Below are 57,671 nucleotides of genomic sequence, written 5' to 3' on the forward strand. Positions count from 1 at the left end.
CCGTCATGATCATCGGCAGGAGTTCAGGCGTCAGCCCGACCGCGAGCGCCATGGCGAACAGGAAGGATTGGAGCGGCGGGCGGCCGAGGGCCAGATGCGCCAGCAGCACGAACAGCACCAGGAACAGGGTCAGCCGCGCGATCAGCAGCCCGAGCTTGTGAATGCCGTGCTCGAACGCGGTAGGAGCCGGCGCGGCCGACAGCGATTGGGCAATCGCGCCGAACCGGGTTCGCTTGCCGGTTTCCACGACCAGCATTGTCGCGGTGCCGGCGATCACCGATGTGCCATGGAAGAGCGCGCTGCGAGCTTCCGACGGTGTCGCGGCTTCGGGATCGAGGCCAACGCGCTTTTCGACCGGATAGGGTTCGCCAGTCAGCAGCGCCTCGTTGACCTGCGCGCCATTGGCGGCGAGCACGATGCCGTCGGCGGGCACCAGGTCGCCCGCGCACAGCTGCAGAACGTCCCCCGCCACGATGGCGCTGACGGGTAGTTCGACCGGCCGCCCGTCACGCAGCACGGTCGCATGAAGCGCGATGGAGCGCTTGAGCGCGGCGGCCGTCGCTTCCGCGCGATGTTCCTGCACCATGTCGAGCAGGGTGGAGAGGATCACCAAGGCCAGGATGATGACGAAGCTCGCCAGATCGCCCGTCGCTCCCGCCACCGCCGCCGCGGCGAGCAAGATGGCGATCAGCGGATTGGCGATGCGCCGGAGCAGGTCCAGGAGGATGTGCCGCCGCGCTGCCCCCTCGATCTCGTTGGGGCCGTCTCGCTCGAGCCGCGCGGCCGCTTCGGTCTGGACCAACCCCTCACGCGTCGCGTCGAGACGCGCGAACAGCTCATCCGGCCCCGATTGCCAGAAAGCGGCGGCGATGTCTGTTGAGGAGGCTGATGCGGCCAGCACGCTCCCGGCCAACTCAGTGACCGAGGATGAGCGGCAGTTTGCTGTGGGCGAGCATGCGCTTCGTGACCCCGCCGAACGTCTCCATCAGCCGTCCACGGCCATAGGCGCCCATCAGGATGTAGTCGGCATGCCAGTTGGCGGCCTCGTCGGCGATCAGTTCGTCGGCAGCGGTCAGTCCATCATCAACGATCCGGATCGAGGCATGAATGCCGTGCCGCGAAAGATATTCGGCGGCTTCTCTCGGTTCGGTCTGTTCAGCCCCGTCGCGGGCCATGAAAATCTGAACCTCCTCGGCGCGTGTCAGCAAGGGCACGCATGCCTGCATCGTCGCCACAGCCGAAGCCTGTCCGTCCCAGGCGATGAGGGCGCGGCTCAGTTTAAACCCTCGGACATTGTCGGGCACGGCGACGACCGGTTTGCGCGCTTTCATTACGATGCGGCTCGCGATGTCCTGCATCTCGGGATAGGGGAAGTGATCGAGCTTTCGATTGAGGACGATGAGATCGGCCAGCGCCGCGGCATCCAGCATGGCCTCGGCAGCGAAGCCGGTCACGTCGCTCCAGCTCCATACGACATCTTCGGACGCCAGCCGGGCCTGGAGCGCCGTCTTGTTGACCGCTTCGCGGTCCCGCTCGTCCGCGATCAGCATGGCCGAACCGATGCCGTCATAGTCGCCCGCAATATTGGCGATCATCGCCACGTCGAGGCAGGCCAGATGTCCGTCGAGCGCCCTCGTCAGATCGAGCGCCGCCTGCAGGCGCGCCTCCTGACCCTCATCGTCATGCACCAGTAAAAGAATATTCTTCATTGCCGCCTCCATGCCAGATGGCGAGAGGCTATGGTCCGTTCATGGCGGTCCATATGCGGGATATTACGGAGGCGGATCGTCGATCTGCGAGGGCGATTTATGGCTGAATAACAGGCGTTCCCGCTATTCTTTCGGCCGGTAGTGGACGATCAGCAAATCGCCATCGAGCATTTCTACGAGGTTCTTCGCCGCGCTGCCGATCAGGGCGTCGAACAGCGCGCCGCGCCCATGACTTCCGATCACGGTCAGATCGACATGCTGATCCTCGACATAGTCGCTGAGAAGCGCTCCGCGCTGCCATGCTCGATGATGACGTCGGTTCTGTCCCGCAGGCGGTCGTCGACGCGATCGTCGGCCAGAAACTTCGTCCCCAGGTTCTTCTCCATGGCGCCAAGGTCGCGCTTGAAATCCTGCTCATCGAGATAGCCTGAGAAGGGGACATCATAGCCGTGGAACAGCGTGAGGGCGGCCGTCGGGAACCAGGACGATGTCGTGAGTAGCGCCTGGAGGGATGCCTCGGAGAAATCGGTGCCGATGACAATGTCGCGATAGTGACGAACGGCGCGATCGTGGACGACGAGGACCGGCGCCGGCGATCCGCGCACCAGCCGATTGACCGTGTTGCCCAGAAAGAAACGGCCAAGCGTCTCGTCGCGGGCGATGCCGGTCACGATCAGGTCGCAGCCTTCCCGCGCGGCGATGGCGAGCAGCACTTCCGCCGGTTCGCCTTCCTCCACGAGAATGCGGATGGACTCCGCGGCGGGACCGAGATCACGCTTCAACCGCCACTTCATCCGGTCGACCGGACTGGGAAGCCGCCGCCACGACGCCGGCGTGCGGTCGAAGCGGAACTGATGGGTCTGCGCCGGATCGATGACATAAGCCGCGATCAGTTCGGCTTCCCATTCCTGCGCCAGTTGCACCGCACGATCGAGCGCCCGATCGCAGCGGCAGCTCATGTCCGTGGCGAGAAGGATTTTGCGCGGTCGGTTCGGCGTCATCATACGGCATCCTTTCAGGATCGGCCTTTGGGGGAAGGGCGGGCGGGTCAGCTGAGCTCCTCGAACCAGCCGAGGCGGCGCATCAGGAGCTTCTCCGCCTCGAGGCAGAAGAACAGCATGGCGCCCAGCGCAATGATGAGCGCCCCGTCCATCAGAGTCAGCGAGCGGCTCTCGAACACCGCCTGCATGAAAGGCGCATAGGTGTAGAGGAGCTGGGCCAGCACCACTATCGCGATCGCGCCGAGGACGGCCGGCGTTCCGATCGCGCCTCGCCAGGTGAGCGAGCGCATGTGAAGATAGCGCACATTGAAGAGATAGAAGATTTCCGCGACGATCAGGACGTTGACCACCATCGTCCGCGCGGTCTCGAGATCACGTCCCTGGCTCAGCGTATGAAAGAAGACGCCTAGGCCGAGGGCCGCCAGAAGTACCGAGACGAGCACGACTCGCCAAAGCAGGAAAGGGGAGAGCAGGGGCGCGCTTGCCGAACGCGGTTGCCGTGCCATCGTGCCGGGTTCGCTCGGCTCGAACGCCAGCACGAGCCCCAGCGTCACCGCCAGCACCAGGTTGATCCAGAGGATCTGGGTCGCGGTCATCGGCAGGGTGAAGCCGATGAGGATCGCGAGCACCACCGCAACAGTCTCGCCGCCGTTGGTCGGCAACGTCCAGGCGATCACCTTCCGAATATTGTCGTAGACGGTGCGGCCTTCGCGGACGGCGGCGACGATCGACGCGAAATTATCGTCGAGCAGCACCATCTCGGCCGCTTCCTTGGCGGCTTCCGTTCCCTTGTGCCCCATCGCCGTCCCGACATCCGCCTGCTTGAGCGAGGGCGCATCGTTGACCCCGTCGCCAGTCATAGCGACGATCAGACCATGGGACTGCAGTGCCCGGACGATGCGCAGCTTATGTTCGGGGCTTGTGCGGGCGAAGACGTCGATGCCAAGGACGCGCGCAGCAAGCGCGTCATCGCAGAGCGTCTCCAGTTCCTTACCTGTGAGGCCGCGAGGTTCCTCGCTGATGTGTAGCTGGCGTGCAATTGCGAGCGCCGTGCCGAGATGATCGCCGGTGATCATCTTGACGGCGATGCCGGCGGATCGGCATTCGGCGATGGCTGCTTTGGCTTCCTCGCGCGGCGGATCGATGAAGCCCATAAGGCCCAGAAACTCCACGCCGCCTTCCAGATCGTCGAAAGCTATGCGCGCCTTGGGTGCCTGCAGTCGCTTTATTGCGAGCCCCAGCAGGCGTTCGCCGTGGTCGGCTGCCCGGGCGATCCGTGGCGCCCAGACCTGTGGGTGGATCCCGGCGATCGCCATCACTTCCTCGGGCGCGCCCTTGACGAAGATCACATGCTCACCAGCTGGGCCTGCATGAAGCGTCGCCATGAAACGGTAGGCCGCATCGAACGGGATCTCGTCCAGGCGCTTCCATTCGGCGCGAAGATGGTCGGGATTGAGGCCCGCCTTCATGGCAAGCGAGACCAACGCCCCCTCCATGGGATCGCCATCGACCTTCCAGTGATCGCCGTCGCGCTTTAGCATGGCGTCGTTGCAGAGCAGGCCGCAGCGGATGATCGGGCTCGCCGCGGCGATGGCATCGGCGTCGTCATCGGCGCTCTCGGTTGTGAGACCGCCCTCGGGGGTGTAGCCAGACCCGCCGACGAGGATTTCATCCCTGTCGATGAGCACGCGCCGCACCATCATCTCGTTGCGCGTGAGCGTGCCGGTCTTGTCCGAGCAGATGACCGAGGTTGCGCCCAGCGTCTCGACGGCGGGAAGGCGGCGGATGACGGCATTGCGGGCGGCCATGCGCTGGACGCCGATCGCGAGCGTGATGGTGATGACGGCCGGAAGGCCCTCCGGAATGATGCCGACGGCAAGCGCGACCACGGCTATGAGGGCATCGATCCAATGGAACTCGCGAGCAAGCACCGCGAAGGCGAAGAGGGCCAATGAGCCGGCCATCACCAGCCAGGTGAAACGGCGTGCGAAGCGGTTGATCTGGCGGAGGAGCGGCGTCGTCACCGTCTCGACGGCCTGGAGCAGGCTGCTGATCCGGCCGATCTGCGTGTGCGTGCCGGTGGCCGCGACCACACCGCTCGCCTGGCCGGAAGCAACCAGCGTGCCGGAGAAGGCCATGCTGCGCTGGTCGGCGATGCCGGCTGCGTCCTCGACCGGCTCCTCCTGTTTCTCGACCGGCACGGATTCGCCGGTAAGGGGAGCTTCGTCGATCAGCAGGCCGCGTGCCCGCAGCAGCCGCAGATCTGCGGGCACGCGGTCGCCGGCCTCCAGCATCACGATATCGCCGGGCACGAGATCGGGTACCGAGACGGTCCGTCGCGCCCCGTCGCGCAGCACGGTGGCATGCGGTGCGATCATGTCGCGAATGGCGCCCAACGCCCGCTCGGCCTTGCCCTCCTGGACGAAGCCGACGATCGCATTGATCAACACGACGACCGCGATGACCAGAGCATCGACGAGATGGCCAAGCAGGGCGGCGGCAAAGGCAGCGGCGAGCAGGAAATAGATGAGCGCGCTGTTGAACTGGGCGAGGAAGCGCAGCAGCGGGTGCGTCGCCGTCGTCCTCGGAAGCGCGTTGGGTCCGTGCCGTGCCAGTCGCTCTTCCGCCTCGCACTGGCTAAGCCCGGCGATATCGGCGTCCAGCTGGTCGAGAACCGTGTCGGCTGCCAGCGCGTGCCACGCTTCGATCTTGTCGAGCTTCACTGCTATCCCCGCTGGCTTGTTGCACTGCGGAGAAGATCAGGAACAGGGCTGCCTGATCATATACGGGATAATACTAGGCAGCCAGATTGGGGAAATCTGACGCCTTTCGGTGGTGGCGGAGATGATGTCCGAGAAGCTCAAGAGACTTGATCCTCGCGGGGGTGTTCAATTGCAGACGTCCTGTCGCTATGATCAGTCTTTATCGTAACACGGGGGAACTATGACCGGACATGCTTGGGATCGGGTGCCGATAGATGCTCAAAGTGTCGAGGCGCCGCTCTCGCAGGCCGCGATTTTTCTTGTCGTCCGCGTGAACGAAGGGACCGACGCCATCGCGAAGGTTCGCGACACGCTCGGCGGGATAGACGATCTTGTGAAGACAGTCGGGTTTCGCGACCTCTCCGCCAGACTGTCCTGTATTGCCGCAATCGGCAGCGATTTGTGGGATCGTCTGGGTGAGCCGACGAAACCCCGCGACCTCAGGCCGTTCGCCGCCATCGAAGGGACGCCGTACAAGGCGCCATCGACGCCCGGCGACCTGCTCTTCCATATTCGCGCCGAGCGGCCGGACATCTGCTTCGAGTTCGAGCGGATCCTGCTTGCGTCTCTTGGCACGGCGGTGACGACGATCGACGAGGTTACTGGCTTTCGCTACTTCGATGCGCGCGACCTGCTGGGGTTCGTGGACGGTACCGCCAACCCTGAGGGGCACGAAATCGGCGAGGCGGCGCTGGTCGGAAGGGAGGATCCCGACTTTGTGGGCGGTAGCTATGTCGTCGTGCAGAAATATCTGCACGATCTCGCGGCCTGGGGGCGGATCTCCACGGCGCTGCAGGAGGAGATTGTCGGCCGCACCAAGATCGACAATATCGAGCTCGATGACAACGCTGCGCCGCGTAAGTCCCACAAGACACTCGCGACCATCGTCGATGAGCAGGGCAACGAACATGACATCCTGCGTGACAATATGCCATTCGGCCGAGCGGGACATGGCGAGTTCGGCACCTACTTCATCGGATATACCCGGCATTTGTGGGTGATCGAGAAGATGCTGGAGCGGATGTTCGTTGGGGAGCCGGCGGGCGCCTACGATCGGCTCCTGGATTTCTCCACGGCGCAGACCGGAACGACCTTTTTCGCGCCCTCCCGGTCGACATTGGCAAAGCTCTCAGGCAACGGGTCTTAATTCAAACCACGAGCGAAAAAATGCTCGGAACCCGGCCTCGCCACTGAGTTCTCGCAGCTCTTCCCGCTGTGGACCAGTATCATCCGCGTCGGTTACGGGAATTTGCGTAGTGCGGGCGGGTTCCTCCTTCTGCAGGCTTGCCCTGGAAAGGCGAGGGCCGTGCAGGACAATGACCATAGCTATTTTCTGAAGCGCTTGGTGTTCCATCGGCGCCGGCTCGTATTGACGGGCTGTCCTGAGGCGCGCCTTTGCCACGCCCAATTTGTCGAGGCCTATCAACGCCGTCTCGCGGAGATCCGTGGCAAGAGAGAAACAAGCCCGGAGCAGAGGTCGATGGATGCAGGAGCACGCGCGACACTGTCGCGCCTTGCGTCGGGCCACGCGAAACTCCCTGCCGACGAGACCTGCTGATAGCCTGCAGTCCTTCGTCCGGGCTGCACAATCGACACCGACAGGTTTTCAATCAGTCACATCATCAGGTGCAGCAATGTCCTGGCCTTGTCCGAAAGACTGTCCAGCGATCCTTCGCTGACGAGCTTGACCCAATTCTCAGGGCTGCTGGTCAGGCTCTTCGACTGTGCCCGCACGACGTCCGGGTTGGCATCGGACGCATCGCAGTGGCGCCCCTCGACGCGCGCGACCCGCTCTCCTTCAGGCAGTTCGAGCCAGAGGCCTGCAAAGTGGCAGTCCACACGGGCCGCCACTTCCTCTATCGCATCGCGCTCCTCGGGCATCCCGAACACCGCATCAGCAATCACACCATGACCCGTTGCCAATGCTGCCCAGGCGAGCCCGTCGAGCGCCATGTAGACCGCCCGGCTGGCCTCCGCCGTGTAACCCGACGCCGGCAACCTCATCTCGGCGGGGACGCCCGCAAGACGTTTGCGCAGGACATCGCTGCGCAGGATGCGCGCGCCCGGCGCTCGGCCGACGTCCGCCCCAAGCGTTCGCGCCAGCGTTGATTTGCCCGTGCCGGACAAGCCCCCGATCGCGATCAGCCGTGGTCGCTGCTCGGCGATCAATCGCCCTGCCAGATCGAGATAATGCCGAGCCTCCTTGGGCGCGCTGCCGTTACTGGGCGCGCGTTCTGCCCGCGCGGCGGTGACATGGGCGCGGATCGAGGCGCGTATGCTCATGAACAGCGGCAGAAGCCCGACTGCACCCTCGTCATCGGGCGAATGGTCGAGATAGCGGTTGAAGACCATATTCGCCGCGGGGCGAAGGCCTCGCTGCCACAGGTCCATCAGCAGAAAGGCCAGGTCGTAGAGGACATCGGTCGTCGCCAGCTCGGCATCGAATTCCAGACAGTCGAACGGCGTGGGCACGCCATCGATTGTGGCAATATTGGCGAGATGCAGGTCGCCATGGACGTGACGAATGCGTCCTGCCTTGCCACGGGCGTCGAGGAGGGCCCTGTTGCTCCCGATGAGACGATCGAGCCGCTCGGTCAGCTCGGCCGCGGCTTTCGGGTCGAGGATATCCGGATAGCGGGCCATCGCCTCGGCATTACCGGCAACAATCCGGCCAATACGCTCCGCACCGTCGCCGGGCCGGGCGATTGGCGCGTGGGAATGGAAGCCGACAAGCGCATCGGCCAGCTTGCCGAGCGCGGCTTCGTCGAGCGCATGGCTATCGGCGAGCTCGCTCCAGAGTGCGCCGTCGGGAAAGCGCCGCATCTGGAGTATCCAGTCGACGGATTCGCCCTCACCATCGATGGCGAACCGGCCGGCGGGATCGCGTGTGATCGGACGCACAGCTTTGTACAGGTCGGGCGCGGTCCGGCGATTGAGCTTGAGCTCGGCCTCCAGCGCCGTTCGCCTCTTGTCGGGCGTCGAGAAATCGAGATAGCCAAGATCGACCGGGCGCTTGATCTTCCAGGCGCTCTCCCCGGCGAGGAAGATGCTCGCGGCATGGGTGTCGAGGCGTCGCACGGGTTCGGACGCGCCGAAGGCATCGCCGGATGCCAGCCACTCGGACAAATCTGATCCGCTCTTGTCGGTATCAGCCATGGTCGTCGGCCGCAGAGTCGGACCTCGGCGGGATGAGAACCGCAGCACCCGTCAGGGCTCCGCTCCGCAAACGGTCGAGGGCAACATTGGCCTGTTCCAGAGGGAAGGTCTCGGTCACCGTGCGCAGGCCGGAGCGGGCTGCGATCTCGAAGAAGGAGGCCCCATCCTCCCGCGTCAGATTGGCGACGGAGAGGATCTGGCGCTCTTCCCACAGATCCGCATAGGGGAAGGCGGGAATATCGCTCATATGGATGCCGGCGCAGACGACCCGTCCGCCCTTGCGCACCAGGGTCAAGGCGGCAGGAACCAGTGCACCGATGGGCGCGAAGATGAGCGCTGCGTCGAGTTCCTGCGACGGCCGCTGCGTCGAAGCGCCGGCCCAGCAGCAGCCGAGCGATCGCGCGAACGCCTGCGCCTGGGTGTCGCCCTCCCGGGTGAAGGCATAGACGTCGCGCCCCTGCCAGACTGCGACCTGCGCGATGATATGGGCGGCTGCCCCGAAGCCGATAAGACCGATGCGCCGGCCTTCGCCCGCGAGCCGGAGCGCGCGCCACCCGATAAGCCCCGCGCACAGCAAGGGCGCGGCCGCGACATCCGAAAAGCTGTCCGGGAGCGCGAAGCAGAAATGCGCGTCCGCAATGACGTGGGTCGCATAGCCGCCATCGCGCGTCGCGCCAGTGAATTCGGGCGTGTCGCAGAGATTTTCCTGACCCGAAAGGCAATAGGGGCAGTGACCGCAGGTGTGGCCGAGCCAGGGCACGCCGACGCGCTGGCCGACGCGGAAGCCCTCGACACCTGCGCCGATCTCCAGCACATGGCCGACGATCTCATGGCCGGGAATGACCGGATAGTGTGCCGAAACCTCGCCGTCGGCCACATGAAGATCGGTGCGGCAGACGCCGCAGGCGATCACCGCCAGGAGAAGCTGACCGGCGCCCGTACGAGGAATGGGGCGCTCGACGCGTCGCAAGGGCTCATGCGGCGCATCGAACTGCATGGCGATCATCACGGCCATGCATCGACAGCCTTCGCACTTTTTCTTCGCTGAGCCTGCATATGGTCACGTCCCCGGGCTGGCGTCTCCTGCAAGGTCGGCTTCCACGAGGATGAGCGTGGGATCGCCGGGATAGGCCCGTGCGCTGAAACCCAGTTCGCGCTCGATCTCGATCGCGGCATGATTGTCGCGGCTTTCGATCGACTGCAAGCGCAAGATGCCCCTGGTGCGCGCAACCTGCGCGACGTACCTGAGCAGGCTCCAGCCAATCCCCTGCGCTTTGCGGTCGCGGCGCACCGAAACCGCGACTTCTGCGGTTTGTCCTGCCGTGTCGGCGGCGAGGGTCGCGACTCCGACCAACGCTCCGCTCTCGTCGAGGGCAAGAACGGTCTGCGTTCTTTGATCGTCCGCGCTCAGCATCGCGACCAGCTGGTCGTGGCCGACATGCTGAACGGCCGAAAGAAAGCGGAAGCGCAGATCCTCAGGGCTCACATCGTCGAAAAATGCTGCAAGTTCGGCTTCGTCGGTCGCCTTGGCGTTACGCAGGCGCAGGACCAATCCCGTGCGGGTCTGGAGACTCGTTTCGTCATCGGAGACGTCTTGATCGAGGGAAGGCGGCATGGAGAAACCTTCTGCTGAATGCTATGATGCTGGACGGGCTGTCCAGACGACAACTGTGATCACCGTCCGAGCAGGACGGGGAGTGCGGCGCCATCGACGAGATCATGGGTGACCCCGCCCAGGAACAGCTCACGTAGCCGCGAATGCGCCGACGCGCCGATCACCAGCAGGTCCGCGCGCTGTCGCCGGGCGAAATCGACCAGGATTGCGGACTGGTTCTCGCCTTCGGAAGAGAGCGCGTGGACCGTGACGTCGAAGCCATGACGGCTGAGATTGCGCGCGATGTCCGCGCCAGGTTCAGATCCATGGCCCTTGGTGCTCGGTTTGGCGTCGACGACGATCACGTCGATCTTCGCGCCGGGCTGCGCAAGTTGAAGGGCATCACCGAGTGCGCGAGTCGCTTCGCGCGACGCGTTCCATCCGATCGAGAGATGGGCGAATGCACGCGGCTTCCATTGCGCCGGCAGGACGATCACGGGGCGCCCGGATGACAGCGCGATATTCTCGAAGAGCCGGCGGCGCAGATGCTTGTTGGAATAGGCGTCCACCGGCCCGAACAGAACGAGGTCGGCGTAGCGGGCCTGGGCCGGGGCCTTGTCAAGCAGAACACCGGGCTCGTCGCTCAATATGCGGACCTCGAAGCCGTCGCGCTCACCGATCTTGGCAACCTTCGCCCGTTTCTCCTCCGCAGCTTCGACATAGTCCGAAAGAAGAAAATAAGGCTGGGTGTAAGCCAGAGCATAGTCCGGTGTCGGAACCGCAGAAAGGATCGCGACGCTCAGGTGCGCCTCGTGGAAACGGGCAAATTCACGCGCGTCCTTCAGGAACTGCTCGTCTTCATCGCCCGTGTCGACGATTGCCAATATGTCCTTCACAGTCATGTCGTCCTCGCCGATGAAAACTGCTGCGAAGGTCGATCATTCGGCACGACGGTGCATTCGTGGAATCTACGTAGACCAGTACGGGAAAGCCTCGAGCAGATGGGTCAGGTCGGATACGGGCCGTTCAACAGCATCTTTCATGCCCGGCCAGTCGCACGATCGACCCACGCACATAGTCGGCGATCGAGCAGGGGCTTCTCCAGAATTTCATCGAACAGCCCATCTGCCATATCCTCGATATGATTGCTCCGGTCTCCGGTGATCAGGATCGCAGGTCTTTGCCATCCGACCGCCCGAAGACCGCGCAGCAGTTCGAGGCCGCTCATGCCCGCCATTCGATAATCTGTGACAAGGCACGCCGCATCAAGGGCAGACGGATCGGCAAGGGCCAGCGCGCCGCTGGAAAAGGCGCGCACATCATAGCCGCGGGCATGAAGGATCAACTGGATCGACCGGCGTACCGCGCTGTCATCCTCCACCAGAAGGACTCGCGGTCGCTCCGGTTCGGCGGAACTGGGTACCTGCGACATTATGTGTCCCTTGCCGGCAAAATGCGAACTGTTGCCACTATGTGTCGTGCGCCAGAACTTCGTCCCTACGTAATCATCCATAGGTCGGACGAGATATTGAAGGCGTTTTCCCGCCTGACGCATTCTAGCAGAATGAGAACGCTCGATATCAATTCAAGAGCCGGAATTCATTGCGAACTTGCAACGGTTTCGGCTCGGCGCGCCATGGGTTCGACCCAACGATTTCCCTGTGCGGCCATGCATGCCTCCAGCTAGAGCGCGACCGCCCTGACAAGGGCAAACCACTCCCGGCGGCACGCCACGCGGCCGCCGGGAGCCCATATTGTCCGATCACCCAGATCTTCCGGCTAGCTCCACATAAGTGATCGCATCCTGTACTGTTGCGATGCGTTCGACATCCTCGTCTGGAATGGTGATCCCGAATTCTTCTTCCAGCGCCATGACGAGCTCCACGACGTCGAGGCTGTCACCGCCCAGGTCGTCGAGGAAGCGGGCCTCCGGCGTGACCTTGTCCTCGTAGACACCCATATGCTGGACCACGATCTTCATGGCCCGTTCGGCAATTTCGCTCATAGAGCCCAATTTCCCCCTGCTTGTTGTTGTAGGCGGATATCGAAGCGGTTTCGATGTCCTGTCGGAAGCGCAGCAAAGCTGCCCACTTCGCCATGCTCAAAGTATATGCATTATCGCGTCAAGTAGCGACGAGGGATCGCACTTTAAAAGCAGTCAGTCAGAGGCTGGCGAGATCTATGCCCGATCCGTGCCGAGCCCCGCCGCGAACGCTATCCGCAAGGCGTCGGAGAAGGAGTGAACCCCGAGCTTGGTCATCAGATTGGCGCGATGCACCTCGACCGTTCGCGCGGATATCTGGAGATCAAAGGCGATCGTCTTGTTAGGCAGGCCACGGGCCAGACCCTCGAGCACGTCGCGCTCGCGCGGCGTGAGGCTTGCGACCACGAGCGCCGCTTCCTGCGCCGAGGCGGCGTAGCGTTTCTTGTCGTCGAGGCGCGCGAACGCCGCTTCGATGGCGCGAAGTAATGTGGCCATATCGAAGGGCTTTTCGATGAAATCGACGGCCCCCGCTTTCATCGCCCGCACCGCAATGCCCACATCGGCATGACCCGTGAGCAGCACGATCGGCATCGTCACGCCCTGTTCGATGAGCGCCTTCTGGACTTCCAGGCCATCCATCACCGGCATGCGAACGTCGAGCAGGACGCAGCCCTCGGTCGCATGGCGTACATCCTTCAGGAAATCGACACCCGACGCCCAGGCCTCGACCCGATAGCCCGATTTCTTGAGGACGAAGCCTGCCGAACGGCGGATGGCGGCCTCGTCATCGACAATGTGTACAGTGCGCCTATCCGGCATCGCGGTCCTCCGGAGCAATATGCATCAACGTGAAATGAAAGCGCGTCCCGCCGTCGGCAGGCGTATCTACCCAGATCTTGCCGCCATGCGCTTCGACGATGGTGCGGCAGATCGACAGCCCAAGCCCCATGCCTTCGGTCTTGGTGCTGAGGAAGGCCTGGAACAACTGGGCAGCGACCTCCTGGTCAAGGCCCGGCCCGGTATCCGCGATCGTGACACGCACCATGGAAGGGCCTTCGAGTGCGGTCGCGATGGTGAGTTCGCGGACAGGGCTTTCCGCCATCGCTTCGGCCGCGTTGCGGATGAGATTGACGAGAACCTGTTCGATCTGGACGCGGTCGCACAGCACGGGAGACGCCGCCGGATCGATGGCGTTCCGGGTTTGGATGCCATGCTCTTTGAGGCCGACCAAACCCAGCGAACAGGCCTCCTCGATCAGCTTTGGCAGATCCTCGACGCGCTTCTGCACCTCGCCGCGCGCCACGAAATCGCGCAGGCGGCGGACGATCTGTCCGGCCCGAAGGGATTCCGATGCCGCATCGGCCAGTGCCTCGCGCACTTCCGCCACGGTTTCCGCGTCGGGATCCTCGAGCAGGACATGGGCCATCTGCACATAGTTGACGACCGCGGTGATCGGCTGGTTGAGTTCATGGGCCAGGGTCGAGGCCATCGCGCCCATCGCACTGACCCGCGAGACATGGATCAGTTCGGCTTGCAGCTCCTTGAGGTGCGCAGCGGTGGCCTCCTTCTCCGTGAGGTCGCGCATGAAGCCCGTGAACACTCGCTCGCCAGCGCCGGTGGCTTCGCCAATTGCCAGTTCGTGCGGGACGAGCGTGCCGTCCTTGCGACAGCCCATGACGCGGCGCGTGCTGCCGATGATCCGGGCCTCTCCCGTCTGCAGGTATCGCGCGATGTAGCCGTCATGCGCCTCCCGGTCGGGAGAGGGCATCAGCATCGAGACATTCCTGCCAAGGACTTCACTTTCCGTATAACCGAACATCTTCTGCGCCGCGTGGCTGAAGGACAGCATCGTGCCTTCGGCGTCGATCACCACCATGGCGTCCGGAACGGTCGCCAGGATCGAGTTGAGTTGCGCCTCGCGCGTCTCGATCGCGCGGTCGGCGGCTTTTTCATCCGTGATGTCGCGCACGACCTTTCCGAACCCACGCAGGCGACCATCCTCGTCATAGAGTGGGGTGATCGTGACATCGGCCAGGAACTCCGAGCCGTTTTTGCGCAAACGCCAGCTCTCTTCCCGAAATCGCCCCTCTGTGCGTGCCCGATCGAGATCCGCGTCCGGCTTTCCCTTGGCCACATCGTCATGAGGGTAGAAGACGGAAGCGCTTTGCCCCAGCACGTCTTCCTCTTTCCAGCCCTTGATCCGCTCGGCGCCCTTGTTCCAGATCGCCACCCGGCCGGCTTCATCGAGCATGTAGATGGCCAGCGCTGTGGCGCCGTCGATCAGCAGCGCCAGTTCTTCCGCCGTCTCATGCGCCTTACGGGAATGCTCGCCGGCATCGATTTCGTGAACATGCGCGGCCCGGCGCCAGTGGGAGAGACGGTTCGTGAGCAGAACGATACCGATCGAGATGGTGGCGAAGCCTGCAGCATGGACGAGATGATCCATGTCGCGGAACGGTGTCTCGACCAGCAGGAAGCCGACGATCGCAGAGGCGGCGGTCGCGAAAATGGCGGCGAGGACGCCGCTCGCCCAGGCCGAGGCGAGAACCGCCACTGTGAGCACCAGCCATGTCGGACGATCGGCCATCAATGGTTCGAGGGCGAGCGCGGCTACAGTCGAGATTCCGACAAACAGCACGGCCGAGACAAGCGATCGCGCCGGCCCGGCACGAGGGGCCATTGCTGAAAGCGCCTGGGTCATTGTTCGCGATCCGCCGGGCAAAGAGGGAAGATGTCTCAGCATGTTGTTGCCCACAGCTTACTGCAACTGCTCGAGACTATTGGCGACACTTTCCCACCATCGGCAGGAAAAATCACGAACCAGAAGCGATCGGACAAAAATCCTGTGCAACTGCGTTGCCCGCGCCCGATGGCACGCGACGGTTCCGTGCGGAAAACGCGCCTACGTATAATCCACGATGGCTGGCACGACCCACGGCGGTCAGTTTCGCGGCGTTCCGTCTGAAAGGACACGCCATATCAGGAGAAGACCATGGCACAGCCCCTCGAAAATGTCGTCGCCCTGGCTCAGGCCAACATCCGTCTCGGCCTCAAGCTCGCCGAGACCTGGCGTGAGAGCGGCCAGAAGCTGATCGAGCTGGGCACCAAAGGCGCCTCCGAAATCAGTGAGGAGACCCGCCTCGCGCTTGCCAACGGCCTGTCAGCCGAAAAGACGGGATCGGTAAACAGCGTCAACGGGCACTGGCAGGACATGCTGGCCGAGGTCGAGGCCGTCCGCACCACGACCGCGCAGGAGATCGAAGCAGCGGTCGGCGACTGGCGCAAGAGCTGGTCCGAGGCGCTGACTGTCGAACCCACGCTCCCGGTCGAGACGCTGTTCAAGCCGTGGCTGGCTCTGGCGCGTTCGGTCACCCCGGCTCCGGCAGACGACAAAGGCGCAGCACCTACGAAGAGCTGAACAGGCTCCCGTTGGCGCGCGCGGGTCACGCCATCAAATGCTGTCCGCTGTCCACCGGGATGATGGTGCCGGTGATACGGCGGGCAGCATCGCTCACGAGGAAGGCGGCCAGCGCGCCTACATCCTCGATGTCGACCAGCTGTCCGGCCGGTGCCGTTGCGGCGGCGCGCTCGAGCAGTTCGTCGAACCGGTCGATGCCACTGGCCGCGCGGGTTGCGATCGGTCCCGGTGAGATCGCATGGGCGCGGATGCCTTTGGAGCCCAGTTCGGCTGCCACATAGCGCGTGGCGCTCTCCAACGCGGCTTTGACGGGTCCCATGAGGTTATAATTCTCGACCACGCGTTCTGAGCCGTAGAAAGTGACGCAGAGCAGGCAACCGCCATCGACCATCAAGGGTTCTGCGAGCTTCGCCATGCGCAGGAAGCTGTGGCACGAGACGTCCATCGCCAGCGCGAAGCCTTCCGCCGATGAATCGACCACGCGGCCGTGCAAATCCTCGCGCGGCGCAAAGGCGATCGAGTGCAGCAGGAAATCGAGGCCGCCCCATTCCTGCTTCACTCGCTCGAACAGAGCCTCAAGCTCTCCTGGCTGCCGGACGTCGCAAGGGGCCAGCCATTCCACGCCGAGCGCGCTCGCGACCGGTTCGACATAGGTCCTGGATTTTTCGTTGAGATAGGTTGCCGCCAGCCGTGCACCGCAACGGGAAAAGGCTTCGGCGCAGCCGGCTGCGATACTGCTCTCATTGGCGATGCCGACGACCAGTCCACGTTTCCCTGAAAGATCCACCAGCGGTTTCATGAAAAAGCGCTCCCCTCGGCTTTGATCAGATCGACGACATGATGCGCGATCACGGCTTCCTCATCCGTGGGAATGACCCGGACGACCACGCGGCTCTGTTCCGCACTGATGACGCCGGCATTGCGCGCATTGGCCTCAGCATCCAGCCCACATCCCAACCATGACAGGTTCTCGCATATCCGCGCCCGGATCACCGGATCATTCTCGCCGATGCCGGCTGTGAACACGATCCCGTCGAGACCGCCCAGCGCCGGGATCAGCGCCGCCGCCTGACGGGTCGCCTGCCGCACGAACAGGTCGATCGCTTCGGCTGCCTCGGGTGCCTCGCTTGCATGGAGCGTGCGCATGTCGCTGGATAGTCCGGATACCCCAAGCAGGCCGGACTTCTTGTAGAGCAGCGCCTCCACCTCCTGCGCCGACATCCCCACTTGTGTCTGCAGATGGAGAACGACGCCGGGATCGAGCGCGCCCGAGCGCGTGCCCATCATCAGCCCGTCGAGCGCGGTGAATCCCATGGTCGTGTCGACGCTTTTGCCCTCGCGCATTGCGCACATGCTGGCGCCATTGCCGAGATGCGCCGCGATGACGCGGCCGCCGGCGCGCCCGGGATCGGCCTCTCTCAGGCGCCCGGCGATATGCTCATAGGACAGGCCATGAAAGCCGTAGCGCCGCACGCCCTGATCGTGAAAGGCGCGGGGCAAAGGGAGGCGAGTGGCAAGAGGGGAAAGATCGTGATGGAAGGCGGTGTCGAAGCAGGCGATCTGCGGCAGATCCGGCGCGAGTGCGCGCAGTGCGCGGACCGCGGCGAGGTTGTGGGGCTGGTGGAGCGGCGCGAGGGGGATCAGCGCGTCGAGCGCTTCGAGCAGGGCGTCGTCGATGAGGCGCGGCGCGGCGAAATTCTGCCCGCCATGAACGATGCGGTGGCCGATCGCCACGATCTCGCGGTCGCCGAGCTGCGTGGCGGCCCAGGCGAACAGATCCTCGAGCAGATGCTCGTGTGAAATGCCGCCATCGTGCAGCCAGTCGCGCTCAAGAATGATATCGCCCTCGGCATTGCGGGCCCGAAGGCGCGGTGCCGTGCCGATCTCCTCGATCTTTCCGCCGGCATCGAAGCGGAGATTGTCCCCCAAAAGCTCATACAAAGCGAACTTGATACTGGACGAGCCCGCGTTGAGCGTGACGATCGCCTTCATGTCGGCCGCACCAGCGGACCGGGCGCTGCCTTGGGCGCGGCGCGCGCGAGAAGCACGGCGACCGCGCAGGACGCAAGGCTGGTCCGAAGCGAATCCGCCCGGCTGGTAAGGATGATCGGCACGCGCGCGCCAAGCACCACGCCGGCGGCATCGGCGCCGCCGAGGAACGTCAGTTGCTTGGCGAGCATATTGCCGGCCTCGAGATTGGGCACCACGAGGATCTCGGCTCGGCCGGCAACGGGCGATACGATGCCCTTCTCCTTTGCCGCCGCTTCGCTGATCGCGTTGTCGAAGGCGAGGGGACCGTCGAGCACACCGCCGACGATCTGCCCCCGATCGGCCATCTTGCAGAGCGCGGCGGCGTCCAGGGTCGAGCGGATGGCCGGGTTCACGGTCTCAATGGCGGACAGAATCGCGACCTTGGGCGCCTCGATGCCGATCACATGGGCAAGGTCGATGGCGTTGCGGATGATGTCCGCCTTGTCCTCCAGGTTCGGCTCGATGTTGATCGCTGCGTCGGTGATGATGAGCGGCGCCGGGTGGCCGGGCACGTCCATCACATAGGCATGGCTGATCCGGCGTTCGGTGCGCAGGCCGGTCGCGGATGGCACGACGGCGCCCATCAGCTCGTCGGTATGCAGCGAGCCCTTCATGAGCATCCGCGCTTCCCCGGATTGTACCAGCTCGACTGCGCGGGCGGCCGCGGCATGGCTGTGGGGCGTGTCGATGACCTGGAAAGCGGAAATATCCTTGCCGGCTTCGGCGGCCGCGGCGCGGATGCGCGCCTGTGGTCCCACGAGCAGCGGAACGATGAGACCGGCCTCGGCCGCATTGACGGCGGCCGTGATGGCGGCCGGGCTGCAGGGATGGACGATGGCGGTCGGCACCGGCTCGCCGTCGGCCGTCCGCTCGATGAGCTTGCGATAGCCGTCATGGTCGGCAATCTGGACGTCGGGGAGGGCGGCGCGCGGCCGGCGCACCTTCTCGGTCGGCGCGCGGACCTCGGCCTCGCCGGTGATGACATCCTCACCCTTCTGATTGACGCAGCGGCAGTCGAACAGGATGACCTGATGCTCGCGGCGCTTCTCCTTTGCCGTGACGGTCGCGGTGATCGTGTCGCCAAGGGCGACCGGACGGCGGAAGCGCAGGCTCTGGCCGAGATAGATCGTCCCCGGGCCCGGTAGCTCGGTGCCGAGCACCGCCGATATGAGACCGCCGCCCCACAGGCCGTGCGCGATCACGCGGCCGAACAGGTCGCCGGCGGCGAATTCGGCGTCGAGATGCGCCGGATTGACGTCGCCCGAGACCAGCGCGAAGAGCTGGATGTCGCGCTCACCAAGCACGCGCGTGACGCTGGCACTGTCGCCCACCGCGATCTCGTCGAAGGTCCGGTTCTCGATCATCTCGGGGCCGCTCATCTCAGCGCTCCATCACATAATGGCCGGGCGCGTCGCAGAGCGGCCGGTACGCGCCGTCCGCTTGTCCCATGCTCGGTGGCGCGATGCGCTCGCTCGAATGTTCGGCGAGCCAGCGGCCCCATTCGAGCCACCAGGAGCTATCCTTCGTCTCTGCCTGTTCGAGCCAGTCGTCCGGATCGAGCGCGGGGCCGTCGAGGGGGCGCGTCGCGACATGAAACTGCCGATGCGCATGGCCGGGCTCGGAGACGATACCGGCATTATGGCCGCCGCTGGTCAGCACGAAGCGGATTGCCGCGCTGGTGAGCCAATGGATCTTGTGGACCGAACGCCAGGGGGCGACATGGTCGCGTTCGGTGCCCACGACGAACATCGGCTGGCGCAGCGCCGACAATGTGATCGCGCGGCCTTCGACCTTGAACCGTCCTTCCGCCAGGTCGTCTCCGAGGAAAAGCTGGCGCAGATACTGGCTGTGCATCGCATAAGGCATGCGCGTTCCGTCCGCATTCCATGCCATCAGGTCCGACATCTCTTCGCGCTCACCCATGAGATAGGTGGCGAGGATTCGTGACCAGATAAGGTCATTGGACCGCAATATCTGGAAGGCGCCGCCCATCTGGCCGCTATCGAGAGTGCCGCGGCTCCACATCATATTCTCGAGCAGGTTGAGCTGGGCTTCGTCGATGAAGAGGCCGAGCTCACCCGGTTCGCTGAACTCGGTCTGCGCGGCGAGCAGCGTGAGCGTCGCCAGGCGCTCATCCTTGTCGCGCGCCATCGCCGCCGCCGTGATGGCGAGCAATGTGCCGCCGAGGCAATATCCGAGTCCATGGACCTTGTCCGAACCGGTGATCGCCTGAATGGCGTCCAGCGCGGCCAAGGGGCCCAGGCGCCGATAGTCATCCATGTCGAGATCGCGATCCGCGCTGCCCGGATTGTGCCAGGAAATCATGAACACCGTGTGGCCCTCGCCAACGAGCCAGCGCACCAGGGAATTGTCCGGCGAGAGGTCGAGAATGTAATATTTCATGATCCAGGCCGGCACGATCAGGATCGGTTCGGGATGGACGGTCTCCGTCGTCGGTGAATATTGGATAAGTTCGATCAGATCATTGCGGTAAACCACCTTGCCGGGCGTTGCTGCCACCGTCTCGCCAACAACAAACTGCTCGGAGCCGACAGGCGGCTCGCCCCGGCCCAGACGCTGGGCGTCCTCCCACCAGTGGCGCGCGCCCTCGACAAGGCATTGTCCGCCGGTCTCGACGATCTTGCGCTGAAGCACCGGGTTGGTGGCGAGAAAATTGGTCGGGGCAAAGACGTCGAGCAACTGCCGCGCCGCGAAACTGACCATGTCCTCATGATGCTGCGAGACGCCGCCGATCCCGGTCGTGGCGGCATGCCACCATTGCTGGTTCAGCAGGAAGGCCTGCGCAATCAGGTCGAAAGGCTGCCTGGTCCAGGCGGGATCGGCGAAGCGACGGTCCTGGGGCAAAGGCTCGATCGCCGGAGCAGCCTCCGCGTCGCCCGCACGTCGTATGGCATAATTCGCGATCCGCCCAACCTTGCGCATCGCCTTGGTGGAAAGCTGGACCTGTTTACCGGGCGATATGGCGAGATGTGCAATCCAGTCCAGATAGGCCAGCGTCATCGTGACGGGGGACAGCCCTGACGTCAGCTGCGATACGAAAGCCGCAGCCGTGCGATCGAGGGTCTGGGTGACCCCCTCCAACGGATCGTGATCGGCGGCATGCGAAGAGCCAATGCGTGTCATATCTGCTCCTGGGGGTCAGCAAGGGCATGCCGCCCAGGGCTTCGTGCCGCACTACGTAATATCCTGTAGAGCCCCCCGCGCTTGCAGCAGCCACATGAACCCGATAGCAAGATGATATATCATATCTCGATTCGTGTCTGGGGGAATGGTGTTGCTTGCGAGATCGTTACGCGTGGGATTGCTGATCGGCATGCCGCTTTGCGCGCAGCCTGCATTTGCCAATGAGGAGGAAGAGGAACGCCGCCGCTCTGATATCGTCGTGACGGGCATAGCTGCGGACGACAGCTATGCGCCGCAGCAAGCGGCGGTCGCCGGCAAAAGCCCCGCGTCATTGATCGAAATCCCGCAATCGGTGAGCGTAGTCACGCGCGAGCAGATAGAGGACCGGAACCTGTTCACGATCGGCGAGGCGGTGCAGACGGTCGCCGGCGTGACCGTCATGCCGTTCGACGGCACCAATCCCGACTATCGCGCGCGCGGCTTCGTGCTAGACTATGCCTATGACGGCGTGCCATCGACCTTCTCCTCCGGCGTGCCGGAATTCGACCTGGTAATCTATGAGCGCCTCGAGGTGCAGCGCGGACCCACAGGGCTGTTCCGCGGGTCGGGATCGCCCGGCGGCACCATCAACCTGATCCGCAAGCGTGGCCAGGACAAGGTCGCGATCTCGGGAGCGCTGTCCGCCGGATCATGGAACAATTATCGCGGCGAGTTCGACATCGGCGGCCCGGTGGATGCGGCAGGCCGCCTGCGCGTACGCGCGGTCGGCGCGCTCCATGATCGCGACTTCTTCCAGGAAAAGTCGCATACGCGCAAGATCACCACCTATGCGGCCATCGACTATGACCTGACCCCAACGACCACGCTCGGGGGCTCATTGAGCTATCAGGATACCAGGGCGAACACGCCGATGAGCGGTCAGCCGGCGTTCGGCCTGCTGGCCAACGGGACGCGGGACCCGAAGACCGACCAGTTCCTGAACTTTCCACGCAGCTTCCAGCATCTGCCCAACTGGAACCTGTTTACGGAGACCACGGTCGAATATGCCGGCGAGGTGAAGCAGCGTCTCGGCGACTGGTCGCTGGTCGTGCGCGCGCTCCATCGCGACATCCCGCGCGCGTGGGAGGACGCGTTCATTCGGCCGGGCACCGGTGTCGAACCGGTGACGCTGACAGCGGAATATGTGAATCGGCGCAGCAGCGGAGAGAATGGCAAGACGGCGGTGGACGCCTATGCGACCGGCCCTTTCACGCTGTTCGGGCGCGAGCATGAACTGGCGATCGGCTATAGCTGGGACAAGCGGACGACCTCCTTCCTCGCCCGCACCCAGACATCCGTGGGAAGATATTCCATCTTCAATCCCGACGCGATTCCGGTCGCGCCGCTGGTTTACACCTCCGGCAGCGAGACTGATCTGCAGCAGAGCGGCTTTCATGCGCAGTTGCGCTTGCATCCTTTCAAGGGCTTCACCATCGTCGCAGGCGGCCGCATCAGCGACTATACCAACAAGACGCGCGGCATCCCGCCGTCCGTGCGGACCGATTTCATCGTCGGCGCGCGCGAGCGGGGCCAGTTCACGCCGAGCCTGGGCGCGGTCCTCTATCTGACCGACAATGTCACGCTCTACGGCAGCTACTCCGATATCTTCAACCCGCAGACCTCGCTACGGGCGGATGGCACGGTGCTCGACCCGCGCGTCGGCCAACAATATGAGGCGGGCCTTAAGGGGCGCTTCCTCGACGGTCATTTGAACGCCAGCGCCGCGGCCTTCCGAAGCAAGGACAAGAACCGCGCGCTGGCCGACACAGCCAATCCCGGCTTCTTCGTCCAGGCGGGCGTGGTGAAAATCCAGGGCTTCGAGTTCGAGGTGACGGGCAGGCCGTTTCAGGGTCTGGACCTCGTCGCGAGCTACACCAACGTCAAAACCGAATATGAGGTGGGTACCGCCGCCCAGACGGGCGCGGTCTTCGATATATACACGCCGCGCCACCAGTATAAGTTCTACGCCCGCTATGAGCCGTCGGCCTTGGGCGGGGCGTTCGTGGCGGCCAGCCTCAACGGTCAGAGTGGCGTCCTCGGCGGAGGCGTCGCAGGGGTGCGCGAGCAGAGTGCCTTCGCGGTGGCGGGTGCGCAACTCGGTTGGCGCTTCAACGAAAAGCTTCGAGCCTTCGTGTCGGTCAACAATGTGTTCGACAAAATCTATTATCAGCGCGTCGGCTCGATCAACACCTATAATTTCTATGGCGAACCGCGCAACGTCCTGCTGACGCTGCGAGCCAGCTACTGAATGACTGGCGCGTTACTCGCCGTTGCTCAGGTTCGGAGCCTTCAACGAGCATTGAAAAGGCGTTCTCGATGTTGCTTTTATGAAACCACGCCTTCGGCCCCGTGGGGAAGCAAGATAGATCAGATGTTCGCCGGCATCAGGATACTGAGCGAAGCGAATCCCGCCTTAAATCGTCCGCCGCTGATGCTCCCGCAAATGCCTGTCCGAAGCCGGACCGGCGCGCCCATATGCTCCACGAAATCGGAATAGCTCTATCGGTTGATGGTAACTCCGATCTTGTCGGGATACGGTGCGCGCGTCTGCTGGTCTGTAGGGCTAGATTTGCGGCAGCAGGGCATACCAAGCTTCACTATCGTGCTGCCCACGCGATCTTTGGACGGAAGGTCTTTCTCTCCCATTCATCCACGATGGAAAAGCACGACAAGCGTGGTGCTTTACCGTTTCCGTCTAAATCCGGGCTCGACGCGGCCACGCTGGAGCCGAGCCGTTGCAAACCCAGTTAACTGCGTGTCGCGATTGTGAATCGGCTTCAATTTTCCTATCGGTAAGGTGCCGTGCTCGCGGTCTGGATTGCGTTGAGCGGTGACCAAATCGCTAACGCTGGGCAGGGAAACGCGCCAGATGAAGGATGAGCCGCGCAATATGGACCTAAAGGCAAGTCTTGCGGAAAGCGAAGTGCGCGAAGCCAGTAGCCGCCGCGAGGCGTTTGAAGCGAGCGCGTGGCTGGCAGCGATCGTCGATAACAGCGACGATGCTATTCTTTCCAAGACGCTCGATGGCGTCATCATGAGTTGGAATGCCGGCGCGGAAAAGCTGTTCGGCTTTCCCGCCATCGAAGCGGTCGGACGCCCGATCACGATCATCATTCCCGAGGAACGACGGCACGAGGAAGAGACAATCATCCGTAAATTGCGTGCTGGCGAGCGGATCGATCATTTCGAAACGGTCCGTCGCCGCAAGGATGGAAGCCTAGTCGATATCGCGCTGACAGTTTCACCGGTCAAGGATGCGAGTGGTAGGATTCTTGGCGCCTCAAAGATCGCGCGGGATATCACGCCCGCCAAACGCGCCGCCGAGCGTCAGGCATTGCTGCTCAGGGAAATGAACCATCGCGTCAAGAACCTCTTTGCGTTGACCAGCGCCCTCGTGTCGCTCAGCGCGCGTGAAGCGAAGGATGTCGAGGCTCTGCAAGAAGACCTGACCGCGCGCATAGGCGCGCTGGCTCGCGCCCATGCGCTCACTTTGCCGGACGTTTCGGGAGAGACAATTGACCAGGAGACGTCGCTCGCCGCGCTGTTGCGAGCGATCCTCGCCGCGCATGACGGTCGAGGGACGGCGCGTTTCACAATCGCAGGTGACGATGCTCTCATTGGCGCCAATGCGTTGCCGACTATTGCGTTGGTCCTCCACGAGTTGGCCACCAATGCGACCAAATATGGCGGTCTGGCCGGGCCCGACGGCCGATTGTCGATTTCTATCGCGGCCAATGAAACCATGATGGTGATGGACTGGCTCGAAAGCGGCGCACCCCGACATGTCGGACACACGTTATCCGAAGGGTTCGGCAGCCGGTTGGAGAAAGCCAGCCTCGCGAGTCTGAATGCCACGATCAATCGGACTTGGCTTGATCGAGGCCTGGATATCAGATTGAGCGTCCCTCTAGAGAAACTTGCTCGCTGAGCGAGCGTACATGTGGCCGGACACGTCAACCGCGAGGGAGGGATTGTGGTGACCTCAACCGCTGAGCGAAAATGTGCCGAGTTGCTCGCGCTCGAAACAGGCTTGCCCTCATAGCCGGTCGCCATGGCGGGGCGGGCGATTGAATCTTGCACTATCATTTCGCGAATAGTGCAGATGCGGGCAAGCGCCACTGGAGCTCGGCCATAGGTCGCTTCATACGGACCTATCGGCTGCATTGCTTTCAATGAGTCTTGTTGCCCTCGCCCGCAGGGCTATGAACATCTGATGAAACAACAATGTGATCCCGCAGGCATGACGGAAAAGCCGGTTCGTGTTCGCACTATCGCCGAACTTGCCAAAATCGCCGGCGTGACATCCGGGACGGTATCGCGCGCGCTATCGGGTAGCCCCCTCGTGAAGGAACGCACCCGCGAACACATTCTGGCGCTCGCACGCGAGTATGATTTTCGTCCGAACCAAATGGCCAGCCGTCTGCGGATGCAGCGGACCGGTGTCATTGGAGTAGTTGTTCCGCTCGGCCACGAAAAGCGTCAGCATCTGTCCGACCCGTTCTTCATGGCGATGCTCGGCGCGCTTGCGGACGCGCTGACGGAGAATGGCCACGACATCATGCTGTCGCGGGTCATACCCGATACGCATGACTGGCTGGAGCGGATCGTCGATTCCGGGATGCTTGATGGTGTCCTGTTGATCGGCCAATCGGACCAGATGGATGCAATTGAGCGGGTTGCGCAGCGTTACCGACCGCTCGTCGCGTGGGGCGCGGTCTTGCCTGGAATGAGCCATTGCGCGGTAGGAACCGATAATCTTGCAGGTGGCAAACTTGCAGCCGGCCATCTCATCGAAAGGGGCGCGAAGCGGCTTGCCTTTCTGGGCGAGATTCGCGCGCCCGAGATTCGCGCGCGCTATGACGGTGCATGCGCCGCAGCCGCCGCCTACGGCCTGGCCGCTCCGATTCAACTCAAGGCGCACCTGGCCTCCGATATCATGGGGCGCGAGGTCGCACGGCGGATCGGTGAGATGGCGCAGGACATCGACGGGATCGTTGCCGCCACCGATCTGCTGGCGATGAATGCCATCCGGGTACTGGCTGACCGTGCCATCGATGTCCCAGCTCGCGTACGCGTCATCGGCTACGACGATCTTCCGCTCGCGGAACAGACGGTTCCGCGCCTGTCGACCATTCGCCAGGACATCGTGCGCGGCGCGCGCGCGATGGTTGATGCTCTGTTTCGGCGCATAGCCGATGAAGACACGCCATCGCTGGAGCTTCCCCCAAAGCTGGTCGTCAGGGATTCAAGCTGACATCGAAGCCTCCGGAACTATCGTTGCCCGGCTTCCAGCAAGGTGCAGACGGAAGATCGGGGCGACCGTACCCCCGAACTGTTTGCGTAGCAGGTGAGGGTGTTCGCTTAAATTTCGACCTTGCATGCCCCATTGGTCAACGAAACTTATGACATCAAGCTCAGCGGTAACCCACCAGCAATAGGCCTGGGCCGGCTCCTCCGGCGGATTCGCGGCGACCAGACTCGTATCATTAAGCGGCGTCCAAGGTCCCGCGATCCTATTGGCGACCATGCCATATAGGCCGGTCTGGCCTCTTATGCCGGGCGCGAACCTGGCGGCGGACGTCGACCAGAAAAGATAATAGAGGCCGTTGCGCGCGATCATGTGCGCTCGCTCCAGTTCCTTGGAGACGCCAATGGCTTCCACCAATGGCGGGAGGAGCATCCACCGATCTCCCTGACGCTGTGCGATGCCGATCACGCCGTCATAAATGTCTGTTGTCCACGCAGCAGAACCCGAGAACAGAATATATTCACACCCGTCAGCAGGATCGCGGAAATAGCCGGGATCGCGGAAGCCGAGAATCATTCCATTCGTAGGCTGATCTTCGCGGGCTGCGGCGTAGACTGTTCCATCGGCCGCGAACAATTCATTAGGCGTGGTCCATTCCTCGATCTTGACAAAGCCCGTCGCTCTCCTGAGCCGCCCTTCTGTTGCGAACAGACGCTGCTCGAACCGAGGACCGCCCTCACGCCGCCCCGACGCGGTGAAATAGAGCGTTACGGTTTCGTCGTCTGAAGCAAGCGTGGCCGATCCGGACCATTCGCGCGATCCCGGTGTGAACGCATCGGGCAGGGCGTCACCATGATCCCGCCAACCTTCATCGCCGTGGCTGAGCAGGCGGATGCGGGCGACATCATGGCGCTGATTTGGGTCCGGATAACGCGGCGCCGCAAGAAAGAACCAGTAGCTGCGCCCGTCAAGGACCGCGGTGGCGCCATCTTCTCGCTGGAGCTGCCACATATCCCAGAGATCGCGATCCGAGACGAGCGGGACAATATCCGCTGCCCCAATCAGCCCAGGGCGGCTCTGCCCCTGTTCGAGGCCACGCGAAATGTCTTCCGCTGCCCAATGGGCCGGCTCGCCAATGCCGCTCAACATCTCCATCAGGCGCGCTCCGCACGCTTGGTATCGTGCACGGTGCTCGCGACGCACAGGGTTGCGATGGCGGCAAGCAGCATGAGCACCCCGCACATTGTCAGCACATTGCGCGGATCGCCTTGCAAGAGTGGCTGATAGATTATCGGGAGAAGCAGGGTTTCGATGAGCATGGGAATGACGATGAACATATTGAAGATACCCATATAGATGCCGTTGCGTTCGGGTGGGATCGCGTCAGCGAGCATGATGTAGGGACTGCCCATCAAGCTGGCCCATCCAAGGCCGATCCCCAGCATCGCCACCATCAGGCCGCTCTGGCTATCGATGTGGGCTATGCTGGCCATCGCTGCTCCGGACGCGATGAGACAGACCGCATGGACCAACCGCGCACCAACTTTGCGAGTGAACGGCACCAGGAAGAACGCGGCGATGAAGGCGATCAAATTATAGGTTGCGCCAATCTCCCCCGAGATCAGCGCTGCCGCGTGAAACCCGCTCGAGTGGGCATCGGATGTGCCATACAGCGAACGCGCCAGCGCGGATGCGATGAACTGCCAATAACCGAACATGGCAAACCATTGAAACAGCATGGCGGGCGCCAGTTGTCGCATCGGCCGTGGCATTTCGCGAACTGCAGCGGTCAGGTCGGCCAGTGTCTGGCGTGGTGAGGGGCGATGCGCCCGTATCCGGGCGAGTTCCGTGGCCGTGAGCGGCAGTTCCGGGACGCTGAAAACCGACCAGAGGATGCCGGCGAGCGATATGACGGCGCCGGCCAGGAACGCAATCCGCGTGATCACCGGAATATGATTCGCGTCCACCATGTCGGGGCTCATGCCCGCCCAGACCAGGAATGATGGCGAGGCATAAGCCAAGGTCTGGGCAAGGCCGGTGAAGGCACTCTGCGTCAGATAACCAAGCGGGCGCTGATCGTCTGAAAGTCGGTCGCCGACATAGGCACGATAAGGTTCCATCGTGACGTTATTGGCTGCATCCAATATCCATAGGAGCGAGGCGGCGATCCACAGCGCGCCGCTGTAGGGCATGGCGAACAGGCATAAGCTGCAAAGCAAGGCGCCTGCCAGAAAGTATGGCGTCCGGCGTCCAAGCCGGCTTGTGGTGCGATCGCTCAGCGCTCCGACAAGCGGTTGGACGAGAAGGCCGGTCGCGGGGCCGGCCAGCCATAGCAAAGGTAAGGTTGCCTCGTCCGCCCCCAGATAGCGATAGATCGGCGCCATGTTCGCTTGCTGAAGCCCGAAGCTGAATTGAAGGCCGAAGAAGCCGACATTCATCTGAAGGATGCGCCAAAAACTCAGTGTTGGCCTATTGGTCTGATGCATAGCGCTTCCTCTCGTTGATGGAGTGCTATCATCACGATCAGATGATTTCAATCGATTGAAATTCGCGTTTGCAATCGATTGAATCGCTGCTATGCCCAGCCTAGTTCGTACGCCAGATACGTGTTGAGGAAGGAGAGGTGATGAAAATCGCGCATCTATTGGGCATGGTTTCACTGAGTGCGATAACCATCGCTACCCCAGCGCTTGCACAGCAGGCTGATATCGCCCCACAAAGTGAGACCGAGATCGCAAAAGGCGACGCGCTGGGACTGGGCGATATCGTCGTAACGGCGACCCGGCGCGGTCAGACTCGCCTCGATACCAGCGTCTCTGTCAGCAGCCTCAATGCAGATGCCGCGCTCGCAAATGCCCCGCGATCCACGGCAGAGCTCTTGCGCAGCATTCCCGGTCTTCGGTCGGAAAGTTCGGGTGGCGAAGGCAATGCCAATATCGCTGTTCGCGGATTACCCATTTCATCGGGCGGCGCAAAATTCCTGCAATTGTGGGAGGATGGCCTTCCCGTGCTCGAATATGGCGATATTGCTTTCGGTAACGCCGATATCTTCCTGCGTGCAGACTACAATGTCGATACCATCGAAAGTATTAGGGGCGGTTCTGCGTCGACGCTGGCGAGTAATTCGCCAGGAGGCGTCATCAACTTCATCAGCAAAACTGGCAAGACTACGGGCGGAGCTCTCGCGTTCACCAAGGGGCTGGACTTCGGTACCAATCGGTTTGACGGAGACTATGGATATAACTTCGGCGGCGGCTGGAGCGCGCATGTCGGGGGCCTTTATCGCTGGGGTGAAGGTGCCCGTCGCACCGGGTACACCGCCGAGAAGGGCGGTCAGGTGCGGGCCAACATCACCAAAAGCTTCGAAGGCGGCTATATTCGCGCGAACTTCAAATATCTCGACGACCGCGCGATCTCCTACCTTCCGATGCCTCTGCAAGTTTCGGGCACGGGCCGGGATCCCGATTATGGCTCCATTTCCGGCTTCGATATAAAAAGGGACACGGTCCATAGCTCCTACACCAGGAACATTGCGTCGCTCACGACGGGGAACCGCCGATCAGATGACGACCTTGCTGATGGAATGCACCCCAGCCTTAAGCAATTTGGAGTGGAAGGCAGTTATGAATTCGCATCCGGATGGGTGATCGAAAATCGCTTCAAGATCGCCGACGTCCAAGGCGCGTTTCGCTCGCTGTTTCCGTCAAGCGTGACAGGCGCACAGGCGGCCGCCAATCAGGTCGGCGACTATCTGACTACGGGCAGTCTTGCTCCTACCGGAACGGTATACGCACTTCGCTACGCGACCGGCCCCAATGCGGGGCAGGTGGTGGATCCGTCGACGCTCGGCGGCAATGGCCTTGCGATGTTGACGAATACCTTCAACACGAATCTCGACACGCTCGACAACTGGATGAACAATCTCAAGCTGTCAAAGACGTTCGATGTCGGGGCCGGATCGGTCAGTGCGACGGCCGGTTACTATCACAGCTATCAGGAGGTCGGCACAACCTGGACCTGGGCGAGTTATTTGCAGGACGTGCGAGGAGATGGCCAATCCGCGTTTCTGGACGTCTATGATGCTGCAGGTGTCAAGCTAACGCAGGGAGGCCAATGGGCGTACGGCGTGCCCACATTCGGCAATTGCTGCACGCGCACCTCCTACACGGAAACGCGAACCGACGCCTTTTTCGGATCGCTTGTCGTTGACTTTAAGCCACTCAACATCGATTTGAGCGTGCGTCATGACGACGGAAGAACCAAGGGCTATTATATCGGCGGTACGGTGACGCAAAATCTAGATGTCGATGGCGACGGCATCATTTCGCCGATCGAACGGCGGGTGAACGCTTTCGATCCCACTACGCGCCGGATTGTTGACTATGATTTTGGCTACTGGTCCTATTCGGCCGGTCTGAACTACCTGGTCACGCCCGATATCGCATTGTTCGCGCGCTATAGCAAAGGCGCGCGCGCCAACAATGATCGCCTGTTGATTGACCGCATCCGCCCGGACGGAAGCGCTCGTCGCGGCGATATCGTCAATCCGGTCAAGCAAGCGGAAGCGGGCGTGAAGTACCGGGGAGGCGGCTTCGGCCTATTCCTCACCGCCTTCTACGCGCGGACCAGCGAATTACTCGCGGACGACCGGGCAGGACAGTTTGTCACCAATCGCGTCTATGAATCAAAGGGCGTAGAATTGGAGGGGAGTTACCGAACCGGGGGGTTCTCGATCAATGCGACGGGGACGATTACGGACGCTGAGATCAAGCGGGACGAACAGGCGCCCGAACTCGACGGCAATCGTCCGCAACGGCAGGCGACCTTCATTTATTCGGTATCGCCCCGATACACCTATGACCGGTTTACGGTTGGTGCCAATGTGGTCGGCACCACGAGGAGCTACTCGACGAACACCAACGGTCTGGTGATGCCCGGATATACGGTCGTCAACGGGTTCGTGGAGGCTCGTATATTGCCTATGGTCACTCTCTCGGTGAACGCGAACAACATCTTCAACGCCTTCGGTCTCACAGAAGAGGAGGAGGGGGCTCTAGCCGGAACTGGCGCGAATTTTGTTCGAGCTCGGGCCATTAACGGCCGTACTGTCAGCGCGACAATCCGGGCGAATTTCTGATGAAGCATGCAGCGACAAGGCTGCCCCTCAGCCGAAGGGCGATGCTCGGTGGTACCGGTATGCTGCTCGGTGCGCTCCAGGCGCCCGGTGCCATGGCGATGTTTCGCAGCGATGCGGTGGCCCAGATCAACGGCTATCGCCGGCAATGGTGGAAAGAGGCGGTATTCTACCAGATTTATCCGCGCTCCTTCCAGGATTCGGACGGAGATGGCGTCGGCGATCTCAACGGGATTACGCGGCGGCTCGATCATCTGCAAAGCCTTGGCATCGACGTCATTTGGCTCAGTCCCCACTTCCAGTCGCCCAATGCCGACAATGGCTATGATATCAGCGACTATCGGGCGGTGATGCCGCAGTTCGGGACGATGGACGACTTCGATCGCATGCTGGCGGAGATCAAGCGGCGAGGCATGCGCCTGATTCTCGATCTCGTGGTAAACCACAGCAGCGATGAACATCGCTGGTTCCAGGAGAGCCGCAAAAGCAGGGACAATAAGTACCGGGACTATTATATCTGGAAGCCGGGCAAAAATGGTGGGCCGCCCAACAATATGCGCTCGTTCTTCGGAGGCTCCGCCTGGCAGCAGGACGGGCCGGACGGCGATTGGTATCTGCATCTGTTCGCGCGCAAGCAGCCGGACCTCAATTGGGATAACCCCAAGGTTCGCGCTGAGGTCTACGATCTCATGCGCTTCTGGCTGGACAAGGGCGTTGACGGTTTCCGTATGGACGTTATCCCGTTCATTTCCAAGCGACCCGGCCTACCCGATTTGACCCCAGCTGAACTGCGGGCGCCCGATGAACTCTATGCGTCTGGTCCTCATCTCCATGCCTATCTTCAGGAGATGCACCGTGAGGTGATGGCGAAGTACGACATGGTAACCGTCGGCGAGGCTGCCGGGACGCCGGCCGAAAAGGCGCCGCTCCTGACGGACGAACGGCGAAACGAGCTCAATCTCATCTTCCAGTTCGACATTTCGCGCATCGGCCGCGACAATTGGCGACAAAACCCGTGGACCCTGGTCGAATGGAAGGCGCTATGGGCTCGCGCCGGGGACAATGCCGACCGGCATTTGTGGAATACCGTGTTTCTGTCGAACCATGACAATCCACGCATCGTCAATTCCTTCGGAGATGCCGGTCCAGAACACCGCGTGAACTCCGCCAAGCTGCTTGCGATGCTTCTGCTTACCCAGAAGGGGACGCCTTTCCTCTATCAGGGCGACGAGATCGGAATGACCAACTACCCCTTTACCGCGATCGATCAATTCGATGATGTGGAGGTCAAGGGCAACTACAGGTCGCAGGTCTTGACCGGCGTCGTTCCCGAGGTGGAATATCTGTCGAACCTCAAGCGCACCGCCCGGGATAATGCGCGCACCCCGATGCAATGGGATGCCGGACCACAAGCCGGGTTCAGCACGGCAGCGCAGACCTGGCTCCCGGTCAACCCCAATCACGTTGCGATAAATGTGGAGGCGCAGGAGAAGGACTCGCAATCGATACTTCACTTCTATCGCAAGATGATCAGGTTGCGGGCGGACGCGCTGGATCTGATCTATGGAGACTATCTCGACTATGATCCCAGCCATCCATCGATCTTCTGCTATCGCAGAGGATCGGCCGAACGTGGCTATCTGACCCTGCTCAACTTCGCCGAGAATATGGTCGACTACTCGCTTCCTCCATTGCGAGAGCTGGAACTGCTGGTTTCCAACCGGGATATGAATGGCGGCAGCAGGATAGGTCCCTGGGAGGCGCGCCTCTATCGCTATGGCGGGGCTGGCTGATCGAAAGCCATAGCGGCGAAGTCTGGTGAACCGACGCATCGCAAGATCATCTCGGCAATGGCGACATGACAAGCCCGTGTTCGTCGATGTCCATGGATCGAATGTGCCAAGGAGCAACGCTCGCGCGGCAGACTATTTACGTTCGATATCTGCCGTATCCTTATCAACTTTCAACAGCGATATCAGGTTTGGTGCGAAAGTAGAGAATAACGGTAGTAAAGCAGCTCCGATGGCTGGAGCCTGATCGCCGTTTTTGCCGATCCTAAGCTCGGGGCAGAAAAAATCTCTAGGTGCGGATCGTTGCATATTCTCGAGGATCAGGCGCCTTAGCAGACACAAGCGCTCCTGGGAAAGCGTGCCCCCGATCACGACCGCATCCAAATCGAGAAGGCTGTTGGCACTGATGATGGTGAAGGCGAGCGCATCTGCACAATGCGAAAGCCACGCCTCCCATTGAGCATCGGATGTCGTCTCCTTCGAAGACAGTTGATAGAGGGACGCTGAATGGAGCAGGAAATCGACGTCTGGGCCGTTCGGCACGGGCATTGAGGCGAGTGCGCCGGCATTGCCATTTCGGCCCCGCTTGATCTCGCCATTGAGGATCAGGCCGCCGCCAATGAAGGTACCAATATGGACGTAGAGGAAGTTGTTCAGGCCCGCACCGGCGCCTGACATCAACTCGGCCAAAGCGCCTGCGTTGCCATCATTTTCGAACAGGACCGGGCCATCCAGTTCGTTCTGAAAAAGTTCCTCCAGCCCCGGCGCCGTCCAGGCGGCCGCCTGCTGGGTAGCAATCCCCGCCTCTTCGCGCCATTCCCCGATGAACCAAGGCATCGCGATGCCGAAACCCAGGAAGCCTTCGCGCTGCTCCTGTCGCAATCGGGGCATATGATGTCGAGCAAAGGACCGGATGTGCTCCACTGCGCTGGCCGGACTTGGATAGGAGGTCGCGGTGCTCTCGCAAGCAATGATCCGGCCATCAAAATCGAGTATGGTGCATACCAATCGGTCTCGGCCGATTTCGGCTCCGATGGTGCAACCGCTATCCCCGTTTATGCGGTAGATAATCGAGGGTTGCCCCATTCCCCCCGTGCGTTTGCCTGCCTTGATGAGGCGACCTTCTTCCGCAAGGCTTTCGACTATCCGCACGGCCGCCTGCGGAGACAGGCCGGTTATCCGTGAAAGGTCGGCTTTGGATGCTCCGTTGAGCCGTCGCACGGTCGCGAGGATCAGTCGTTCATTGTACCGGCGCACGCCTACTGCATTGCTGCCACGCTTGTTCACCAGAAACTCCACTCCCATTGTTGGCGGGCTGCGATGCGCTATAGCGCAAGCCATTTTGAAACATGGTCGGGTCCAATAGCAAGGGTAACACCTCGACAGCGCAGCTTGACACACTAAATCACATTGATAGATTTAAAGGGTCAGGTGGCAGAGGCGGGCTTGAAGACTTCCCGATGATCTGACTTCGTTCGGTTTTGCGGGCGGTTGACGGAAGAGAACCTCTCCTCTCTCCCGACATCCGCGCCTGACCTGGACCAGCTATCGTCGGCCGTCCCTGGCTCGGCTCGTCCCGATTTCCAGTCTGCACACTGGAATATGAGGGGGAGGGTAGGTGCTTTGAGCTCCAATCCTCCCCCTCTTTTTTGTGGGGTGCTTTCCCCGGCATCTGCACCGGATTTAGTGATTGACAGACTAAATCACATTCGTAGATTTAATGGAGTCGCGCAAAAGCGACCACAGGCACGCAAAGATGCCGCGGGATAAGGCGAGGATGAATTGTGGGTATTCCAACATCAATTGTTCGGCGGTTGGGCAGGGTCGCTATAGCGCGCCCATCGTCGTCGCCGTTCTCCGGTGGGCTGCTGGATCGGCCGCCTGCACCGCGGGTTCATCCTCATCACCGCATGTGCACATCGTCTCCGACGTCTGCGCATGCCCATCTGTGCGAGTAACCCATGCAGCCTGAAAATCTCCTTCTCGGCGCGATTGAAGCGGGCGGTACCAAATTCCTTTGCGGAATCGCGGACCGCGACGGCAATATCATTCGGCAGACGCGCATTCCGACGACCGTTCCGGCGGAGACCCTCGCCATTGCCACGGACTTCTTCGCCCGTGCGCAGGATGAGTTTGGTCCTCTTTCCTCCTTCTCGGTTGGGAGCTTCGGTCCTCTATCCCTCAATCCGGTGGCGAAGGACTATGGCAGCATCACATCGACGCCCAAGGCGGGTTGGCAGGACATCGACCTGCTTGCCCATTTTTCGCGCACGATCGATGCGCCAATGGCACTCGACACTGACGTAAACTGTGCAGCCGTCGGGGAGCGACTGTTCGGTAGCGGGCAGGGACTCGATACTTTCTGCTATGTGACGGTGGGCACGGGGATCGGCGTGGGATTGCTGATCGACGGAGCGCCTCACGGGGGCGCGAACCATCCCGAGGCCGGACATATCCGTTTGCCGCGGGCGCCGGGGGACGAGGCCTTTCCCGGCATCTGTCCCTTTCATGGTGACTGCCTCGAGGGCCTTGCCTGCGGACCGGCGATGCAGGCCCGCTGGGGTGTGCCCGGCGAACAGTTGCCACCCGATCATCCCGGCTGGATGATCGAAGCGGACTACCTCGCCGGCCTGTGTGCAACGCTCACCTATATCGTGCGGCCGGACCGTATCATCATCGGCGGCGGCGTGATGGAATCGCCCGATATGTACGAGCGCGTCAGGCGCGCGCTGGTGACCAAACTGGCCGGCTACGACGCCAGCATGCGCTCGCTCGATATGGATGATTACATCACCGCTCCAACAGCCGGCGCCTCGGCCGGCCTCACGGGAGCGCTGGCGCTCGCCTATCGAACCGTGACGCGCCAGTGGCCCATGCACTGGTCTGTCGAACTTCCCTCCCTGCCGGGCCAACCTCTTTTGTCAGGAGCCGAACTTGCATAGTCCCTTGCTGTCGGGTCACGAGGCCCATCTATCGGGTAGCGTTGAGAACGCCCGCGCGACCACCGCCATCATCCTGAGTGCCGCCGGCGCGGCGCTGGGCGGCCTTTTGTTCGGCTTCGACACGGCGGTCATTTCAGGCACGACATCCGCGTTGCAGGAGCGCTTTGGCCTTAGTGACGCCATGCTGGGCTTCACTGTCTCCTCCGCCCTCATCGGCACGGTAATCGGCTCGCTAATTGCAGGCGCACCAGCCGACCGCTTCGGCCGGCGCGCTGTCATGCTGATGGTCGCGATCTGCTATGTGGTTTCATCGCTCGGCACCGGTCTTGCCGGTGAATGGTGGACGCTTCTTGCCTTCCGGTTCCTGGGCGGTCTTGCGATCGGCGCCGCGTCCGTGGTGACCCCGATCTACATTGCCGAGGTTTCGCCGGCGCGTTTCAGAGGGCGTCTGGTTGCGATGAACCAGCTCAATATCGTTCTGGGAATCCTGATCGCCTTTCTCTCCAACTATGTGATCGCCAATCTGGCCTCGACGGAGACAGCATGGCGCTGGATGTTCGGCATCGTTGCCCTGCCGTCCGTGCTGTTCCTTGTGGTCAGCGTGCTGCTGCCGGAGAGTCCACGCTGGCTCGCAATTCACGGCAGGGGTCAGCAGGCGCTCGGCGTGATGAAGAAGCTGGGTTTTGTCGACCCGGTGCGCGAGCTTCGTCGCATCCAGGACGCCGAGAGCCAGGTCGATCGATCCACCGCACCGGGGCTTTTCCAGGCCGCATATGCGCGGCCGGTTGCCTGCGCCATCGCCATCGCCATGTTCAACCAGCTCTCCGGGATCAATGCGCTGCTCTACTATGCGCCGCGTGTGTTCGAGCTGGCCGGAGCTGGTGCCGACAGCGCCTTGCTGCAGTCCATCGCCATTGGCGGGACCAATCTGCTCTTCACTATCTTCGCGCTCTTCCTGATCGACCGGTTCGGCCGCAAGCCGCTGCTCTATACGGGCTCGATCCTGTGCGCTCTCGCCCTGTTTCTCGTGGGCTATCAGCTCGAGAGCGCAATGCCTGACGGCACGCTGATCCTGATCGGTCTGCTGGGCTTTATCGCTGCCTTCGCCATGTCCCAGGGGGCTGTCGTGTGGGTGTTCATTTCGGAGGTGTTTCCAAGCGCGGTGCGTGGAAAAGGACAGGCGCTTGGCAGCACGACCCACTGGGTCATGGCTGCAGCAATTACGTGGGCGTTCCCGATCTTCGCGGCCAGCGTTGGCGGTTGGGTCTTCGCCTTTTTCGGCGCGATGATGCTGCTTCAGTTCGTCTGGACATGGAAGCTGATGCCCGAGACCAACGGCGTGCCCCTTGAGGACATGGACCTGGGGAGCGCACGTGCATGATAAGGAAACTGGTCCTGCTCGCTACCGCGGTCACGATGATCCCCATTCACGCCGAGGCACAGAGGTCCGATCCCCGGCCGGCCTATCATTTCGCTCCCAAGCGGAACTGGATGAACGACCCTAACGGGCTGGTCTATTTCGAAGGCGAGTATCATCTCTTTTATCAGTACAATCCGCATGGCGACCGATGGGGCCATATGAGCTGGGGCCATGCCGTCAGCCGGGATCTTGTCAACTGGGAAGAGTTGCCGGTCGCAATACCCGAAACGGCCGACGTCATGGCCTTTTCCGGCAGCGCGGTGATCGACTGGAAGAATAGCACTGGCTTGGGGCGGGGCGGCAGGCCGCCGATGATCGCTATCTATACCGGGCATAATCCCAAGGCCAACCTCCAGTCTCAATATCTCGCCTATAGCAATGATCGCGGCCGTACCTGGGCTGTTCACGGAGAGGTGCTGAGCATCGGCACACCCGACTTTCGTGATCCAAAGGTCTTCTGGCACGCGCCAACACAGCGATGGGTCATGGTTGCGGTCATGGCCGACGAGAACAAGGCGGTGCTGTTCACCTCGCCAGATCTCAAGCAATGGACCTTTGCCAGCAGCTTCGGTCCGGCGGGCGGACGCGGCAAGAACTGGGAGTGCCCGGATCTCTTCGAAATGCCCGTCGAAGGGGGGCGGCCAGGAGAGAAACGCTGGGTGCTCAGCATCAACCTGGGCGACAATGCCGTAGGCGGTGGGTCGGGCGGACAGTATTTCGTGGGCGATTTCGACGGCCGTCGTTTCACCCCGGTAGAGGGATGGGGCGGGGCCCCTGTATGGACGGACTATGGCGCGGACTTCTATGCCGCCGTCACCTGGAATGATCTTCCTAAAAATGATCCGCGCCGCATCTGGATCGGTTGGGCGAATGACTGGCGATATGCCGAGGCGATACCGACTTACCCGTCACGCGGGATCATGACGGTCCCACGGGCGATTACGCTTCGCAAGGGCGTTCAGGGCTATCGGCTGACGCAAAATCCGGTGCGAGAGTTCGAAGCATTGCGTGGGGCTCCGCAGGCAGCGCGGCAAATTCGGCTTGGCGAGGAGCCCGTTCTATTGCCGGTGACCGGAGGTACGGCCGAACTCAAGGCGGAACTGGCGTTCGGCGGCGCGGAGCAGATCTCCATCGCACTGACGGACGCAGAGGGCTACCAGATGATCATCGGCGTCAATCCGACGGTGAACGAGGTATTCCTCGACCGATCACGTTCAGGACCGCATTTCCATGATGGCTTTGCCAATCGTCATGTCGCTCCCGTCGATCTGAGCAGGGGAAAAGTATCTCTTCGCTTGCTGGTCGATGAATCGATCGTCGAACTTTTCATCAACGATGGCGAGCAGACCATCACCGACCGCTTTTTCCGGGGCTCGGGTTCCTTGCGCTGGACCGCTTCGGCGCGCGGGGCGCCTGCGACGATGGATTTGACCGCCTGGCCCATAAAGCAGGACCCAATGCGATGATGAACGCCGACAGCAGCTGAGCATGCCGAACCACATTGATGGAAACGCACATCTGCCGACAGCGTCTGCGGAAGCGGTCTTGTGTGCACATTGAACTGACAACAAGGGGAGAGGATAATCATGAAACTCAGGACATTCGCGCTGCTTGGCTCCACCTCGCTCGCATCGCTGCTTCTCATTGCGCCGGCGTCGGCGCAGGACGCTCCGGGCGACGACCCCACCAGTGAAACGGCGAAAGAGGAAAGAGCCGAACCGGTGTCCGCAGCGGATATCGTCGTGACGGGCTATCGCGCCGCCATGGGGTCGGCCCAGGAGACCAAGCGGCAATCCGATGCGATCGTCGATGCGATCGTATCGGAAGATATCGGCAAGCTGCCGGACAATAATGCTGCCGAGGCGATCTCACGCATCGTCGGCGTCCAGGTGCTGCGTTACAATGACGAGGCCGGTGTGGTGCTGGTCCGCGGCCTGCCGGACGTAAATACGACGTTCAATTCCCGGGAGTTCTTCACCGCCGACGATCGCGTACTGCATTTGCAGGATTTCCCGGCCGGTGTGGCGGCCGGCCTGGAGGTTTACAAGTCCGGCACGTCGGATCTCATCGAGCCTGGGCTTGCCGGCCTGATCAACTTGCGCTCGCGCCGGCCGTTCGATGTCAAGGACACGGAGATCGCAGGCGAGGTTCGTGGTTCCTATAATGACCAGTCGAAGGCATTCGACCCCTCTGGCAACCTTCTCCTGACCAAGCGGTGGGATACCTCCATCGGCGAGATCGGTGCGCTGGTCAATCTCAGCTATGTGCGCACGACCTATCGCAACGCGGACAGGTATGCGGACTCGGCGATCATCAGTCCGCAGGGCTTCAATTCGGAAGACCCATCCGATGACATGACGGTGACGACGCCGGGTGTGGGCAATTTCCGGTTCCCCGCAAATGCCGGCAACTTCTACGAAACGGGTATCCGCCACCGTCCCGCCATTAACGGCACGATCCAGTGGCGCCCGACTCCCGATCTCGAGATCTATGCGGAGGGACTATGGCAGGCCTATCGTGGCAAGGTGATGCGAGACGGGTTCAACGTCAATTTCGAGCGTCGCAGCATCGATGGCATCGCGCCGACGCTCAGCAACGTCATCCTCGTCGAAGGCGAGCCGCTCAAGGCGGCGAGTTTCACCAAGACGGGCGGCTATGTTCCCGAATTCTTCCGCTCCACGCAGGATGACCAGACCGACACCTACCAGGCGGCATTGGGCTTCAAGTGGAACACCGGCCGCGCGACCCTGTCGGGTGATTTTGCTTATACCTATAGCAAATACGAAGCCGACGAGGATAGCGTCGATGCGCAACTCGCGAGCGCGCCGACCATCAATGTCAGCTGGGATTCGAAAGGGTCGGCGATCTTCGATCTTGTCGATTTCGACAGGACCAATCCGGCCAACTATGTCTGGCGAGGATATTTTCAGCGGCACTTCGTCACCAAAGGCGATGGCGTCCAGGGACGGCTCGACCTCGACCTTGAGACCGACATCAGCTGGTTGCCCAAGATCCAGGTGGGGATCCGGGCAAGCGACCGGACCGCGCTCATGCAGAACAACAATCGCTACGCCTATACGGCGGGACTTGGTCTTCCACTGGCGAGCCTGCCAACGGGAGAACTGCAGTTGATCAAGGATGGCTTCCGCGGGGATCCGCAGCCGTTCCAGAACTGGCTGATGCCCACGCGGGGCGCGATCCGCGACAATGTCGATGCTTTGCGACAGCTCGCTTATGCGTCGGTGCAGCAACTGACGATCATGTTCCCCAATGACGGCGGCATTCGAGATGCCGTTACCAAGTTTGCGACCGAGGAAATTCCCTTCGATCCGCTCAACGGCTTTACCGCCAAGGAGGCCAGCTATGCCATGTATGGCCAGGGCAAATATGAGTTCGATCTCGGCGGCATCACGGCAGACGGCACGTTCGGCGTGCGCGTGGTCAATACGGACGGCCGTTACTCCGGCTTCTCGCGGGTTAATGGCTCGGACGGCGCATTTCAGATCGTTCCGCAGGTTTCGCGACAGAACTATCTCGACGTGCTTCCCTCGTTTCAGACGCGGATCCGCCTGACGCCTGAATTCCAGGTGCGCCTGGCATATAACCAGACCCGGACACGGCCGAGCTTCGGGCAGCTCAATCCTTCGCTCAATATCACGCGTAACAGCCCGGGGCCCGACGGTTCACCGCCGCAATATGCTGCTGTGGGCAATGGCGGCAATCCCGACCTGAAGCCGCTCACTTCGAAGAACTACGACGCCACGCTCGAATATTATTTCTCCCGGAACGGCTCGGCGACGCTGGCGGTTTTCTATCGCGATCTGCGCGGGTTCATCAGCAATTATACCCGGGACGTCATTGATCCCGAATATGGCCGTATCCAGATCAACCGCCCGGAGAATGCCGGCAAGGGGGAGATCAAGGGGGCCGAGGCATCGTTTCAGACATTCTTCGACTTCCTGCCCGGATTCCTGTCCGGTTTCGGTGTCCAGGCGAACGTCACCTATCTCGACGGCACCAATGCATTGCCAACCGTGCTGGGAGAAGGTGCACGGCAGGTACGGATAACCGGACTATCCAAGTGGGCCTATAACCTGACCGGCTTCTACGAAAAGGGCCCGGTTTCCGCCCGGCTTTCGTACAATCACCGTTCGAGCTTCATCAACAGCTACAACCGCAACTCCAACGAGGACCAATATGCCGGTGAGATCACACGCGGCATTTCTCGCCTGGATTTCTCCGCTTCCTACGAAGCGATCAAGGGGATCACGATTGTAGGCAATGTCAGCAACATTCTTGGCAAGCCGTTCAACAACTATCGCTACTACAATGAAACCCAGTATTTCCCCCGCGATCTGCGGATCGAAGGACGGTATTTCAGCCTCGGTGTACGTTTCAAGATGTAGGCTCTGGCCAGAACGCTCGAGGGGCGAGGGTGCTTCCTCGCCTCTGCCGGTCCGTTAGCCCTGGCGCCATCCACCACCGGCGCCAGGGCACGAAAGGGTCTATCATGCTAGCGCGCCTTTTCCCTCTGTTGCTGATCGCGGCTTCACCTGCCTCTGCCTCGGACGCGCCAGTCTATTTCGCCCATGAGGCAAACGGGATCGGTGATCCCAATCCCATGTTCGAGAACGGCGTCTACTCCGTGTTCTACCTGAAGAACCAGGGACGCCATCCTTTCTGGCTGACGCAGAGCAAGGATATGGCGGACTGGTCCGCACCGATCGAAGCAATCCCGGTCGCGGGGCCCGAGGCTGCGGATTACTGGACCGGAAGCGGCAGCGTCATTGCCGATCCCAAGGGCGGATATCGCCTCTACTACACCGGCCATCATCCCGAGCGGCGTCCCAGGGAAGTCGTCATGGAAGCCCGTGCCGCAACTCTACAGGGACCGTGGCACAAGCGGCCGGACATGACATTCGATGGCGCTACCGACTATGATGCCCTCGATTTCCGGGATCCGTTCGTGTTCTGGAACCCGCAGACACAAGCGTACTGGATGCTGCTGGCGACCCGGAAAGCGGGAAAGGCGGCGATCGGCCTCTACAGCTCGGCCGACCTCTCCGGCTGGACAGCGCGGCCGCCTCTCTATGAGGAAAACTCTCCTCTCAACCTGGAAGTCCCCGACCTCTTTGCCGAGGGAGATGCCTGGTATCTGCTCTATTCGGATCAACGCGAGCGGTACCGACAGGTGCGTTATCTTCGCGCAAATACAAGTGCGGGTCCCTATGAAATCCCCGGCTGGGATGCGCTCGACGGACGGGCTTTCTACGCCGGGAAATCAGCCGGCAGGGGCAACGATCGTCTGCTGTTCGGTTGGGTCGCGCATAAAAGGAAACGCGATGATCGTGCCGAATTCGATTGGGGTGGCGACCTTGTCGCCCATGCCCTGCAACGCCGCGCGGATGGAGAACTCGCGGTCGATATCCCAAGACCCATAGCTAATCAATTTAGCAATGAGCGTACACGATTGTCCGGGAGCCGACGGCAGATCGGTAGTGCGCGGGAGGCCTTGCTCGTGCGGACAACATTCAAAGTCAGACCGGGTGACTGCTTCGGCGTCCGTTTTGACGGACAGGGCAACAGGGCTTGGCTCAGGATAGACAGCCGGAAGGGAGAGGCGAGTTTCCGCCTGGCCGAAGGTAAGGGGCATGCGCCTCATGTTGCTTTCCCCGCCGCTCCCGACGGTATCTATTCGATCGACCTTGTGATCGATCCGGCATTGGGGCTGGGCGTCGCTTATATCAACCGCTTCAGGGCGCTCAGTTTCCGCTTTTATGATGTGCGGCGGACATCGCTGTCACTGTTTTCCAATCGTCCGCCGGTTGCGATTGACGGGGCAGCCTACGTTCGCTGAACTGAAGGGAGGCCGGCCGGGAGGTCACATCTGCTTCGATCCACATTTGGGCAGAAATAGCCGCCAGGCCCGTAAATTTCAGCCTTGGTCACAGACGGCAGAACCATGAGGTAATCATGATCATTCAAAGTGGCGAGACGCAGGATCTATCGACCGGAACTGGCGGCACCATGCGCGTGCATCTTTTCCGTCCAGCAAGGGAAGGGCGTTTTCCTGCCCTGCTGTTCTTTTCCGAAATCTACCAGGTGACGGGACCGATCCGTCGGATTGCCGCGACGCTCGCAGGCCACGGGTTTGTTGTTGGTGTGCCGGAAGTCTATCATGAATACGAGAAGCCAGGCACGATCTTGCCGTACAATCAGGAAGGTACGCAGCGAGGCAATCTTCTCAAGGCGCAGAAGCCGTTACACGCCTTCGATGCAGACTCCCGCACATGTCTCGATTTTCTCGCGTCGCATCCAGCGTCAACTGGCAGGCTGGGTACGATCGGGAAATGCCTTGGCGGACATCTTGCCTTGCGTGCGGCATTCGATGATCGGGTGAAGGCCGCCGTTTGCCTTTATGCCACCGACCTTCATAGCGCGACGCTGGGGGCGGGGAAAAATGATGATACACTTGCACGGCTGAGCGAACTTCGTGCCGAGGCGCTGTTCGTGTGGGGACGGCAGGATCCACACATCCCATTTGAAGCGCGCGCGCAAATCAGGGCACAACTCGAGACAGTTGGCGCCAGCTACGAGTGGCTCGAATTCAATGCAGCACACGCTTTTATGCGGGACGAAGGCCCGCGTTACGATCCTGCGTTAGCGGCATTTGCGCAGGCGGCGGCGGTCGGACTATTCCGGCGATACCTGTAAGCAGGGCCCCGGCCTTTTGCCGGATCACCAATGAATATTGACGCTCATATCGGCTTAGCCATGCCGGGGGGCTTGTCTTGCCAATGCAGAGCCGCAATGCTCTTCCCTATGAGCGAGCCACGTAAAATCCTTAGCCTTCAACCATCCACGAAGACACCCGAGGAAAGGGAGGCGGAAGCACTTGCATTGCTCACTTTGGCAATCGGGCGGAAGCAATGTGTACGGTGGACCTATAACGAGGTCGACATGGAAGCGGCGCCCCAGGCCGTCTATCTCAAGAAGGAAAGTCTTTACTGCGATGCGGTTGTGACACATCGCAACGGCGTCAAGTCCAAAGAACTGAAACTGGGGAGTTTTCGGCTTTCAGGGCTGAAGGGAATAAAGCTCTCTGAGAACGGATCGGAACTTTGGCCGGATATCCAATTGTCCGATGGGCGCTATGGCGTCATTATCGCGGCTTGGGGTCAGACCTAATCGCGGCCATCAGCCGACTCCGCCCGAATCTTTTAGCGCTGACAGTCGTTTAGCGCTAGCATGTTCAACCCGGTAGGCAGCAATCTTCGTTGGTACGCTGCTTCGAGAAAAGGGGTATCGAACACATGGGAGTGAAAAGCGCTCAACTTCTTGAGAGATGATCCCTTCAAATGAGCATATCTCTGAAGGCAGGAACTATTGTTCATTCATGGTAGGGGGCAAATCAGTCGCCCGGTTCGAGTCAGCATATGCGAGAATGAAGTATGAACACTAGCGCCCTCTACTGTCAGGATGCCGTCGCCCAGCAGGCTGCGACCCAAATGGAAATCCTGCCCTGTCGTGTTCAGCAATATGAGCGGTCCGCTGACCGGTTGGAGCAACTGGCGAGCACGGCTGAAGACATGCAGCGTCGAGCAGCTATCAACAAGACGCAAAAGAAGATGAGTGCGGCGTGATGCCCCATGCGAGGGTTGAGATGCCAGTGGATTATCGTCCGTCGGACGACGAGGCTTTTATGAATCCGCTGCAACTGGAATATTTCAGGCAGCGGTTGCTGAGCTGGAAGAAGCAGATTCTGGATGAGGCACAGACCACGCTCAACGTGCTTCAGCTCGAGCAACTCCGAGAAGCGGACCTCACTGATCGCGCTTCTAGCGAGAGCGATTGGTCGGTGGAACTGCGCACTCGCGATCGTCAACGCAAACTCATCGCCAAGATCCAGGCTGCACTGCGAAGGATCGACGATGGCGAATATGGCTTCTGCGAAGTCACGGGAGAGCCCATCTCGCTGCGACGGCTGGAAGCACGGCCTATCGCGACCATGACCGTTGAGGCCCAGGAGCGACATGAACGGCAGGAAAAGATATCGCGCGACGCTTGAGCGTCACGCCATCCGCCAAGCTGCGATTTCAACTGCTGCAGTCATTCACACGTTTGGCTGGCTCAGCTGCGCCGATCTTTTTGGGCGAAGAAAGAACCCCGACAACCTCCTTCGCTCGGGCATCTGAGCGTCCTGGCTTCCGCTTCGTCTGAGTAGGACGGTCGGCCACGGTCGGCTTGACCCGGCGCAGAAAGGAAGTGCTCGGACCGCTATGCCAGCGAGCAACCTGCGACAAATTCGACCTTTCAGCTCCTTGACTAAATGCCATGATGTGATTTAGTTCTAGATTTGGAGGGGAGGCCATTCGCGCGCGCGTGAGCACCGCACTCTCAATCATTCTGGGAGGAAGCAATGTTCAGAGACGCCACAGCTCGCCAGACCGCCGGCCTTTCGACAGAGCGTCACGCAAGCAGCCCGACCGACAAGAGGTCGCACGCTCATACGCTGCTTCTTTTCGGCGTCACCGGTGACCTTTCACGGCGCATGTTGCTGCCCTCGCTCTTCGGGCTGGACGCGGACGGCCTTCTTCCTGCGGAATTGCGGATCGTCGGGACGGCCCATCATGCGTTGACCGACGAAGATTTGCAGGGAGAGACCCGCAAGCTGGTTGAGCCGCTCGCGATCGAGCGAGAACTCGCCTCGTCCGTTGTTGATCGCTTTCTGGCCAGGATGTCCTACGTTGCTGCCGACGCCTCTGATCCGGCTAGTTTTGCTGACTTAGGCGCGGCGGTTCGCCCCCGGCTCGGTGGCGGTGTCGCGATTTTTCTCTCTACTGCGCCATCCCTGTTCGAAACGACCATTGATGGCCTGGAGCAAGCGGGTCTGACTGGCGGGACAACCCGCCTCGCGCTCGAGAAGCCGCTGGGTCATAATCTCGCCTCCAGCCGTGAGATCAATGACGCGGTGGGGCGGGTTTTCCCGGAGCCGCGAACTTTTCGCATCGACCATTATCTGGGCAAGGAGACGGTGCAGAATCTGCTGGCGCTGCGCTTCGGCAACCTGATGTTCGAACCATTGTGGAATGCAGGTGGTATCGAGCATGTGCAAATCACGGTTGCAGAAACCGTCGGTCTCGAAGGCCGAACCGGTTATTTCGACGGAATGGGTAGCCTGCGCGACATGGTGCAGAACCACATGCTTCAACTGCTTGCCCTCGTTGCGATGGAGGCACCGGCACGCTTCGAAGCGGACGCCGTTCGCGATGAGAAGGTAAAGGTCCTGCGCTCCCTTCGCCCGCTCGATACAGATCGCGAAAGCGTGCTGGGGCAATATGCCGCAGGAGCTGTCGCTGGTCTGCCGGTTCCGGCCTATGGTGAAGAATTGGGCAGGCCATCCGACACGGAGACCTTTGTCGCCTTGAAGGCGCATGTCGACAACATGCGCTGGGCGGGCGTGCCTTTCTTCTTGCGCACCGGCAAGCGCTTGCCGACACGACGCTCAGAAATTGTCGTCCAGTTCCGGCGCATGCCGCATTCGATTTTTCCAGGCTCTGGCGCTGCGTTGCAACCCAATCGGCTGGTTATCTCGCTGCAACCCGACGAGAATATTCAGCTTTCCATCATGGCGAAACGGCCAGGCCTCGACCAAGAGGGTATCCGGATGCGGGAGGTCACTCTTGATATCCGCGATGCCGACGCCTTCGCCGACGTTCGACGTCGCATCGCCTATGAGCGGCTGTTGATTGATCTGATTGGAGGCAATCCTACCCTGTTCGTCCGTCGCGACGAGGTCGAGGCGCAATGGTCCTGGATCGATGCAATACGCGACCGCTGGCAGGCGGCGGGTGTCAGGCCAAGATTGTACTCTGCGGGAACATGGGGGCCTTCAGCGGGTGTCGCGCTTGCCGAGCGTTCGGGTGTCAGTTGGCATGACTGAGTCCTGCCTCGTTGATTATGCACTCGCGGAGCAGTGCGAGCTGGAACTGCGACATTTCCTGGCGCGCGCCATTAGCCCGATCACCATTCATTGGACCGAAAAATGAGTTCCAGCAAACCGACAGTCAATCCAAATGTCCAGGCCGTCACCGAGCGAGTGACCCTGCGATCGGCAGGGCCACGCCGCGCCTATCTCGACCTGATCGAGCGCGAACGCGATGGGGGCGTTCATCGTCCGCGCCTCGCCTGCGGCAATCTCGCCCATGGCTTTGCTGCGGCGGGGGAGGACAAGCCGGTTATCCGCGGTGGCAAGGCCATGAACATTGCCATCGTCACTGCTTTCAACGACATGCTTTCTGCCCATCAGCCCTACGGCCGCTATCCCGAACAGATGAAACTGTTTGCGCGCGAAGTCGGCGCCACTGCTCAGGTGGCGGGGGGCACGCCGGCAATGTGCGATGGCGTGACACAGGGCCAGGCCGGGATGGAGCTTTCGCTGTTCAGCCGCGACACGATCGCGCTGTCGACAGCGGTGGCGCTCAGCCATGGTATGTTTGAAAGCGCGGCTTTGCTCGGCATCTGCGACAAGATCGTGCCCGGCTTGTTGATCGGTGCGTTGCGTTTCGGCCATCTTCCAATGTTGCTGGTCCCGTCGGGACCGATGCCTTCCGGTCTGCCCAACAAGGAGAAAGTCCGAATTAGGGAGGCTTATGCGGCGGGCAGGGCGAGCAGGGAGGATCTGCTGGAGGGTGAAAGCGCATCATACCATTCGGCTGGCACCTGCACCTTCTACGGCACCGCCAATTCGAACCAGATGATGATGGAGGTCATGGGTCTCCATATTCCCGGAGCGGCCTTCGTCAGTCCGGGCACGAAGCTTCGCCAGGAACTCACCCGCGCCGCAGTCCGCCGCCTCGCCGAGATGGGTTGGGACGGAAATGACTATCGCCCGCTCGGTGCCTGCATTGATGAGAAGGCGATCGTCAATGCCGCGGTCGGCCTGCTCGCGACGGGTGGCTCGACCAACCATGCCATTCATCTGCCAGCGATCGCCCGCGCGGCGGGGATCATTTTCGACTGGGAGGATCTCGACAGACTATCCGCTGCGGTGCCGATGATTGCGAACGTTTATCCGTCCGGGCCGGGCGATGTGAACCAGTTCCACGCAGCGGGCGGCATGGCCTATGTGATCGGCGAGTTGCTTGACGTCGGCATGCTCCATGGCGACATCCTGACTGTGTCACGCGGCGGCTTCGCCGATTATGCCAAGGAGCCAGTGTTCGAGGGGGAAACGCTGGCATGGAAGGACGTTTCCGAGAGCCGCGACGAGGGCATGTTGCGTCCCGTCTCCCGCCCGTTTTTGCCCGATGGCGGGATGCGCCTCGTTTCAGGTAACCTTGGTCGAGCGACGTTCAAGACCAGTGCGGTCGCGCGCCAACATTGGACCGTTGAGGCCCAGGCGCGCGTTTTCTGCGATCAGGACGAGGTTCTCGCCGCCTACAAGGCAGGAGAACTCCACCGTGACGTCATCGTCGTCCTCCGCTTCCAGGGGCCGCGCGCCAGCGGTATGCCCGAGCTTCACAAACTTACACCGGCGCTCGGAGTGCTGCAGGGCGAGGGTTTCAAGGTTGCGCTCGTTACCGATGGGCGGATGTCGGGCGCGTCAGGCAAAGTGCCGGCGGCGATTCACGTCTCGCCCGAAGCATTGGCAGGAGGCGTGATCGGCAAGGTCCGCGACGGCGACATGATCCGTGTCTGCGGCTTTAATGGCGAGCTCCAACTGTTAGTGTCCCAACAGGAACTTGCCCAGCGTGAGGCAGCCGCGGCGCCACCCGCACCGCTAGGCACGGGGCGCGAACTCTTTGCGTTCATGCGCGACGGCGCGAGCGATGCCGAGGCGGGAGGGTCGGCAATGCTTGCCGCAATGACACGGAACTATGCATTGTGAAGACGGTCGACGAGGTGATGGACCTGGGACCGCTGATCCCGGTGCTGGTAATCGAGGATGTGGCGCATGCGCGGCCCATTGCCGAGGCGCTGGTCGCCGGGGGGATACGTGCTCTGGAAGTGACGCTACGGACGCCCGCCGCGCTCGACGCGATCGTCGAGATGAGCAAGGTTGAAGGCGCAGTCGTTGGCGCTGGCACCGTCGTGAACGAAAGGCAGATTGACGAGGCTATCGCGGCGGGAGCGCGCTTCATTGTCAGCCCCGGCCTTACGGAACGGCTGGGCGCTGCCGCGATCGAGCGGCGCATCCCACTGCTGCCTGGTGTGTCCGACGCGGCTGACATCATGCGCGGCCTTGATCTCGGGTTCGATCGCTTCAAATTCTTTCCGGCGGAGGCCTCTGGGGGAATTGCCGCGCTGAAGGCGCTCGCCGCGCCGTTCTTCCAATGCCGCTTCTGCCCTACAGGCGGAATTACTCAGGAAAGTGCAGCGACTTGGCTTGCGATTCCTGCGGTGGCCTGCGTCGGAGGTAGCTGGCTTGTTCCTCCAGGGCGGCCCGATCCTGCCCGCATTCTAACGTTGGCTTGCGCCGCAAAGCGTCTTTCCAGATCGGCATGACAGCCATCTGTCGACGCTGGCCATGTACAATACTCCTCCTCCATGCATCTCATCGTTCGCTTTCGGCCGCTTGCGCAATTTTTGCGCCTTGCTGGGGCTCGGATTGAAGAGCCTGAGACGCTTGTCGTAATGACCACACCTCCTCCTTCTCACCGAGAACGAGGCCGACCCGTTGATGAAGACTGGATGGGAGCACATCCATGATCCTGTCGTGGCCGTCGGTCGCGGCACCGCCGGCCTGCTCTATAAGCAGGCTCATCGGATTGGCTTCGTACAGAAGTCGCAGTCGCGCCTTCCCTGGCGTCCGGTGGTCTGACGGGTAGAGGAAGACGCCGCCGCGCTTGAGAATGCGGTGCACGTCCGCGACCATCGATGCGGTCCAGCGCATATTATAGTCGTGCCCACACGGGCCTTCTGTGCCCTGCAGGCGCTCCTCAATCCATTGCGCGGTCGCTGGCGACCACTGTCGGCGCCTCGCCATGTTGACGGCGAACTCGCGTGTGCCCGCCGGTATCCGCATCGGGCCGTCTGTCAATCGCCACGATCCGATCTCGCGGTCGAGCGTGAATTCGTAGACGCCCGTTCCAATTGTCAGGACGAGCAGAGTCTGCGGACCATAGATTGCATAGCCGGCCGCGACCTGGTCGCGGCCAGGTTGCAGGAAATCCGCCTCGATCACGTCGCGGCCGGCGCATGCCTCGGGCGCGCGCAACACTGAGAAGATGGTGCCCACCGAAAGGTCGACATCGACATTGCTCGATCCGTCGATTGGATCGAACAACAGGAGATACTCCCCCTTGGGATAGCGGTTGGGAATGGGATGAATCGTCTCCATCTCCTCCGAGGCCATCCCGGCGAGATGGCCGCCCCATTCGTTGGCGTCGAGAAGAAGGTCGTTGGCGATCATATCCAGCTTCTTCTGCACTTCGCCCTGGACGTTCTCGGTCCCGAGGCTGCCGAGGACGTCGCCGAGCGCGCCTTTCGAGATGGCATGGTTGATGGCCTTACAGGTGCGCGCGACCGTCTCGATCAGCAGGCGCAGTTCTGCGGGACAGGAAGACCCAGGCAAACGCTGCTGCTCGATCAGGAAGCGCGAAAGCGTGACAGGCTGCATATCCTCTCCATGTTGTGGGGCTCGTCGCGGCCCATTCGCCTAGACGGCGCCGGAACTGGCACCGATGACGGCCTTGATCCGTTCCGCCAACGCCGGGCCGTGGGCGAACGCGGCGGCTTCGACGATCGCGGCCGGGTCGGGACGAATGCCGGTGTAGAGAACGAACTGTTCAACCGCCTGCATGACGATCACCTCAGCGCCTGAGATCACCGATTTGCCCTGCGCGTCTGCTGCGCGAATAAAGGGCGTCTCGGCCGGCAGGGCGACGACGTCGAATGCGACGTCGCAGGTCGCCACCATGTCCTGGGGAAATGCGAGACTATCGCACTGCGGCCCCTCCATGCCGAGGGGGGTCACGTTGATCAGCATCGCCGCGCCGGTGTCGGGCAGATCCTCGCGCCAGCCATAGCCATAGAGGTCTGCGAGCCCTTGTCCGGCCTCGCGATTGCGCGCGACAATGGTTCCGTGCGCAAAACCGAGATCACGCAGCGCCGCAACCACGGCCTTGGCCATCCCGCCGCTGCCTCGCAGCAGGAACGGCGTGGCCGGGTCGATCGCGCGGCTGGCAAGGAGATCGCGCACGGCTACGAAATCGGTGTTGTAGCCGGTGAGCACGCCATCGTCGTTGACGATGGTGTTGACGCTGTCGATCGCGCGCGCGGACCCCTCGAGGCCATCCAGCATGGGAATGACCGCTTCCTTGAACGGCATGGAAATCGCGCATCCGCGAATGCCGAGCGCGCGAATGCCGCCGATCGCGGCGGGCAGGTCGGTGGTGCTAAACGACTTGTAGACATAGTCGAGCTCGAGCAGCTCATAGAGCCGGTTGTGCAGGCGCGACCCGGCATTGCCCGGACGCGCCGAAAGCGACATGCACAGGCGCGTGTCCCGGCCGATCGGCGGCTTCATGCGTTCACCTTTGCTGCTTGTGAGAGCGCGCTCGAACCGCGCGCGACCAACTTGCCGGTAAGCACGACCTTGCGCGCGGCACCGTCGGGATGCTCGATCCGGTCGAGCAGCATCGACATGGCGGTGCGGCCGATCTCCTCGACGGGTTGTTCGATCACCGTCACCCCGCCGGCCGCGAGGTCCATCCATCCCTCATTGTCGAATCCGGCAACGGCGATGTCATCAGGTACCGAAAGACCCATCCCGTGCAGAGCACGCAGGATCGCCATGAGCATCTTGCCGTTGCTCGCGACGAGAGCGCTCGGCGCGGCGGCATGGCTGGCGAGCGCGCGTGTCACCGCCTTGTCGGTTTCCTCGGCGCCATGCGGCACGAACAGGGATTCGACCTGAATCCCGAGAGCGGACGCTGCGCGCTCAAACCCCGCCTGCCGTTCCGCCCCGGTGGAGCTTGCCGCGCCGAACAGGCCGGCGATGCGACGATGGCCCTGCTCATGGAGATGCGCGACGAGTTGTTCGGCCATGGCGCTATTGTCGAGCAGCACGCTGTCATAGGCGCCGGCGGCGGCGCGATCGATGAGCACCAGTGGAAAGTCGGATCGCAAGGCGTTGGCACGCCTGGTCGCCTGGCGGGTCGGGGCCAGGATAGCGCCGGTCACACGCTCCTCATGCATGAGCTGGAGATACATGGCTTCACGCTCCGGATTCTCGTCGGTGTTGCACAGAATGACCCGCATGCCGCGCGCATAGGCGATATCCTCGACCGTGCGGGAAACCGCGGTGAAAAAGGGATTGCGGATATCAGCGACGATCAGGCCGATGGTGTTGGAATGGCGCGAGCGCAGCCGCCGCGCGGCCATGTTCGGCCGGTAGCCGGTGGATTTGACCGCAGCGAGCACCCGTTCCTGCATGGCGGGATCGACGCTGCGTCCGGCCAGCACTCGCGATGCGGTTGCCGGGGAAACCTGCGCGACTCGGGCGACATCCTTGATTCCAACGGTCATAGGGAAATCGTTCTCTCCGCTTTTGTCTGATATCGCGCTTGTCGGCTTGTCGAATATGCACGGAAAGAGCCATGTAATGCAACTGGCTTGACAAAATGATGAGAAAACGTTCTCTCTTGGCTAGGAGAAGGATGACAGGAAGGTTGAGGAATGCTGGCACAGGCCCGGACAATCGCGGAAATCGAGGATCTGATCCGCATCGACGCCAAAGCGTCGGGCAAGGAAGACGCGATCCGGCAGGCAGGGCAACTGCTCGTTGCCGCCGGCTGTGTCGCTCCCGGTTATGAAGAGAGCATGATCGCCCGCGAGGCGGTCGCGAATACCTATCTGGGTTCGGGCGTCGCCATTCCGCATGGCCTGGGCGAAGACAAGGGGCTGGTTCTTCGCGACGGTATCGTTGTGCTCCAACTGCGCGAGGGCGTCGAATGGAATCCTGGCCAAAGAGCCCATCTGGTGGTTGGCATCGCCGCCAACTCCGATAGCCATCTTGCGATCCTTCGTCGCCTCACGCGCCTTATTCAAGACGAGACGACACTGGCGAACCTCGTCGCAACCGACGATCGCGAGGTTATCGCAGCCGCCCTCGAACGCGACGCGGTGCCGGGCGCGGCGCGGCCGGCGGCTGAGGATCTTGCGCAGAGCATCGAATGGACGGTCGATTATCCAGCGGGTCTGCACGCCCGCCCGGCCTCTGCCTGGGCGGACGCCGCCAAGGCCGGGCCCACCCCCTTGCGTGTCCGGCACGGCGCGGACATGGCCGATCCGCGCAGCCTCGTCTCGCTCCTGCAACTGGGACTGAAGGCGGGCGATCGCGTCACCATCTCGGCCTCAGGCCCGGAGGCAAGACAGACACTCGACGCCTTCCTGCGCACCGTCACCGGTCTCACCGTGCGCGAGAAGGCCGACGCCGCGCGCGCTGCGGAAAAGGCGAAGGCGAACGCGCCGGTGCGCGGCTGGAAGCCGGATGGCGAAGCTACGATGATTGCGGGCGTGGCGGCCAGTCCCGGGCTTGCCATCGGCAAGGTCCATATCCTCGCCGCTGCCGAGCTGGACGTGCCCGATCAGCCGGTCGATCTCGTAACAGGTGGCACGCTGCTCAACGAGGCGCTGGTGCGCACGCGGGCGCAGATGAAGGCGCTCGTCGACGACACGACACGACGCCTGGGCGCGGGCGACGCCGCCATCTTCGCCGCGCAGGCGGGTTTGCTCGACGACACCGATCTCATCACGCTGACCTGCCAGCTCATGGTCGAGGGCCATGGCGTCGCCTGGTCCTGGCACCAGGCCGTCGATCGCATGGCGGGACAACTCTCTACGCTGGGCAACCCGGTGCTGGCCGCGCGCGCCGCGGATCTGCACGACGTGGGGCGGCGCGTGCTGGCCCAGATCGATCCGGGTCTTGCGAGCGGAAGCCTCCACGAACTTCCGGACGAGCCCTGTATCCTCCTTGCGGCCGACCTGTCGCCTTCCGATACCGCGACGCTGGACACCGACAAGGTGGTTGGCATCGCGACGGCCCTGGGCGGGCCGACCTCACACAGCGCCATTCTCGCGCGCACCCTTGGCCTGCCATCGGTCGTAGCCGGCGGAGCGGACCTCTTGACCCTCGCAGCCGGCGCCATCGCGATCGTTGATGGTGACAGCGGACGGGTCTGGATCAACCCCTCGGCGGCTGATATTGCCTCTGCCCGCCAGTGGATCGCCGCGATCGCGGAGACCCGTGCGGCGCAAGAGGCCGAGCGCGCCCAGCCGGCGCACACGCTCGACGGGGTCGAGATCGCGATCGGGGCCAATGTGAACCGGCCTGACCAGGTTGCATTCGCCCTGTCGCAGGGTGGCGAGGGCGTCGGTCTCATGCGCACCGAGTTCCTGTTTCTCGAACGTGGCGACAGCCCCACCGAAGCGGAACAGGAAGATGTCTATCGTGGCATGATCGATGCGCTGGAAGGCCGCCCGGTGATCGTGCGCGCGCTCGACATCGGCGGCGACAAGCAGGTGCCGCATCTCGCCTTGCCCAAGGAAGAGAATCCCTTCCTCGGCGTGCGCGGCGCGCGGCTGCTGCTGCGCCGCCCGGACCTGCTCGATCCGCAGCTTCGCGCGCTATACCGCGCCGCCAGGGGCGGCGGCGACCTGTCGATCATGTTCCCGATGATCACCTCGGCTCACGAACTTGTAGTCTTGCGCGAACGCTGCGAGGCGATCCGCGCCGAACTCGACGCTCCTGCCGTCCCGATCGGCATCATGATCGAGCTGCCTGCGGCTGCGGTGCAGGCCCATACGCTCGCGGCCCATGCCGATTTCTTCTCGATCGGCACCAACGACCTCACGCAATATGCGCTCGCCATAGACCGGCAGAATCCGGAACTGGCGAGCGAGGCGGACAGTCTTCATCCCGCCGTATTGCGCCTGATTGCCATGACGGTCGAAGGCGCCAAGACCCATGACCGCTGGGTGGGCGTGTGCGGCGGCATCGCCGGCGATCCCTTCGGGGCGGCGCTGCTGGCGGGGCTTGGCTGCACTGAGCTCTCGATGACGCCGCGCGATATCCCGGCGGTCAAAGCGCGTATCCGTGCATCGGGCATGGAGGGGCTGCGATCGCTGGCCGCGCGGGCGCTTACCATGGAAAGCGCCGCTCAGGTTCGCGCGCTCGACGGGGAGCAGGGCTGATGCGCGTCGCGACCGTGACCTTCAATCCGGCGATCGACCAGACCATCAGCCTCGACCGGCTGGTGCGCGGCGAGGTCCATCGCGCGCGCGCATTGCGTGAGGATGCCGGTGGCAAGGGCGTCAATGTCGCCAGCTGCCTTGCCGACTGGGGGCAGGGCGTCACCGCCTTTGGCCTGCTCGGTGCCGACAATGCCGGCGGATTCGAGGCGCTGTGCGCGCAAAAGTCGATCGAGGACGGGTTCGTTCGCGTGCCCGGCGCGACCCGCGTGAACCTGAAGATCGTCGACGACGAGACGACGACCGACATCAACATGGATGGTCCATGGGTCGAGGAGGGCCATATCGAAGCCCTCATACGCGCCATCCTGGCTTACGCCGGCCACGACGCACTTATCGTGCTGTCGGGTAGCGTTCCGCCGGGGTGTCCCCCCGACATCTATGCCGATCTGATCGTTCGGTTGAAGGGCCTTGGTGCGCGCGTCCTGCTTGATACGAGCGGCGCTCCGCTTGCCATGGGACTGTCGGGCAGCATCCTTCCTGACGTCGTCAAGCCCAACCGCGATGAACTGGCCGCCTGGGCCGGTGTTGCTGCGGACGATCCGGACGCGCTGCTCGCCGCCGCGACGCGCCTCCATGAGCAGGGCGTCGGTCTCGTTGTCGTATCGATGGGCGCCGATGGCGCGCTGTTCCTGTCGGACGAAGGTGCGCTCATCGCGCGGCTCAAGGCGTTCGAGATCGCCAGCACGGTCGGCGCCGGCGATGCGATGGTCGCCGGGATCGTCGCGGCGCTGATCGAAGGCGCCTCGCTCGAACGCACGGCGCGTCTCGCGACCGCCTTCGCGGTTGCCAAGCTCGGCCGGCCGGGGCCGCATCTTCCGAGCCTCGCGACGGTCCACGCGCTCGCGGACGATACAGAGGTGTTCGCGGCACGATCGAATGATGCCGCGCTGCTGGGAGAGGCGAAATGACAAGATTGCTGGCAGTGGTCGAGGGCGGCGATACCGACGTGTCGGCGGTGCTGGCGGGCGAAGCGCTTCGCAAGGCCGCCAAAGCAGGCGATATACCGATCGAGATCGAGGTGAGGACCGCGCAGGGCGTGGTCAATCCCTTGTCGGAACCGCCACGCCCAGGCGAAGATGTGCTGCTGTTCGTCTCTCCGCCACAGGCGCGCGACGAGGCGCTGGGCAGGGCGGCCGACAAGCGCCTGAGCCTCGAAGAGGTGCTCGCAGATCCCTCGTCGGCGCTTGCTTCCGTCGCATCGGGCAGGGACGCGCGGCGCCGCCCCCCGGCAGCGCCGGTCCGTATCGTCGCAGTGACATCCTGCCCGACCGGCATCGCCCACACTTTCATGGCGGCCGAAGGGCTCACGGAAGGCGCGAAGCAACTCGGCTACGATATCCGCGTCGAGACGCAAGGCTCAGTCGGCGCAGGCAATGCGTTGACCGCGGATGAGATCGCTGCAGCCGATATTGTGTTGATCGCCGCTGATCGCGAGATCGATCGCGGTCGCTTCGCGGGCAAGCGCGTCTTCGCAGGGGGCACGAAGCCCGCCATCACAGGCGGCGCAAAGCTTATCGAAAAGGCGCTGGCCGAAGCGACGGTGCAGGGCGGGGAGGCTTCCGCGCAGGCCGGGGCCGCGTCGTCCGCCGGCCATGAGAAGGCCGGTCCCTATAAGCATCTGATGACGGGCGTGTCGTTCATGCTGCCCTTCGTGGTGGCGGGCGGTCTCCTGATCGCGCTGGCCTTCGCGCTTGGCGGTATCCATGCCAATGAGGATGCCGCGGCCGGTACGCTCGCCCATGCGCTGTTCGAGATCGGCGCCAAGGGTGGGTTCGCCCTGATCGTGCCTGCGCTCGCCGGCTACATTGCCTATTCGATCGCCGACCGGCCAGGAATCGCACCCGGCATGATCGGCGGGATGCTCGCCGCCAATCTCGGCGCGGGGTTCCTCGGCGGCATCGTAGCGGGTTTCATCGCCGGCTATGGGGTCGAGGGACTGAACCGTTTCATTCGCCTGCCCAAGAATCTGCAGGGGCTGAAGCCCGTCCTGATCCTGCCGCTTCTGGGCACGCTCCTGACCGGATTGCTGATGGTCTATGCG

The 57,671-nt window shown here is 62.3% G+C and carries 45 protein-coding genes and 1 pseudogene (1 of these 46 running past the window's edge); 23 read left to right on the top strand and 23 right to left on the bottom strand.

The genetic code is table 11. From position 1 onward, the window contains the following. The 5 genes and pseudogenes from DI605_RS14540 to DI605_RS14560 form a co-directional block, all read right to left on the bottom strand. On the bottom strand, positions 1-901 hold a 901-nt coding region (locus DI605_RS14540), incomplete at its 3' end, for a cation-transporting P-type ATPase (RefSeq protein WP_293975338.1). Positions 902-914: 13 nt separating this feature from the next. Further along, positions 915-1,709 carry a universal stress protein gene (locus DI605_RS14545; protein WP_293975340.1) on the bottom strand — a complete coding sequence of 265 codons (795 nt, stop codon included), beginning with the start codon at positions 1,707-1,709 and terminating at the stop codon, positions 915-917. Positions 1,710-1,832: 123 nt separating this feature from the next. After that, a pseudogene (locus DI605_RS14550) lies at positions 1,833-1,979 on the bottom strand (universal stress protein); the annotation flags it as partial. Next, positions 1,955-2,713: a universal stress protein gene (locus DI605_RS14555; protein WP_367120056.1), complete on the bottom strand. Its 759-nt coding sequence runs from the start codon at positions 2,711-2,713 to the stop codon at positions 1,955-1,957. The gene DI605_RS14555 and the pseudogene DI605_RS14550, both read right to left, overlap by 25 nt. Before the next feature lie 44 nt (positions 2,714-2,757). Beyond that, positions 2,758-5,400 carry an HAD-IC family P-type ATPase gene (locus DI605_RS14560; protein WP_293975622.1) on the bottom strand — a complete coding sequence of 881 codons (2,643 nt, stop codon included), beginning with the start codon at positions 5,398-5,400 and terminating at the stop codon, positions 2,758-2,760. 253 nt (positions 5,401-5,653) lie between these two features. Here DI605_RS14560 and DI605_RS14565 point away from each other — a divergent pair, with 253 nt between their 5' ends. Both DI605_RS14565 and DI605_RS14570 read left to right on the top strand, forming a co-directional pair. Then, on the top strand, positions 5,654-6,619 hold the full coding sequence (locus tag DI605_RS14565) for a Dyp-type peroxidase (RefSeq protein WP_293975342.1): 966 nt from the start codon (positions 5,654-5,656) through the stop codon (positions 6,617-6,619). A gap of 159 nt (positions 6,620-6,778) precedes the next feature. Beyond that, the gene (locus DI605_RS14570) at positions 6,779-7,030 is read left to right on the top strand and encodes a hypothetical protein (protein ID WP_293975344.1); all 252 of its coding nucleotides are present in this window, start codon (positions 6,779-6,781) and stop codon (positions 7,028-7,030) included. A 56-nt stretch (positions 7,031-7,086) separates the two neighbouring features. Here the strand turns inward: DI605_RS14570 and DI605_RS14575 are convergent, their stop codons facing one another. From DI605_RS14575 to DI605_RS14610, 8 genes are all read right to left on the bottom strand, one after another. After that, positions 7,087-8,628 carry a bifunctional aminoglycoside phosphotransferase/ATP-binding protein gene (locus DI605_RS14575; protein ID WP_293975346.1) on the bottom strand — a complete coding sequence of 514 codons (1,542 nt, stop codon included), beginning with the start codon at positions 8,626-8,628 and terminating at the stop codon, positions 7,087-7,089. Continuing rightward, positions 8,621-9,643: a zinc-dependent alcohol dehydrogenase family protein gene (locus DI605_RS14580; protein ID WP_367120057.1), complete on the bottom strand. Its 1,023-nt coding sequence runs from the start codon at positions 9,641-9,643 to the stop codon at positions 8,621-8,623. Before DI605_RS14580 ends, DI605_RS14575 begins: the two co-directional genes overlap by 8 nt. A gap of 45 nt (positions 9,644-9,688) precedes the next feature. After that, on the bottom strand, positions 9,689-10,243 hold the full coding sequence (locus DI605_RS14585; RefSeq protein WP_293975348.1) for a GNAT family N-acetyltransferase: 555 nt from the start codon (positions 10,241-10,243) through the stop codon (positions 9,689-9,691). Between the two features lie 59 nt (positions 10,244-10,302). Continuing rightward, the gene (locus tag DI605_RS14590; protein ID WP_293975349.1) at positions 10,303-11,106 is read right to left on the bottom strand and encodes a universal stress protein; all 804 of its coding nucleotides are present in this window, start codon (positions 11,104-11,106) and stop codon (positions 10,303-10,305) included. 155 nt (positions 11,107-11,261) lie between these two features. Beyond that, entirely contained in the window at positions 11,262-11,777 is a 516-nt protein-coding gene (locus DI605_RS14595) for a response regulator (RefSeq protein ID WP_293975350.1), read from the bottom strand. A gap of 207 nt (positions 11,778-11,984) precedes the next feature. After that, positions 11,985-12,227: an acyl carrier protein gene (locus DI605_RS14600; RefSeq protein ID WP_293975351.1), complete on the bottom strand. Its 243-nt coding sequence runs from the start codon at positions 12,225-12,227 to the stop codon at positions 11,985-11,987. 174 nt (positions 12,228-12,401) lie between these two features. Beyond that, a complete protein-coding gene (locus DI605_RS14605) occupies positions 12,402-13,025 on the bottom strand; it encodes a response regulator (RefSeq protein ID WP_293975352.1) in 624 nt (207 codons plus the stop codon). Continuing rightward, positions 13,015-14,907, bottom strand: a complete 1,893-nt coding sequence (locus DI605_RS14610; RefSeq protein ID WP_293975353.1) for a PAS domain S-box protein — start codon at positions 14,905-14,907, stop codon at positions 13,015-13,017. The genes DI605_RS14605 and DI605_RS14610 overlap by 11 nt, the downstream gene beginning before the upstream one ends. A 291-nt stretch (positions 14,908-15,198) precedes the next feature. On the opposite strand from DI605_RS14610, the gene DI605_RS14615 reads away from it, so the two are divergent. Continuing rightward, positions 15,199-15,624 carry a hypothetical protein gene (locus DI605_RS14615; protein WP_293975355.1) on the top strand — a complete coding sequence of 142 codons (426 nt, stop codon included), beginning with the start codon at positions 15,199-15,201 and terminating at the stop codon, positions 15,622-15,624. 25 nt (positions 15,625-15,649) lie between these two features. On the opposite strand, the gene fabI is transcribed toward DI605_RS14615, so the two are convergent. From fabI to DI605_RS14635, 4 genes are read right to left on the bottom strand one after another with little or no spacing between them, the layout of a single operon-like run. Beyond that, positions 15,650-16,423: an enoyl-ACP reductase FabI gene (gene fabI, locus DI605_RS14620; protein ID WP_293975356.1), complete on the bottom strand. Its 774-nt coding sequence runs from the start codon at positions 16,421-16,423 to the stop codon at positions 15,650-15,652. Continuing rightward, the gene (locus DI605_RS14625; protein WP_293975357.1) at positions 16,420-17,616 is read right to left on the bottom strand and encodes an acetate/propionate family kinase; all 1,197 of its coding nucleotides are present in this window, start codon (positions 17,614-17,616) and stop codon (positions 16,420-16,422) included. Before DI605_RS14625 ends, fabI begins: the two co-directional genes overlap by 4 nt. Further along, positions 17,613-19,034: a bifunctional enoyl-CoA hydratase/phosphate acetyltransferase gene (locus DI605_RS14630; RefSeq protein ID WP_293975358.1), complete on the bottom strand. Its 1,422-nt coding sequence runs from the start codon at positions 19,032-19,034 to the stop codon at positions 17,613-17,615. The genes DI605_RS14625 and DI605_RS14630 overlap by 4 nt, the downstream gene beginning before the upstream one ends. Before the next feature lies 1 nt (position 19,035). After that, positions 19,036-20,799: an alpha/beta fold hydrolase gene (locus DI605_RS14635; protein WP_293975359.1), complete on the bottom strand. Its 1,764-nt coding sequence runs from the start codon at positions 20,797-20,799 to the stop codon at positions 19,036-19,038. Positions 20,800-20,971: 172 nt separating this feature from the next. Here DI605_RS14635 and DI605_RS14640 point away from each other — a divergent pair, with 172 nt between their 5' ends. From DI605_RS14640 to DI605_RS14650, 3 genes are all read left to right on the top strand, one after another. Further along, the gene (locus DI605_RS14640) at positions 20,972-23,086 is read left to right on the top strand and encodes a TonB-dependent siderophore receptor (RefSeq protein ID WP_293975361.1); all 2,115 of its coding nucleotides are present in this window, start codon (positions 20,972-20,974) and stop codon (positions 23,084-23,086) included. A gap of 621 nt (positions 23,087-23,707) precedes the next feature. Further along, a complete protein-coding gene (locus DI605_RS14645; RefSeq protein ID WP_293975363.1) occupies positions 23,708-24,766 on the top strand; it encodes a PAS domain S-box protein in 1,059 nt (352 codons plus the stop codon). A gap of 285 nt (positions 24,767-25,051) precedes the next feature. Next, positions 25,052-26,092: a LacI family DNA-binding transcriptional regulator gene (locus tag DI605_RS14650; protein ID WP_293975365.1), complete on the top strand. Its 1,041-nt coding sequence runs from the start codon at positions 25,052-25,054 to the stop codon at positions 26,090-26,092. On the opposite strand, the gene DI605_RS14655 is transcribed toward DI605_RS14650, so the two are convergent. Both DI605_RS14655 and DI605_RS14660 read right to left on the bottom strand, forming a co-directional pair. Beyond that, positions 26,084-27,241, bottom strand: coding sequence for a glycoside hydrolase family 68 protein (locus DI605_RS14655; protein ID WP_293975367.1), 1,158 nt, complete (start codon positions 27,239-27,241; stop codon positions 26,084-26,086). The genes DI605_RS14650 and DI605_RS14655 overlap by 9 nt on opposite strands. Beyond that, on the bottom strand, positions 27,241-28,572 hold the full coding sequence (locus DI605_RS14660) for an MFS transporter (protein ID WP_293975370.1): 1,332 nt from the start codon (positions 28,570-28,572) through the stop codon (positions 27,241-27,243). The genes DI605_RS14655 and DI605_RS14660 overlap by 1 nt, the downstream gene beginning before the upstream one ends. Positions 28,573-28,712: 140 nt before the next feature. On the opposite strand from DI605_RS14660, the gene DI605_RS14665 reads away from it, so the two are divergent. After that, a complete protein-coding gene (locus DI605_RS14665) occupies positions 28,713-31,223 on the top strand; it encodes a TonB-dependent siderophore receptor (protein WP_293975373.1) in 2,511 nt (836 codons plus the stop codon). Beyond that, a complete protein-coding gene (locus DI605_RS14670) occupies positions 31,223-33,013 on the top strand; it encodes an alpha-glucosidase (protein ID WP_293975375.1) in 1,791 nt (596 codons plus the stop codon). The genes DI605_RS14665 and DI605_RS14670 overlap by 1 nt, the downstream gene beginning before the upstream one ends. 132 nt (positions 33,014-33,145) lie before the next feature. Here DI605_RS14670 and DI605_RS14675 read toward each other — a convergent pair whose 3' ends face one another. Further along, a complete protein-coding gene (locus DI605_RS14675) occupies positions 33,146-34,297 on the bottom strand; it encodes an ROK family transcriptional regulator (protein WP_293975378.1) in 1,152 nt (383 codons plus the stop codon). Between the two features lie 674 nt (positions 34,298-34,971). Between DI605_RS14675 and DI605_RS14680 the strand changes: the two genes are divergently transcribed. From DI605_RS14680 to eda, 12 genes are all read left to right on the top strand, one after another. Next, entirely contained in the window at positions 34,972-35,952 is a 981-nt protein-coding gene (locus tag DI605_RS14680) for an ROK family protein (protein WP_293975381.1), read from the top strand. A 4-nt stretch (positions 35,953-35,956) separates the two neighbouring features. Beyond that, positions 35,957-37,333: a sugar porter family MFS transporter gene (locus tag DI605_RS14685; RefSeq protein ID WP_293975383.1), complete on the top strand. Its 1,377-nt coding sequence runs from the start codon at positions 35,957-35,959 to the stop codon at positions 37,331-37,333. Beyond that, the gene (locus DI605_RS14690) at positions 37,330-38,838 is read left to right on the top strand and encodes a glycoside hydrolase family 32 protein (protein WP_293975385.1); all 1,509 of its coding nucleotides are present in this window, start codon (positions 37,330-37,332) and stop codon (positions 38,836-38,838) included. The genes DI605_RS14685 and DI605_RS14690 overlap by 4 nt, the downstream gene beginning before the upstream one ends. Before the next feature lie 120 nt (positions 38,839-38,958). Further along, positions 38,959-41,778, top strand: coding sequence for a TonB-dependent receptor (locus DI605_RS14695; RefSeq protein ID WP_293975387.1), 2,820 nt, complete (start codon positions 38,959-38,961; stop codon positions 41,776-41,778). Between the two features lie 104 nt (positions 41,779-41,882). Then, positions 41,883-43,229 carry a hypothetical protein gene (locus DI605_RS14700; protein ID WP_293975389.1) on the top strand — a complete coding sequence of 449 codons (1,347 nt, stop codon included), beginning with the start codon at positions 41,883-41,885 and terminating at the stop codon, positions 43,227-43,229. 116 nt (positions 43,230-43,345) lie between these two features. Next, on the top strand, positions 43,346-44,086 hold the full coding sequence (locus DI605_RS14705) for a dienelactone hydrolase family protein (RefSeq protein WP_293975391.1): 741 nt from the start codon (positions 43,346-43,348) through the stop codon (positions 44,084-44,086). 108 nt (positions 44,087-44,194) lie between these two features. Next, positions 44,195-44,560 (top strand): hypothetical protein, encoded by a 366-nt coding sequence (locus DI605_RS14710; RefSeq protein WP_293975393.1) that lies wholly within the window; start codon positions 44,195-44,197, stop codon positions 44,558-44,560. 263 nt (positions 44,561-44,823) lie between these two features. Then, a complete protein-coding gene (locus tag DI605_RS14715; RefSeq protein ID WP_293975395.1) occupies positions 44,824-45,015 on the top strand; it encodes a hypothetical protein in 192 nt (63 codons plus the stop codon). Then, positions 45,015-45,440 (top strand): RNA polymerase-binding protein DksA, encoded by a 426-nt coding sequence (gene dksA, locus DI605_RS14720; protein WP_293975626.1) that lies wholly within the window; start codon positions 45,015-45,017, stop codon positions 45,438-45,440. Before DI605_RS14715 ends, dksA begins: the two co-directional genes overlap by 1 nt. Positions 45,441-45,791: 351 nt before the next feature. Continuing rightward, the gene (gene zwf, locus DI605_RS14725; protein ID WP_293975397.1) at positions 45,792-47,315 is read left to right on the top strand and encodes a glucose-6-phosphate dehydrogenase; all 1,524 of its coding nucleotides are present in this window, start codon (positions 45,792-45,794) and stop codon (positions 47,313-47,315) included. Between the two features lie 102 nt (positions 47,316-47,417). Beyond that, complete coding sequence (gene edd / locus DI605_RS14730) at positions 47,418-49,262, top strand: phosphogluconate dehydratase (RefSeq protein WP_293975399.1); 1,845 nt, start codon at positions 47,418-47,420, stop codon at positions 49,260-49,262. Next, positions 49,256-49,879, top strand: coding sequence for a bifunctional 4-hydroxy-2-oxoglutarate aldolase/2-dehydro-3-deoxy-phosphogluconate aldolase (gene eda / locus DI605_RS14735; protein ID WP_293975628.1), 624 nt, complete (start codon positions 49,256-49,258; stop codon positions 49,877-49,879). Before edd ends, eda begins: the two co-directional genes overlap by 7 nt. 49 nt (positions 49,880-49,928) lie before the next feature. On the opposite strand, the gene DI605_RS14740 is transcribed toward eda, so the two are convergent. The 3 genes from DI605_RS14740 to DI605_RS14750 are packed head-to-tail and all read right to left on the bottom strand — an operon-like array spanning position 49,929 to position 52,903. Next, positions 49,929-50,993: a class 1 fructose-bisphosphatase gene (locus DI605_RS14740; protein WP_293975401.1), complete on the bottom strand. Its 1,065-nt coding sequence runs from the start codon at positions 50,991-50,993 to the stop codon at positions 49,929-49,931. A gap of 39 nt (positions 50,994-51,032) precedes the next feature. Further along, positions 51,033-51,902, bottom strand: a complete 870-nt coding sequence (locus DI605_RS14745) for a shikimate 5-dehydrogenase (protein ID WP_293975403.1) — start codon at positions 51,900-51,902, stop codon at positions 51,033-51,035. Continuing rightward, on the bottom strand, positions 51,899-52,903 hold the full coding sequence (locus DI605_RS14750; RefSeq protein WP_293975405.1) for a LacI family DNA-binding transcriptional regulator: 1,005 nt from the start codon (positions 52,901-52,903) through the stop codon (positions 51,899-51,901). The genes DI605_RS14745 and DI605_RS14750 overlap by 4 nt, the downstream gene beginning before the upstream one ends. A 150-nt stretch (positions 52,904-53,053) precedes the next feature. Here DI605_RS14750 and ptsP point away from each other — a divergent pair, with 150 nt between their 5' ends. The 3 genes in view from ptsP to DI605_RS14765 are tightly spaced (each overlapping or abutting the next) and all read left to right on the top strand, a layout consistent with a single transcriptional unit that may run on beyond the window. Then, positions 53,054-55,570, top strand: a complete 2,517-nt coding sequence (gene ptsP / locus DI605_RS14755; RefSeq protein WP_293975407.1) for a phosphoenolpyruvate--protein phosphotransferase — start codon at positions 53,054-53,056, stop codon at positions 55,568-55,570. Next, positions 55,570-56,538: a 1-phosphofructokinase gene (gene pfkB, locus DI605_RS14760; protein WP_293975409.1), complete on the top strand. Its 969-nt coding sequence runs from the start codon at positions 55,570-55,572 to the stop codon at positions 56,536-56,538. The genes ptsP and pfkB overlap by 1 nt, the downstream gene beginning before the upstream one ends. Continuing rightward, positions 56,535-57,671, top strand: the 5' portion of a protein-coding gene (locus DI605_RS14765; protein ID WP_293975411.1) for a PTS fructose transporter subunit IIC. Its footprint extends 576 nt past the window's final position; 1,137 of the gene's 1,713 nt are visible here — the first part of the coding sequence; the start codon lies at positions 56,535-56,537; the stop codon falls past the right edge of the window. Before pfkB ends, DI605_RS14765 begins: the two co-directional genes overlap by 4 nt.

This window comes from Sphingomonas sp. (assembly GCF_003248515.1).
Lineage (GTDB): Bacteria > Pseudomonadota > Alphaproteobacteria > Sphingomonadales > Sphingomonadaceae > Sphingomonas_I.

Coding starts and splice junctions, on each gene's coding strand:
- DI605_RS14665 (WP_293975373.1), top strand. CDS start 28,713: ATGAAAATCGCGCATCTATTGGGCATGGTTTCACTGAGTGCGATAACC.
- edd (WP_293975399.1), top strand. CDS start 47,418: ATGAGTTCCAGCAAACCGACAGTCAATCCAAATGTCCAGGCCGTCACC.
- DI605_RS14690 (WP_293975385.1), top strand. CDS start 37,330: ATGATAAGGAAACTGGTCCTGCTCGCTACCGCGGTCACGATGATCCCC.
- DI605_RS14625 (WP_293975357.1), bottom strand. CDS start 17,616: ATGAAGGCGATCGTCACGCTCAACGCGGGCTCGTCCAGTATCAAGTTC.
- DI605_RS14610 (WP_293975353.1), bottom strand. CDS start 14,907: ATGACCCAGGCGCTTTCAGCAATGGCCCCTCGTGCCGGGCCGGCGCGA.
- DI605_RS14670 (WP_293975375.1), top strand. CDS start 31,223: ATGAAGCATGCAGCGACAAGGCTGCCCCTCAGCCGAAGGGCGATGCTC.
- zwf (WP_293975397.1), top strand. CDS start 45,792: ATGTTCAGAGACGCCACAGCTCGCCAGACCGCCGGCCTTTCGACAGAG.
- DI605_RS14700 (WP_293975389.1), top strand. CDS start 41,883: ATGCTAGCGCGCCTTTTCCCTCTGTTGCTGATCGCGGCTTCACCTGCC.
- DI605_RS14715 (WP_293975395.1), top strand. CDS start 44,824: ATGAACACTAGCGCCCTCTACTGTCAGGATGCCGTCGCCCAGCAGGCT.
- fabI (WP_293975356.1), bottom strand. CDS start 16,423: ATGAAACCGCTGGTGGATCTTTCAGGGAAACGTGGACTGGTCGTCGGC.
- DI605_RS14695 (WP_293975387.1), top strand. CDS start 38,959: ATGAAACTCAGGACATTCGCGCTGCTTGGCTCCACCTCGCTCGCATCG.
- DI605_RS14705 (WP_293975391.1), top strand. CDS start 43,346: ATGATCATTCAAAGTGGCGAGACGCAGGATCTATCGACCGGAACTGGC.
- DI605_RS14750 (WP_293975405.1), bottom strand. CDS start 52,903: ATGACCGTTGGAATCAAGGATGTCGCCCGAGTCGCGCAGGTTTCCCCG.
- DI605_RS14580 (WP_367120057.1), bottom strand. CDS start 9,643: ATGGCCGTGATGATCGCCATGCAGTTCGATGCGCCGCATGAGCCCTTG.
- DI605_RS14650 (WP_293975365.1), top strand. CDS start 25,052: ATGAAACAACAATGTGATCCCGCAGGCATGACGGAAAAGCCGGTTCGT.
- DI605_RS14740 (WP_293975401.1), bottom strand. CDS start 50,993: ATGCAGCCTGTCACGCTTTCGCGCTTCCTGATCGAGCAGCAGCGTTTG.
- DI605_RS14615 (WP_293975355.1), top strand. CDS start 15,199: ATGGCACAGCCCCTCGAAAATGTCGTCGCCCTGGCTCAGGCCAACATC.
- DI605_RS14645 (WP_293975363.1), top strand. CDS start 23,708: ATGAAGGATGAGCCGCGCAATATGGACCTAAAGGCAAGTCTTGCGGAA.
- DI605_RS14565 (WP_293975342.1), top strand. CDS start 5,654: ATGACCGGACATGCTTGGGATCGGGTGCCGATAGATGCTCAAAGTGTC.
- DI605_RS14655 (WP_293975367.1), bottom strand. CDS start 27,241: ATGGAGATGTTGAGCGGCATTGGCGAGCCGGCCCATTGGGCAGCGGAA.
- DI605_RS14545 (WP_293975340.1), bottom strand. CDS start 1,709: ATGAAGAATATTCTTTTACTGGTGCATGACGATGAGGGTCAGGAGGCG.
- DI605_RS14635 (WP_293975359.1), bottom strand. CDS start 20,799: ATGACACGCATTGGCTCTTCGCATGCCGCCGATCACGATCCGTTGGAG.
- DI605_RS14595 (WP_293975350.1), bottom strand. CDS start 11,777: ATGCGTCAGGCGGGAAAACGCCTTCAATATCTCGTCCGACCTATGGAT.
- DI605_RS14660 (WP_293975370.1), bottom strand. CDS start 28,572: ATGCATCAGACCAATAGGCCAACACTGAGTTTTTGGCGCATCCTTCAG.
- DI605_RS14575 (WP_293975346.1), bottom strand. CDS start 8,628: ATGGCTGATACCGACAAGAGCGGATCAGATTTGTCCGAGTGGCTGGCA.
- DI605_RS14585 (WP_293975348.1), bottom strand. CDS start 10,243: ATGCCGCCTTCCCTCGATCAAGACGTCTCCGATGACGAAACGAGTCTC.
- ptsP (WP_293975407.1), top strand. CDS start 53,054: ATGCTGGCACAGGCCCGGACAATCGCGGAAATCGAGGATCTGATCCGC.
- pfkB (WP_293975409.1), top strand. CDS start 55,570: ATGCGCGTCGCGACCGTGACCTTCAATCCGGCGATCGACCAGACCATC.
- DI605_RS14710 (WP_293975393.1), top strand. CDS start 44,195: ATGAGCGAGCCACGTAAAATCCTTAGCCTTCAACCATCCACGAAGACA.
- DI605_RS14605 (WP_293975352.1), bottom strand. CDS start 13,025: ATGCCGGATAGGCGCACTGTACACATTGTCGATGACGAGGCCGCCATC.
- DI605_RS14600 (WP_293975351.1), bottom strand. CDS start 12,227: ATGAGCGAAATTGCCGAACGGGCCATGAAGATCGTGGTCCAGCATATG.
- DI605_RS14680 (WP_293975381.1), top strand. CDS start 34,972: ATGCAGCCTGAAAATCTCCTTCTCGGCGCGATTGAAGCGGGCGGTACC.
- DI605_RS14555 (WP_367120056.1), bottom strand. CDS start 2,713: ATGATGACGCCGAACCGACCGCGCAAAATCCTTCTCGCCACGGACATG.
- DI605_RS14745 (WP_293975403.1), bottom strand. CDS start 51,902: ATGAAGCCGCCGATCGGCCGGGACACGCGCCTGTGCATGTCGCTTTCG.
- DI605_RS14630 (WP_293975358.1), bottom strand. CDS start 19,034: ATGAGCGGCCCCGAGATGATCGAGAACCGGACCTTCGACGAGATCGCG.
- dksA (WP_293975626.1), top strand. CDS start 45,015: ATGCCCCATGCGAGGGTTGAGATGCCAGTGGATTATCGTCCGTCGGAC.